The following is a 57,671-nucleotide window of genomic DNA, read 5'->3' on the forward strand; positions in this document are numbered from 1 at the left end:
CATAAAAAAACTCCCCCTTTTAATATGCAAAAAATTTAGCACATTATTGCGGAGAAGTATAGTAGCCATTCCGAAGGAATGTGAAAAAAACACGGGTGTTTCTGAGGAAACAAAGTGCTCGTTTACACCAGTGGTAAACAGCTTGACGTTACCTGGTACATTTATTGTCATTCAATGGTAAAAAACTTGTCACTGGTGGTACATTTCATTGGCTGTAATCATCAGTTACAATTCAGCTCGGATTTATTGAGTAATGGGGTTTCAATCTCTTATAATTGGAGAAGTAATTAAGCCATAATAAAACAACTTGGATTAAAATATCCAAGTTGTTACTTTTTTAAAGACTTATACAGAAAGGCTGATTTATAATTTTGAAAAAGTTATTATTTCAGGAGTTGAAACAAAACGTTACTAAAAGATTAATTATCTTTCTTGTTTTATTAAATCTATTTCCTTATTTACTATTTTTTGTTCAAAAAGATTCTTACGCATTTATAGATGAATTAGATACTTTTAGTTTTATATTTGATGGGATTATGGTTGTATTCTTTATATTTTTTGTTGTTTTTATTTATTTGGGGGAATTTTCTAGTCTCCTAAACCATAAATTTATTGTTTATCAACGCACAAGAACTTCATTAAAAAACATCTTATTGACTTGCATGTTTAGTAATATGATCATTACATTTATTGTGTTTTTTGTATTAGTTTTACATGTATTCTTATTCTTCTTCTACATTCAACCGGTATTGGGAATTATTCAATTTTTCCCGGAAATTCATTACCTTACTACACTGCAAGAATTACTGGAATTTAATATTCAGCGATATACATTTACACAACTACTAGAATATAACCCAATGATTTTTGGAATAGTCTTTTCATTTTGGGTAGGGTTAATGGCCAGTTCTTATGCGACAATAGGATTCTTTACAGTTCTTCTTTTTAAGAATAAATTAATTGGAATGTCTATTCCAATTTTATTCTACATTATTGGAGCATTTGTATTTAATTTATTTGACATCTTGGAACCATTTGGAATGGCCAATGCAGTATTTCCATTTAGTTCATCGCAATATCCAATACATACAATATTATTGAATTTTGTATTCTACACTATTATAAATTTAACTTTATATGTGTATACGTTTAAAATAAAACTTCATAAGCTGGATGATGCAATATGATTAAATTAGGAAAGCGATTGTTTTATTTAAATACTAATTCCAATTGGTTAATATTTATTTTGCTAATCATTATATATGGTATTTTTACTCGAATGTTTTTGGAAAATATTTCAATGGAAAATCAAGTTCAATATAATTTTTGGGATATTTTTTTTGGGATTCATGCTGATATATTCTTCTTAATGTATATTTTAATACCTGTATGGATTGTTATTTCGTTAAAAATTATTACGGATGAGTGGAATCCTAATATTTTAATACGTCTATCTAGTTATAAGAATTGGCTAATACATAATTTAATTAATAGTATTCATTATACATTAGTAATACAAGGGTTAATCATTGCGTGTAGTTGGAGTATTTCGTTTCAATTTCCAATTGAAAATCAATGGAGTACCTATAGTCAACTCAACATATCTACAAAAGAAATGTCTTTATCAAATAATACGCCGTTATATTTTGCAATAATACAAATTCTTTATTTATCCTTATTTTTTATTAGTAGTTTTTTATTTTTAGCGTTAGTATTTCAATTTTTACAGAAAAAAATTTGGTTATATGGATTAGGATTTGTAATGTATATAAGTATTTTAATTTTGTATAAGTATACTTTCGATTACTATTATTTAAATGTAATCAACTACATGTCTGTTCTGAATTCATATAAAATATTCCCTTCTTTAATATACCCTTTTTTATTTTATTTGATCTTGCTAATGGTAATTTTACTTGTGGGGAGATTAAAAAATGATACAAAAGAATCTATTTTCTAATCAACTATTTATCCTTTTTGGATTAGTCTCCATTTTTATACAGACGTATAATCTTCCTAATGAGTATCGAACAATCACGGGAAGCTTTTACGAACAATTCTATGGTCTATCAACAGAAGGATTTAATCTTTATAACTATTTATTTGTTACTATAATTTTTCTTTTTTCAGTTACTATTTTCTTCAATAATGTGTTTATTGCGTCTAAGGGCGATATCTATTATCAATTAATTCGCTATCCATCATTCAAACAATGGTTCTATCAAATATTAAGAAGAATGGTAAATCATTCATTCTTGACTATTTCAATCCTATTTATTTATACACTCTTTCTTGCTCTTGTTTTTGATTTCCCATTTATCGGGAATTATCCATTCAGTTCTCATGAACTGTTCTATCATTTTATAGTAAATGGTTTTTTGCAACTTCTGAATTATCATCTTATTTTTGTTATTTTTATCTGTTTAACTAAAAAAATAGAATTCATTCTATTAAATATTGGGATATTAATCGTTCTAGGACTACCACTATTTAACTCTCACTGGCTTTTCCCAATTGTATTAAATAGCCTAGGTTATATCACAGGTGGATTTTACCAACCAATTCGTATTACACTTATTTTAGGAATTTACTTAACTATAGAATTACTCATCATTAAATTGTTATTAAGTAAAAAATTAATTTTATAGTCATCGAAGGAGGTTTCCTGTGAAAATTATTCAAATGGAAAACGTCGGCAAGGCATTTAATAAATCTGTATTATTTAAAAACGTAAATATCTCATTTGATAGAGGAAGAATATATGGAGTTGTTGGGTCAAATGGTTCAGGAAAATCAGTTCTTTTTAAAATAATATGTGGATTTATACAACCAGATACAGGAAGAGTTAATATTCATTCAGATTTTAAGCAACCAAAAGAAAATTTCCCCAAATCATGTGGAATTATCATTGATCGCCCTGCTTATATTGCAAATAAAACAGGGTTTGAAAACTTAAAAAGGCTTGCTATGATCCAAAATAAAATATCTGATGAAGATATCAAAGAAACGATGAATAAGGTAGGTTTGGATTGGGGTTTAAAACAGAAGGTAAAGCACTATTCCTTAGGTATGAAGCAAAAACTTTCTATCGCGCAAGCTATTATGGAAAATCAACAATTACTGATTCTTGATGAACCGTTTAATGGATTGGATAAAAAAAGTGTTGCTGCTATGCGCCAATTATTCACGGATTTAAATAAAAAAGAAGGAAAAACCATTATATTTACCAGCCATAATCAAGAGGATATACTAAAGCTTTCAGATATCATTTATGAAATAGATAATCAGCAAATTTCTATATGTCATGAATTAACATAACTATTCACACACCATAAAAACCAACTAAAAGTAAAGGTGATCCGTCGCGAATCACCTTGTAAACTTGGCTTCAAATAATGCCGTGTTCCCAGTCTTTTTTATCTTATTGTATCCCAATCGCATGATGATTAGGGAAAGAGGGAATCTTACTAAATAGAAAGGATGGGGGTGTAGTGATGAGCATGAAGGTGAAATGAAGAATATTTTTTTGCTTGTATCGTTACATTTACGTTGTTGGCAAATATAGGATCATAGTACAGTGAATGTTCTTCAATCTACAAGGGACAAATTTGAATTGGAGAGTTTTTCAAATTGGTATAGCAGACCCTGTGATTTGGGTAGTGGTTGCTGAAGGGGGAAAATAAGGAAGACGTTCGACAGTATTTAGAAAGAAAATTTTCTAGATCTGATTTAAATAAATATATGATCGATATAAGAAAAAAACAGGAATGATAACCAAAAGAGTGGCGATCGGCTGCTCTTTTTTGTTGATCCAGTCTTCAAAAGCATTTTGTTGTCTCTTTGTACCATCCGTGTTACCATAGGGGTGTAGGGTATATAAATAGTGCTGAGGGGTGAGAACAATGACTGAAACGAATAAAAAAACTGTTCAGCCGAATAAACAGCAGTTATTAAATCGACTCAAACGTATTGAGGGGCAAGTTCGAGGCATTCATCAAATGATCGAGAATGACCGTTACTGTGTCGATATTTTACACCAAATAAGCGCGATTCAATCTGCGATGAATAAAGTATCACTCGCTTTACTAGAAGATCATACGCATCACTGTGTTGTGAAAGCCGTTCAAGAGCAAAAAGGCGAAGAAGCTATTCAAGAGCTCATGAGCGTTATGAAAACGATGACGAAATAAAAAAATAATGGAGGCGTTTAATATGAAAGAAATTATTAAAGTAGAAGGTATGTCTTGTGGTCACTGTGTGAATGCAATTGAAACGAGCGTTGGAGGACTTACTGGTGTGGCGGCTGTCGCTGTAGACCTTAACAAAGCAGAAGTAGCAGTAGAATTCGATGCGACTCAAACAACGGTAGCTGATATTAAAGAAACGATCGAAGACCAAGGTTTTGACGTCAAAGCGTAAACCACTGAAACGATACAGGGGTATAAGTGGGGAAACAGATTGTACCGCATAGAGGTATAATCTTTCTTTTTAAAACGAATATACCCCTACTATGTATAGGAGGGGAAGAAATGGCTACCGCAGAAAAAACGTTGAAAATTAGTGGTATGACTTGTGCGGCTTGTGCCAACCGTATTGAAAGAAGTTTATCGAAACTAGACGGTGTTGAAAAAGCGAATGTCAACTTTGCGCTGGAAAGTTCAACGATTGTCTATGACCCGGATGAAACAAATGTGGCCGCATTTACGGAAAAAATTGAAAAACTCGGTTTTAGCGTCATGCAAGAAAAAGCGGAGTTTGCGATTGAAGGAATGACTTGCGCCGCGTGTGCATCTAGAATTGAAAAACGTATCAATCGGATGGCAGGTGTATCGAAGGCGAATGTTAATTTTGCACTCGAAAAACTAGCGGTGGAATACGACGGCAGCCAAGTACAGCCGCAAGAAATGATGGAAGCTGTGAAGAAAATGGGCTTTGCACTCATGGCTAAAGAAGAAGCAAACGCGGTTAATCATAAAGGAGAGGATATTAAAAAGCAACAGCGTAAATTTATCTTCTCGATGATTTTAACATTACCGCTCCTATGGACGATGGTTGCCCATTTTGAATTTTTATCATTCCTTTATTTGCCGGAAGTGTTGATGAACCCATGGCTACAGCTTGCGCTTGCGACACCTGTTCAATTCATTGTTGGCGCGCAGTTTTATAAAGGTGCTTTTAATTCATTGCGCAACAAAAGTGCCAATATGGACGTATTAGTTGCACTTGGCACGAGCGCGGCGTATTTCTATAGCTTGTATTTATCATTTGAATGGGTCAGTGGTGGCAAAATTGGCGTGCCGGAGCTTTATTTTGAGGCATCGGCGGTTATTATTACACTAATCGTTCTCGGTAAGTTATTTGAAGTACGCGCAAAAGGCAAAACAAGCCAAGCGATTCAAAAGCTGCTTGGGCTACAAGCGAAGACAGCGCGATTGTTAATAGAGGGTGTAGAGAAAGAAATTCCGATTGAAGAAGTTGTCGCGGGCAACATTATTCTTGTGAAACCGGGTGAAAAGATACCGGTAGACGGCGAAATTGTGGAGGGTCGTTCTGCTGTCGATGAATCCATGCTAACCGGGGAAAGTATTCCGACCGACAAAACAGTTGGGGATACAGTCATCGGCGCAACGATTAACAAGAATGGCTCCTTGCAAATTAAAGCGACAAAAGTTGGAAAAGATACGGCGCTTGCGCAAATTGTAAAAGTGGTAGAGGAAGCGCAAGGATCGAAAGCCGATATTCAACGGCTGGCCGATAAAATTTCAGGCGTTTTTGTCCCAATTGTTGTCGGTATCGCAATTGCCACGTTTTTCATATGGTATTTCGCGGTTACACCAGGTGATTTTCGTTCAGCGATTATCCCAACGATTTCCATTTTGGTCATCGCTTGCCCATGTGCGCTCGGTTTAGCGACGCCGACGTCGATTATGGCGGGTTCCGGAAGATCTGCCGAGATGGGTGTGCTGTTTAAAGGCGGGGAGCACTTGGAGCATACGCAATCGATCGATACTGTTGTGCTTGATAAGACGGGAACAGTGACAAAAGGGGAGCCGGCTTTAACGGATATTGTTGTAGCGGAAGGTTTTCAGGAAGAAGAAGTCCTGCAACTCGTAGCTACGGCCGAAAACCAATCTGAACACCCGCTTGCGCAAGCAATTGTCAAAGGGGTTCAGGAAAAAGGGATTGCCCTTGTTGAGACAGACAGCTTTGAAGCGTTGCCTGGTTATGGGATTCAAGCGGTCGTGGATGGACGCAATCTTTTAGTAGGTACAAGAAGGTTAATGAGAGAAAAAGATGTTGCCCTGTTAGATTTTGAAGCAACGATGGAACAGCTTGAAAATGAAGGGAAAACGGCAATGCTCATCGCTATTGATGAACAAATTGCCGGTGTTATTGCTGTTGCCGATACGGTGAAAGAGACATCGAAAGAGGCAATTGCACGCATGCAAGCACTCGGTTTAGAAGTCATTATGCTAACAGGCGATAACACACGGACAGCGCAAGCAATTACGAAAGAAGTCGGTGTGAAAACTGTTATTGCGGAAGTGCTGCCAGAGCAAAAAAGCGAAGAAATTCAAAAGCTTCAAGAAGCGGGTAAAAAAGTGGCAATGGTCGGGGACGGCATTAATGATGCGCCCGCACTCGCAATGGCCGATATCGGCATGGCTGTTGGAACGGGTACTGATATTGCGATTGAAGCGGCGGATATTACACTGATGCGTGGAGATTTAAACAGCGTTGCCGATGCAATGATCATGAGTCGGAAAACGATGCGCAACATTAAACAAAACTTGTTTTTCGCGTTTTTCTACAATACGATTGGCATTCCAGTTGCGGCGTTCGGTCTGCTTGCCCCATGGGTAGCAGGAGCGGCAATGGCGTTTAGTTCGGTTTCTGTTGTGTTGAATGCATTGCGGTTACAGAGAGTGAAAGTCAAACCATTACCAAATGGAAATAAGTGAAGCTGATATGGAGGATTATTTATTCTGCTTCACTTCTTCTCCACAATAAAAACAGCAGCACAGACCGTGACTTTGGTCTGTACTGCTTATAATTGGGATGTTTTCCATTCGCTTTACTTCAATTCTTGGTTTTGTTGTTCCGCAATGTTTTTTGAATCTCTTAATACCTTTTCTCTTATCTCAATCTTTTCCTCGGCAGTAAGTAAATCCAATAAAGAATAATTAATAAATTCATCACTGTGCATTAAACTAGGTAAACTTGCATTATCCCACAGATTCATTCCGTAATTTATCCATTTTTGATCGTTGGGGTCATCAAAGTACGAGGCATAATATTTAGCGTGAGATGTTCCAGAATAGATTTGATATGCCCCTGCAACGGAAGACAGTAAAGTACGGGAGAAGAACGCCCCACGACCGACAAAACCGTAGTGCATGTTACCAAGATCTTCTCCTGTTAGATTTAATCCATTATACTTATATTTACCTCTATATGTACGCTTGTAATCCCAAGGGCCACCACTTTTCACTTTACTTGCGAATTCAACACCTGTCGCCAGTGGATATGTGTTAGTTAGTTGCTTTTCTGAAAGGGCATACTGTGACATATATGCAGCATTTTTTTTCATTGTTGTTGAAAATGACTTTGTTAAATCTAATAGATTATCACTATTAACTTGGAAACTAGGACTTGTATTCTTTGTGCCTAGAAGTTCTGCGTTTGCATTTGATGGCATCCCTATTAAAAAAAGACCACCTAGCATAAAAATGACACATGTAAATAATTTTTTCAACTTCTTGCTCCCCCTTTGTTGACTGTTCATCCCGTATCAAATGATATACTTTATAACACCGAAATAAAATGAATCTTTTAGCGCATTATTTATAGAATGGTGGTGTTATGGGAGGGGTTAAAGTTACTATTGGCAGACAATCCTTTGACATATCATGCTAATAGTTTCCTTGGCGATTCTAAAGTCCTGTTTGTTTAATTAATTCATATTCTTTCAGTAGTCCGGAGTGATTGTGTTTTTTGTGATAGTAAATTCGTACTTGGCTATTGAATAGATCCAATAGATACAGGGAAATCTAGGTCTAAACTAAAAAAGCCAATAGGAAAGCATATGTATCTATTGTGAGGTAACCTTGGTTTTGGTTACGTTAGTTAATTTATAGTTCTTTGAACGATTCCTTATTGATCAATATGGAGTGTATAGTTCGAAATATTTGTACCATTGAAATCTGAATAAAATTAAAGTAGTATTATTATAAAATGGTTCAACATATCTTCCCGATATGTTAGCTTAAGTGAGTGGTTCACTTGGTAAAGTATTGGGAGTACTGAATTTCTAGATATGAATTGAATAATGATTTTATATAATCACTTTGCAGAAAGTTGTAAAAACCCAGCAGTATAAATCAAAAATATATTGTATCGGGATAAACGTATAAATAATCACTAATTTCTCATAAGTAATACTTGTGAATTATTAACATTCATCTCCTTTAACGAGTGAATCCAAAAAATAAACACTTCAATATTCGGGGGTGTACCGATTAAAATAATCTGATCCGATAACAGCTGTATCATTTGTAGTAATTAAAGAAAAGAGGATTCTGAAAATGAATATCAACTCTTGGTCTTTCTCACTTTCTTTGTTCTGTATACCCTTATTTTTACTTTTAATTTCATCCGAAAGTTTTATAAGTATTTTCAGTAAAATTGTGGGAATACATCCTTTAAATATTTTATTAGGCATAACGCTTATTTTATTTGTCCTTAGCATCTTAGGATTAAAAGATGTAAAGGGATGGAAAGCGATGGCTAGAAGTATATTTACTATGTGTATTACAGTAGTTCTGTCGGGAATACTAATTTTTATTTTATTTTTTGGTAGTCTGTTAAATTAAATGTACATGTTAGGTACAACAACGCTTTGCCACTTGAGCCACTGTTTTACCCGTTTCCACAACTAACTTGGCAGCATCTATTTTAAATTCTTTGTCATATTGTCTTTTCATTTTTTTCACTCCGCTCAATTGGATAAGTTTATTATAACTCTCCCAATTCAGTGAGTCCTAATTTTAGACTATCATCACGAAACAACAGTTCAAGTTTTAGCAGAACCCGGAAAAGCGGCAAATTCCAAATCCTATATGTGGTTGTACCGATCTAGTCACGATATAGCGCCGATTGTCTTATATGACTATCAAACTTCGCGCCACAGTAAACACCCGAAGGCATTTCTTAAGGGGTTTTCTGGATATCTTCATGTCGATGGCTATGCGGGGTACCATGATTTGAAGAACGTGGAGTTGGTTGGCTGTTGGGCGCATGCCAGAAGAAAATATGACGAAACGCTTAAATCGTTACCTGCCAATGTAGACAAATCTACAACTCTTGCTGCTGAAGGTCTTCAATTCTGTACGCAATTATTTAAAATTGAAAAACAGATAGAAGAGGAATTTGAAAATTGTAGCCCAGAACAACGGAAAGAACAACGTCAAAAACGCAGTCAACCCGTGTTGGATGCTTATTTAGCATGGCTAAAATCCAAACGTCCTCAAGTTCCACCTAAAAGCAAATTAGGTGACGCCATCAATTATAGTTTAAATCAATGGTCAAAACTTATCACCTTTATGAAAGATGGGCGACTTGAACTCGATAATAATCGAGCAGAGCGTTCAATTAAACCCTTTGTAATGGGGAGAAAAGCGTGGCTATTCGCCCAATCAATGAAGGGTGCAACTGCAAGTGCCATCATCTACAGCATTGTCGAAACTGCCAAAGAGAACTCACTAAATCCATTGAATTATTTAACCTATCTCTTTGAACATTTACCGCAAATAGACCTAGACGATCAGGAAGCACTTGACCAGTTCCTTCCTTGGTCAAAGACCATTCCAGGGGAATGCCGAATCCCTGCTAAAGTTAAATAAAGAATACAATAATGGGGCTGTCCGAAAAGTAGAAATCTCCTAAAATGTAATAATCAAAAATCTTGATTTATCAAGTTTTTTAAACGTGAAAAGGGGCATCCAAAAGTCGGAAATACGACTTTCTGGACAGCCCCATTATTTGTCGCTTACAAATTAAAAACGCTTTTACAGCTACTGCTAAGCTAAGGCATGATAGACTTTCGAGTCGCACGGCACTGACATGGGGAAGTCATGCCCCGAAAGCTCGGTATCAAGGGTTGGCTGGAAATATTTGTGGGGCAGTCGAAAAGAATGGTAGACTGCTGTAAGAACTAATTTTTTATTAAATAAAAAGGAGAAATTGTTATGATTTATTTTTGGGCTTTTATAGTGGCGGCATTAGGGTCCGGTAGTTATTTATTTCATTTAATTTACATGAAAAAATTGCACGATGGAACGGATGTAACACAAGCAAAAATTTTAGGTACATTATCTATGTTTTTAGCAATAATTATTTTTTTGTTTTTAATTATGATGGAAATTTAAAAAAAAAGGAAAAAACATTATAAATGTGATATGGTAGAAAAGTTGGAAATTCAAGGGGAAAAAGGAGGAGTTTTACGTGAAGAAAATATCAGTTTTTTTCATGACTTTTGTTATGTTCATTACTTTAAATATTTCAGCTAAAGCAGACGAACATGAGAACGAATTAAGCCAAGAGGAAAAAGATTATCTTTTGGAAGTGTCAGGTTTTACGGAAGAGGAAGTATTAAATTTTCCTGTAGAGGTAGCAAGAGAACTAGTAAATGGTAAAGCTAAAAAAATTGATTCGGTTTTAGTTGAAGAGCCAAAAGTCGTAGATTCAAACATGATAAGCCCTATGGCTGATATTCCAGTTGCAAATTTAAGTATGCATGCTACTGTGTCTAGTGTGCAAAGTGATTGGTCTGGATATAAAAAGTTTTTTATCAGTGGTGGTTTTGACTGGAAGAGCCAACCTGTTTGGGCTTTAACGGACAAGCTTACTATAGGATTTCCTTCTAGTTTAGGTGTAACATTCAATACGAGTGGTGGAAATGTAACTGGACATTCCAGTAGATATTATTTGTTGAATACTGCCACTAATGTTAGAACTTATTCTGCTCTTAAAACAATACCTTCATATTGGAGTCCAGGCGCTGGAGTTGCTGCTGCTTATGACCTATTATTGCCTGGATCCACACAAAAGAATATGAGACATGGCGGTCTAATTGGACAATTTTTCTATATTAAGAGTACTAGTTCAGGAAGAGCAAACGTTAAACTTGAGTATGGTCACAAAAAAGTGAGTGGTTCTGTTGGAGTTTCTGTATATCCAGCAGGGGTAGGAATCACTCCCAGTACAAATCTGGATACAAGAAGTTATGCTTTGACTTTTAACTATTAAGTTTTTAAAAAAGGATCTTTTCCAAAAAGCCGAACTGAACCCAGAATAGTGGACACTATAAAAAAGTGACCCTATTTTGGGTTTTTGTATGTTCAAATCCCCGTTATAATAGTTCAAAATGAGATGAAAGGTAAGCGTCAAATAATGCCCACCTAGTTTTTTAGGTGGGCATTATTTGACGCTTACATACGATCGGCATTCCAGTTGCGGCGTTTGGTCTGCTTGCCCCATGGGTAGCAGGCGCTGCGATGGCGTTTAGTTCGGTTTCCGTTGTGTTGAATGCATTGCGGTTGCAAAGAGTGAAAATTTAACCATTCCAAAATTAAAAAAGGCGATCGATCATAATCGGTCGCCTTTTTGTATGTTCATGAGTAGGGATTAGAGTAAGCTTTTCACAACTTTTGACATCGTTCCGCCGTCCGTTTTTCCAGCAAGTAATGGTTTTGCGATTTTCATGGCGTCACCCATATTCATGCCTTTCGTAACGCCTGCTTCTGTTAGGGCTTTCACAATTTCTTCTTCGCTTAGTTGTTTAGGCAAGAAGCTTTTCAGCAGAACCAATTTTGCTTCCTCTTGTTGGATTAAGTCATCTCGCTGCGCTTTTTGTGCACCTTCCAACGATTGATTGGTCTGCTTGATTTCCCGGTTAACGATGGCAACTTCATCTTCAGTCGAAAGCGCTGCGCCTTTTTCTTTTTCGGCGCGGTCAAGAGAAGCTTTTAATAGCGTGAGTACGCCTTTTGACAGTACATCTTTTTCCCTCATAGCCTGTTTTAATTGTTCAAATACGGTATTCTTCAACATTTTTGGATCGCCTCCCGTTTGATGAATAAAAGTATAAAAGAGGAACGTGCGAAAAGCAATTATGTAGTTGAAAAGTGCTGATCACTCGGTTAGAACCGTTAGTAATTCAAACCATACATAAAAACGGCTGTAGAAAATACCCCCATTTACTACAACCGAACGCCTTTATTCTCGCTCCTCATCCAGTTCCTTCGCAATTTCCATAAACTTCCGCAGTTTCGCCGCAACTTTACCAATCCTTTACATAAGCAACATATCTACTTAACAATCCACTGCTAGAGTGAAAGCGAACAAATAATTCTTTAGGGGGAAGATGGGTTATGAAAACAGCTAAATTACTAATGGCGGCTGCCGTAACGACGTCTATCGTCGCACCTGCAGTTACACCGGTGGAGGCAGCAGCGCCGGAAACAAGCATTAAAAGTATGTCTTTCACGGGAATGGAAGCACCCAAAACAATAGACGAAATGGTGCAAGTGTATTCGAATGCGTCATTGACGATAACGTATACGGACGGGGCAACGAAAAACTTCCCCCTATCCTATAAGGAATTATATAAAACGGAAGATCAGTTAATTAACCAGGGCGGTGAGAAGTTTGCGGCGGGTACGCCCGTCGATGTCAATGGCAAGCCGATTTCCGATACGAGCGCAACAGGACAAGCCATTCACTATCTATCCGATGCGCCGGATGCTAACAGCCTATTACGTCCGATCAATGGTGAACTTTACCTTGTCTCTCATTTGGAGTATGCAACCCAAGACCAAGCAGGGGATTCCGCTTGGAGACGAGTTCCTGCTTCGATGACATTAACAAAGTTATATCAAAATAAGAAGACTGGCGAATTGAAAGTGATGGATGCAAGTAAGGTAGACTTTTCGGATGCCGATGGACTTTGGGTTCCATGTAATGGTTCACTGACACCATGGAATACACATCTAGGTTCAGAAGAATATGAACCAGATGCGCGTCAATTTGAATTAGAAGAAGCAATGCCTGCTGATCAGCGCACAGACAAGACCCATACACGAGAATTCACAAAACTTTATTTTGGAGACGATCAAGAAGCTAATCCTTATCGATATGGTTTTATTCCGGAAGTGATTGTGGACGAAAAGGGAGAATCTCATGTCGTCAAACATTACAGCACAGGGCGCCGTTCGAATGAAGTTATGTTGATGATGCCAGATAATCGTACTGCTTTCTTCGGAGATGATGGCGATTATACGATGCTATTCATGTACGTAGCAGATAAAGAAAAAGATTTATCCGCAGGTACTTTGTATGCGGCAAAGTTTGATCAAATAGGTACGGCAAATGGTGGCTCGGGTGATTTGTCTTGGATTAAATTAGGTCATTCAACGGACGATGAGATCAAAGCGCTTGTCGATCAAAACTTGAAATTCAGTGATATTTTCGAAACCGCAGATGCACCGAAAGAAGGATTTACAGCTGTGAAGCAATATTCTTCAGGCGGCGGTGACTACGATCGAGTTGAATATTTAAAAGTAAAACCTGGTATGGAAAAAGCGGCGGCTTTCCTTGAATCAAGACGTTACGGCGCGATGTTGGGTGCTACATCTGAATTTAACAAAATGGAAGGCCTAGCACTCAATGCACAAGATAAAAAAGTGTATATGGCAATCGCTGATCAAAGTAGGGGGATGGAGAAGGACACAAAAGGGGAAGATCCAACCGATCATATTCAACTTCCAAAAATGAAATCTGGCGCGACGTACGAGTTAGTCTTAACAGCTGGGCAAAAAGACCAAAGCGGTGCAACGATTGCTAGCCCGTATGTTGCTGCATCCATGAATGGGCTTGTCATCGGAGAAGACTTAAAAGAGGCAGATGCATATGGCAATACGGCAAATGTGGATAAAGTAGCAAACCCTGACAACTTAAGCTACTCTGAGGAGTTACGTACAGTATTTATCGGCGAAGATAGCGGCATGCATACAAACAACTATGTATGGGCATACGAATTAGATTCGAAGAAATTGAGCCGTATTTTATCCGTTCCAGCAGGTGCCGAGGCAACGGGTCTGCAATACGTTGATGATCGAAATGGGTTCTCTTATATTATGAGCAACTTCCAGCACCCAGGTGACGAAGTGGCTGATCGTGCCATTACAGCTGTTGATAAAGATCAATTAGTGAATGCGTTACAAGATTCCCCTTATGGCATTTTGAAAACAGGTGCAGTTGGCTACATCCACGGACTTCCAACGGCCAAGGAAGTATCACCTATGAACTTTAAAGACGTTGCAGCTAGCCACTGGGCACATGTTTATATCGCTGACTTGTATAATCAAAATATATTAAAAGGTGTGTCGGCAGATCAATTTTTACCGAATCGTCCAATTACACGCCACCAATTTGCTGCTGTGTTAGTGCGTGGACTAGATCTATCCGGGAAAAACGAAGTACAAGCTGCAATTGATAATGGATTAGTGAAAACAAACAAAGACGGAGTGCTAAGCCGTCAAGAAGCAACATGGATGTTAATGAACGCCTTTAAACTTAAAACGGGTGAAGACACGAACAGCTCAACACCACATTTCAAAGACGCCAAGCAAATTGACAAAGAATATCAATCAGCCGTTGCAGCTGGCGTAGAAATGGGATTGATTTCCGGAGATAAAAACGGGAAATTCAATCCTAAACAGCCCCTCACACGTGCAGAAGCAGCCAAAGTCGTTAGTTTAATGTTACAAAAGTAATTGATTGCTTTATAATTATAGAAAGAGAATCCTTCCTCGACGTTGAAGAGAAAGGATTCTTTTTATAATTTCATTACATTTTTAGCCTTAAATAAGTATAATCGATCGTACACCAAGGCACTTGTTATATTTCATTTCAAGGAGAAATTAAATGGAAATTCATCATATTCACTCACTGGATACCGATTTAGATCAATTCGAATCCATTCAGCTAAACCTTTCTAAAAAAGTGAAACTGGAAAGTAAGGTAGGGGATCAAAATATAAAATTATGTGCAGGCGTAGATGTAGCTTACTGGAACGAACAAGGAAAAGAGTGGGGGACGTGCTGTATTGTTGTAGTCGATTATGAAACGATGGAAACTGTTGAGAAAGTGATTGTAAAAGAGGAAGTCAAAGTCCCTTATTTGCCAGGATTTTTAGCTTTTAGGGAGCTTCCTCTTGTCATAAAAGCAGCTGAAAAACTTTCCATTACGCCAGATCTTTTTATGTTCGATGGAAACGGTTATCTGCATCCACATCATATGGGTATCGCGACACATGCTTCGTTCTTTTTGAATAAACCTACGATCGGCATCGCAAAAAGCTATTTCAAAATAGACAATAAAGACTTTAAAATGCCTAGGAATACGGTTGGTGCATATGAAGAAATCACTCACCACAACGAGGTTTATGGGAGAGCATTACGCACTCAAACAAACGTAAAGCCTATCTTCATATCTTGTGGAAACTATATCGATTTACAGAAAGCAACAGAAGTGACAATGCATTTTATCAATCGCGAATCACGCCTGCCCATTCCGGTTAGGCTTGCGGATTTGGAAACGAAGCGGGAGAAGAGAGCTGCGTTAGGAAATGAATCGTTTCATTAAGCGCAAGTGTTGCCGAATCCTTATTGAAATGGGTGGAAAACGGATCACAAAAGCCATGTTGTCCTTTGAGTTGGATCATTTCAACATTCTCGGACAAACTGGAAATGATTTCATTCACATCGAAGGATTTCTCCTCTTCTGGAAAAATCAGTAAAGTAGGGCATTTAGGCGTTACTTCTAAGTAATTTCGAATGCGAGAACCATAAAAACCAACGACTCCGTGAATATTTATATTCGTACTGCACAACCAGGCAATTGTTGCGCCAACACTGAAACCGACGACGAAAATTTTTTCGTAGCGATCCTTTATGTTTTCAATCAAATGCTGTATTTCCAAAGCCGCGGTCGTGAAGCTAATATTTTGCATGAAATTTTCATACGCGACTTTTTCCTCTGAATACGGATAAGCATGTCGCCCCAATAAATTAGGGCAAATGACTTCAAGATTATATTCTCTTAGTGTTTTACAAAAACTGGTAATATGTTCATTGACGCCATAGATTTCATGAAGAACAATGACGGCTATTTTGCTTTTCGTTTCCATAATCGATGAACCCTTTCTATTTTTCTTCCAGTTCCAACAACTTCGTCTTCATTTCCAGTCCACCCCGAAACCCTGTTAACGCACCGTTTTTCCCGACCACGCGGTGACAGGGAACGACAATCAAAATCGGATTTGCGCCAATCGCTGCCCCCACGGCACGAACCGCTTTTGGGTTGCCAATTTGTTCGGCAATTGCTGAATAGGATGTCGTTTCGCTGAAAGGGATCGTACGTAAAGCTTCCCAAACCGATTGCTGGAAAGGTGTTCCGTTCAAGGAGATCTTTTGCGTGAAATCCGTTCGTTTTCCTTCTAAAAATTGTTTAAGTTCGGTTTTATAGCATGCAAGCGCCGCGTCGTTTTCCACAAGTTGAAATCCCGGCAATCGTTTTGCTGCCCAAGCCTTTAAAACTTCCAAATCCTCCTGCGGTGTTCCTGCGTAGCAAAGCCCTTCCTCAGTTGCGGCAACATAAGCAGTCCAGTTTCCATACTCAAACGTTGACCAAAATAATGTGTGTTGTGTCATCCATATTCTCTCTCCATTTCGTTATTCGTTAGTACAATTGTATAACAGTAACGGGTATTAGGGCGATTCGTTTATACTGAACTAAAATGGATCAGGAGGAATGCATTATGTACAACATTCCAGGTCATCACCACATTTCAATGATTACGAAAAACGCCCAAGCGAATAACCATTTTTATCAAAATATTTTAGGGCTGCGGCGCGTCAAAAAGACGGTCAATCAAGACGATCCTTCCATGTACCATTTATTTTTTGGTGATCAAACGGGAAGTCCTGGAACGGAACTAACATTTTTTGAAATTCCGATGGCAGGCGGAACGGTTCGTGGCACAAATGCAATTACGCAAATTGGGCTGCTCGTTCCTACGAGTGAGAGCTTAGACTATTGGGAGGCGCATTTAGCGCAATTTGGTGTGAAAATGAGTGAACGGACGACTTATGTAGGCTATGAAGCATTGCCTTTTGAGGACCCGGAAGGACTACGTCTCATCTTGTTGAATCATAATGGACAGGCCATTCCATCTGACTGGACAGCTTGGGAAGACTCCGAAGTGGAACCTGAGCATCGAATTTTAGGCATGGGGCCGATTGAAATTACAGTGCGGAGGCTTGGAAAAACGGCTAATACGATTCAGCACTTACTTCGATTCAAAGAAGTGTCTAAAACTGCCAGTGAAATTATTTTTCGGGCAGTGGAAGGGGAGTCATTTGGTGAAATTGTGTTAAAACAGCAAGACGGCCCGACCGAAAAGCCAGGGAGGGGTAGCGTTCACCATTTGGCGCTTCGCGTAAAAAATGAAGAAGAACTGCAGTATTGGGCAAAAAAAGTAGAAGCACGAGGCTTTCAATCATCGGGCATTGTGGAAAGATTTTATTTCAAAAGTCTTTACTTCCGAGAATCGAACGGTATCTTATTTGAGCTGGCAACAGACGAACCAGGCTTCACAGTAGACTCAACGATTGAAAATTTAGGGCAGCAACTGGATTTACCGCCATTTTTAGAGGAAAAACGGGCTGAAATTGAGGGGAAATTAAAGCTGATCGAATAAAGAGTGGGGGAAAGAGGAATGTATGAACAAAAGACAAAGGAAACGGATCAGAATGTGATTGAGTTCATTGAAAGTGTGGATAGTCCGAAAAAAAGGGAGGATGCTTTCAAATTGCTTGATATCTTCACAGAAGTATCAGGCTACGAAGCGAAAATGTGGGGGCCAAGCATCATCGGATTTGGTTCTTATCATTATATGTATAAAACAGGACATGAAGGGGATGCCCCGTACGTTGGCTTTTCACCGCGAAAAGCGAAAATTAGCTTGTACTTTGCACCAGGAGATCTAGAACGCGAGGAACTGCTTGAAAACTTTGGAAAACATACAACTGGGAAAGCATGCGTCTATATTAACAAGGTGGCGGATATTAACGTCGACGTCTTGAGAAAGCTCATTAAGCAGTCCATTGCGTTTTTGAAAGCGCAATACCCAAACGACTAGCGCCTCATCGCTACCAAAGAAAGTAAATTTCATAAAACGACCGTTCATTCGAAAGTGATAAACGGTCGTTTTTTTATTTTTTAATCGTTGTTTGTGGATAACGTGGTTGGGTTATCAACATTACGTCGTCCTAACAGGATGTTTTACTAACTTATCAACATGACAGAATGGGATTCGTCTAGGCGGAAGTGATTGACAAAGTCGTTTAGATGCATCAATAAATGGCCTTTCGCCAATAAGTACCCATGCCCCAATGGCATTAATCGGGATCGAAGATTGCAATAATTATATTAGAAAAGCAATGCCGGACCTGTGCCGACATTGCTTTTCAATCTGTATCAGTCTATTCGGGTTTGCTGTTACACCCTAACGCTTTATTTTTCCTGGTCATTTGCAATCATATAAGCTTGCCTTGGATGGTTTATTTGATCGGGATATTTCAGCCTGATTTTTCCTTGATCCACTAGCTTTGCCAAATAATTATTTCGCAGCCCATCGGGGGTTCTTTCCAGCAAGGAAGCAAGTTCCCTAAGCATCAAAGGTCTTAGGGCACAAAGACCCATCACGATCTCTTCCATTACATCTGGGGGAAGGCGTTTTTTCTTCCGCGCGAGCGCCGATATTTCCCATAATGCATCCTCTGTTTCCGTTGTTGAAGACTCACGTGCCTCTTCTTTAGATGCCTCTTCCGCATATTCCATGGTTAGATCTGCTTCTTTATTGTTGGTCATCAGCCTCCCGTTATTGTAGGAGTTAGGGGAAGGAACAGTAGAATCAGCTTCTTTATTATAGGAGTCAGCCTCTTTATTCATAGAGTTAACCCCCTTACTGCAGGAGTTAGATTCCTTATTAAAGGAGTAATCATTACTATTGATGGAGTTATTTTCAGATTTTTCGTTACTAATGGAGTCTTTCTGATTATTGTAGGAGTTCATCTCACTATTATAGGAGTTGTCCGTATCGTCAAACTTTGCCGCTGCCGATCTATCTTCTTCATGGAATGATAAAACATCTTGTTCTATCATGTCTCCCATGTCTTCTTCTCCCAATACACTTGGTTTTACATGTAACGTAATCATCGTACGCGCTGACTCTGAATCTTGGATGACATCAAAAGCATCGTCTCCGTAGCTTTCCCACATTGTTTTGACGCCTTTTAGCCCGGAGCCTGTTCTTTTACAAAGCCCGATTAAAATAAACATTTTAAACAGGTTTGGGTTACGAAGATTGCTTATATTTCCCTCAAGTGCTTGTTCCACAGATATACGGAACAGTCCGGGATTTGAAAAACGTAATAAATGTTTTTCTTTTTCAATCACAATGCCGCCTTCACCATGATAATTGGCATGGACAATTGCATTGATGAGTGATTCGTGCAGGCAAGCTAAAGCGGCCGTCTCATCGACTTGGGTAGAGCCGGAATTTAAGTACAAGTTGCCGAAATCAGCTGTTAAATCTGCACTTGCTTTAAAATAAAAGTCAAATAGATTACCCGACCAAGTTCCATCTTGCGAAGTGAAACGTTTAGACCAATCTTCAGTTAATGTTTCCTTCAAGCTTTCTCGATATTCAAGAAAATATTGCGGCAGTACTTCTGTAATAATCCTTTCCTCACTAAACATAATTAAGCCAGCAAGGGTCAAGCCTTCCTCATTCGTATTTCTTACTTTTCCCCATGCGCCGATTTTATATAAAAACTCCTTCATTTCTAGCCCATTCCAAGGGTGACTTGGGTGAATAGCCGAAAATTTTTCCCGGTATTTTTTAACGGATTCAAAGTTCAGTTCATTGATCCCATAGTGCTCTAAAACTAGGCTGTCTTGCGGAACGGATGAATAATCAGATGAATGATGTATACTCACGCCTTATCTCCTTTTTATACTCAATTTGTATCTATTGTTCCTCTTATTCTATCATTTTTTGTCCGTTCGATCTCTTTTCCAATCGTTAGGGGACATCCCTTGTTTCAAGAACGATCGAAAGGTAATGCCTAAAAATAGTGTAGACAGGAACAATAAGGCTTCATACACACTGAAAGCAGACATTCCGTTAATTGGAATGTCTGCTCTTATCTTGGAATCCATGTCGTTTCGATACTTGTCTTTCGTTTGTTTTTGAACAATAAATAATGGGCGTGATCGATTTTCTTTTCAATGTAATTGAGGGAATAATCACCGAAAGGATCTGTTAGGTCTCCGACAGCACGTGATAAGTTATCAATGACGCAATGGAGTGTTTCTATTTGTCTTGGCTCGCTCGTCCGATTCATTTCATCCATTATTTCATATGCTAAGTGTTGGATGCGACGTAAACGCATTTCATTTGTTTGCATTGTATCCTCTCCCCGCTTCGAACATAGTCTGTCTCACTATATGGCTTGAATCGATAATATATGCTTATAGAATCCCATCAAACGGTATATCCTAAGATGTAAAAGTTAAATGAAATTTGTATTAACTGCTAAGTGTTGCTATAGTATAGGTAGAAAAAAATCCAAGATGTGGCCAAGTAAATAAGAATTGTGAAACAGAAAGTATAGCGATTGCTGAGAGCTATGCCACTGCTTCTTATTGAAACCTACCACGGAGATGTTATGCAAACATAACCGGATCGTTGCCGTTATCTAACGTTTAGAGGGTTTATCATGAAGATAAGCTAAACTAAGGTGGTACCACGTTTATTCAGCACAAAGACGTCCTTATACAGGGATTCTTTGTGCTTTTTATTATTTTAAGGAGGATCAATAATGAAAAACGAAAACGAATTTACAAAGTGGTATATTGATACAATTCAAAAAGCGGACTTAATGGATTACACGCCGGTGCGTGGATGTATCGCATTTAAACCGGATGGCTTTGAAATTTGGGAGCATATTCAAGCAGAAATGGATCGTCGTTTTAAAGAAACAGGTCACCGCAACGCATATTTCCCAATGCTCATCCCTGAGAGCTTTTTCCAAAAAGAAAAAGACCATATTGAAGGATTCTCACCGGAACTTCCATGGGTAACCGAAGCAGCAGGGGAGAAGTTGGAAGAGCGTTTGGCGCTCCGTCCAACGTCTGAAACGATGATTGGTCATCTCTATTCTGACTGGATTAAGAGCTACCGCGACCTTCCAGTGTTAATTAACCAATGGGCGAACGTATTCCGTTGGGAAAAGAAAACATTGCCGTTCATTCGTACGTCTGAATTCTTGTGGCAAGAAGGGCACACAGCGCATGTGGACGAAGAGGAAGCACGCGAAGAAACAATGCAAATGCTAGGCATTTATAAAGAAGTTGTAGAAGAAGTATTGGCGATTCCAGTGTACGACGGCCAAAAAACACCTTCTGAGCGATTCGCTGGCGCGGTCGATACGTATTCCATTGAGGCAATGATGCAGGACGGTAAAGCTGTTCAAGCAGGAACTTCCCATTACTTGGGCACGAAGTTCGCAGAAGCATTTGACATTAAGTACTTGAACAAACAAAACACGCATGAGTTTGTCCATACAACTTCATGGGGAACGTCTACGCGCCTTATCGGTTCCGTCATTATGGTACACGGTGATGAGCAAGGTCTTGTCTTACCGCCGCGTATTGCACCGACACAAGTTGTCTTAATTCCAGTCGGTCCGTGGAAGAAAAATCCTGAAATTATCGAAAAGCTGGATGAAGTATTTGCGCAGTTAAAAGCAAAAGGTATTCGCGTTCGTCTGGACGATTCCGATCAATCACCTGGCTTTAAGTTCAACGAGTGGGAGCTGAAAGGTGTTCCAGTCCGCATTGAGCTTGGACCACGTGATTTGGAGAAAAATCAAGCATTGCTAAAAGCGCGTGATGAAGATGAAAAAGTAGCCGTAGACTTAGCGGAAATCGTTGGGAAAATTGAAGAAGAACTAGAAACGATGCAAAAACGCCTATTTGACAAAGCGGTCGCATTCCGCGAAAAACATTCACATACACATGTTGATACGTTAGCGCAGCTTGAACAACATATCGAAGCTTCCGATAAGAACGATGAGATTCCAGGTTGGGTGCTTGCAGGCTGGTGTGGCGACGATGATTGTGAAGAAAACGTTAAGAATGAAACAAAATTCACAACGCGCAACATTCCATTTAACCCACCGGCAACAAAGTCCACTTGCATAAACTGTGGAAAAGAAGCGAAACACACGGTTTGGTTTGGACGCGCTTACTAAATTTATACATTTCAAACGCTCCTCTGACGTGATCAAAGAGGAGCGTTTTTATGTACTTAAAACGATTCATTCATTTTCTGAAAGGAATTATATTCATACAATTGAATTTACTTATAAGGATGAAAGGAATATGCTAGTGATATAGGGTTGTTCGAAAGAAGGATGTTTTATGGAATTTTTGTTGTTGTTTTTTATTGGATTTGCCTCAAATACGCTCGGTATATTAGCGGGGGGAGGGGGACTTATTAGTCTGCCCGCGATGATGCTTATGGGACTGCCTGTTCACTCCGCCATTGGGGCGAATAAAGTATCGAATACAGTCAGCTCCTTTTCTAGTTTTTTTGTGATGGCGAAAAGGAAAGAAGTGACGGTTAAAGAAGCGCTGACCGTTGTCCCGATTAGTCTCACGGGCGGGCTAACCGGCGGGCTGATCGCCGCTTATATGAAGGAAGAATGGATGATTATGCTTGCGGTTGTTTTATTAACCTTTGCTTTTATATCTTCTTTTTTTGGAAAAGGGGATTTTGCAAATAATGAACCTTTTCGTGCTACGAAAAAAAGCGTCTCTTCATTATTTGGCATCGGAATTTATGATGGCGTTTTCGGGCCAGGGAGCGGAACGTTGGGGTTATATTTATACGATCGCTTGAAACTGTCTTATTTACGCGCTGTCGCATTATCACGCGTGATGATTTTTTCAAGCTGTTTCGGCGCATCGATTAGTTATATTTCGACTGGAAAAATTATGTGGCCACTGACGTTTGCGCTAATGCTCGGAGCCATTACAGGCGCACAAACCGGGGTCCGATTAGCGCAAAAATTAAACACAAAGCATGTCAAACCGATTTTACGTACTGTCACGATTCTTTTAATTGTACAAATTGCTGTAGAGTATTTTGGATGAAAAAACGCATTTAATCCTGAAAAAGAGATTAAATGCGTTTTTCAATTAGTGAGTGACGGTCTTCTTTCTTTTAAATAAAGCGGATAGTTTCATAAGCAACTGCTCGTATTGTATTTGTTTATATTTTTTCAAATAAAGGGTGGCAAATAAAAGGACAACTAAACAAATAAACGAAAGAATGCTTGTAATCGTGAAGAAAATGGTTTCTTTAAACCCGCCATACCCGATTGAAATAAGAAGGCTTGTCATTAAAATAAAAGAACATACAGGAATTAATTGAATGAAGATGTCATAACTTCGTTTCTTTAAAAAGCGCATAATGTCAGGAATAATGGTCACGGCTAGAGCGATATACAGAATAATTGCAGTAATGTCCGCCGCGATGATAAATAGATCTTTCTCCATAATCAACACCTCCGCTAGATTCTAGGCTGGCATAATTTCTTACGAGAACGCCTCTTTCTTCCAACGAGAATAATGAATGGCGTTCCAATGATTGAAGGCAGAAACCAAAAAAGGAGAACGGGGAATTCGTTTAGCACTGGTATTCTAGGAATGTTGACAACTAAAGTCGCTGTAACAATCCCAATATATGATCCTAACATTCCGCCAATGTGAGAACCCATCCAATTTCTCCATTTCTTTTTAACGGCTGCATAGCCGACAATCGCAAATCCATAGGAGAATAACGCAATGTAAAAAAGGTATTGGCTTTCTTGCCAATGAAGAATCGACATAATTAAAGCAGTGAAGAACACAAAAACGTATGACCCGTGGTAGATTTCACCAGCTAGTGTATGCGTACCTTTTCTTTTTTTGGCAGACATCGCGAAAATGCCGGTGACTAGACATACAATTCCTGAAATAATATGAATCAATAAAAAAAGACTAAACAAATAGTTGACCTCCATATCTTTTAGTCACCACTATTATTTTAACACAATATTTCGAAATGTTTATCGAGAAAAGACAAGGACAAAAAATTCGTCCTTGTCACCTTAAAATATTACCAGTAAGAAATAAATCCTCTTTAACACAGATGGGATTAGTCCACAATTTCAAACGTTTCTAACATACGGTGAAATCTTGCACCATGTCCTTCTGCGGCTTCGAGGAAATAACGTTCTTGGATGATGAAGCTGCCTTCTTTGCCGTTGCTAATGACATACGTATGAACGACTGGATCTAGCCGATCGTTGCCGCCGTTAATGCCGTGCAGTAAGTAACCTTGAACAGGTTCAGTCACTTCCTCGATAGCTCTAAGTTCTGGAAATTCTTTTTTCAGTTCGGCTTCCACTTTTTTAACGAGATCTTCTGGTTTTTCGTTTGGTACTTGTTTAATTTCCATCGAGACTTCCGGATATTCGGCTGGAAGCGGTTCAGCAGTTGTTACAATGTCTGCGTCTTCACCTTTTGTCATTTTATACCGTGTTTCATCGATATAAATGATGTATTCAGCGTCGGTTCCTTCATGTAGGTTGACGGTGTTCGTTTCGTCTTGTCCTTCGATGTTTTGAATCACTTCTTTTTCGGGAACGAACATATCTTTAATTCCTTTGATAAGCGCCAAGCCTGGCTTCGTGTTTAAACTAAAGACGATTGCCAAAGCGGCGGCGACTATGATGATAAGCGGTATGATTTTGTTTTTTCGTTTCATTTTTTTTACGGCTCCTTTAGGATGATTTTCTTCACTGAATAACGTTTCTTCTAGTCCATTCCAAATATCTTCCTTCATCGATTCAGTTTCTCGATCTGTCTGTTGATGCAGCGCTTTTGTTATTTTTTTATCGAATTCATTCATTGAAAATCGTCCTCCTTTTCGATGAAATCAAGTGATTCCTTCAAACGTTTTCTTGCCTTAAATAGTCGAGACTTCACGGTGTTTTGATTGAGCCCAAGAATATTTGCAATTTCTTTTTCCGTAAAACCTTTAACATATTTTAAAATAAGCGGAACACGATGGATGTCATCTAATGATTGAATCGTATCGTATAGACTTGAAAGTTCATCAAATGATTCCATAGCGATTGTTGGGTCGTTTTCCAGATCGGGATGTTCAAATTTCGAAAGCATCTTCTCTTTTTTCATTAATCGAAGACATTCATTCGTTAATATCCGATAAAACCACGGCACAAATGGCAGCACAGGATTGTAGCTTTCTATTTGTTTATAAACACGGATGAACGTTTCTTGAACGGCATCCTTCGCCATTTCACGATTGCGTGTGATGGCCGAGGCCGTTCGGATGGCATAGTCCGCATAAGCTTCATAAAAAAGTCGGAATGACTGCTTGTCACCTGCTTTGATGCCGCGGATCCAATCCTCTTTCACCATTTCTCATCTCCTTTTAAGCAACATTCTTTGTCGTCCGGACTTTGTTTTTTGTTGCTCTTACTATATTTACCCGCGAAAGAGTGAAAAAGTTTTCGGGAAGAGAATAAAAATAAAAAAATCCTCGAATAACGAGGATTTTAATGAAGTATTTTTCTTAAGAGTGTTTAAATTTTCGGCGTTCTGCAAGTGTCGGTAAGGTCATACCTATTAAAATAACGACAATGCCGGCGATTTGCAGGGATGTGATGACTTCCTTCAGCATAATAACGGACGCTGTCACAGCTACTGGCAGTTCCATTGCGCCTAAAATGGATGTCATAGTCGTCCCGACCTTCGGAACAGCGATCGAAAACAAGTAGATCGGAATGATAATGCCAAAAAAGCCAAGAATTAGTCCATATATCCACAGTCCTTGTCCAAAAAGAGTGCCATTCCAAACAATTTCTGGCGTTTGGAAAAAGAAGATGGCGATTGCGGCAAAAAAGGAAGTAAATAATAGTCGTGTTGTTGTATCCATGTCTTTAATTTGTTTTTGATTAATCATCAAAAATGAAGCAAAGCTAATGGCTGAGGCGAATCCCCAAGCCCATCCTTGCCATGGAATACTGCTAATATCAGCATCGATGACGCCGGCTGCCAAAACAGTTCCGCCCAAAAGAAACATCAATGAAAAGACTTCAATTCTTCTCGGAAGTCTGCGGCGGGCAATACAATCGAACAACATACCGATCCACGTAAATTGGAAAAGCATGACGACTGCCAAAGAGGCGGGCATATAGACGACTGCTTGCCCATAAACTGTCCCAGTCGTTGCCGTAAAAAGCCCCGCAAGCGGCAAAATAAACCTGCCCTTAAAAACAGGTGCTTTTCGTTTAACGACGGTAAAAAGAATGAGTGCTAAAAAGAATCCGGTAAAGTATTGGCTTGTCACAGCTTCAGCAGCTGTGAATCCATCTTGAATCGCAAGTTTTATAATGGTCGATAAAATGCCGTAGCTGCTAGCCGCGACAATAATAAGCAGTGGGTACATCCATTGTTTCATAATGCTTAGTCCTCCAGTTCCATTTGAACAGTATACCATTTAGAAGGATATCCGCAATAAAAAAAGGTTATGGAAGGAATAAAGAAGTTTGTTATATACTATATAGAACAGAAAGTGATATAATAACGATAATTAATGCTAGAAAGGTGTGAATATAAAATGTCTGAACTGGCAACTATTCCATGGCATCTTATTTGGCCGCTCATTGCGCTTCAATTTATTCTCATGATCGTTGCACTCGTTGATATCATTCGCAATCAGCGAACGAATGGTCCAATGGTCATGTGGCTTCTTATTGTGATTTTTATTAATACAATCGGTCCGATCCTCTATTTCATTTTCGGGAGGAAACAAGGATGACGTTATTGCATGTAGATCGTCTCACTAAACAGTTTGGCAATGCATTGGCAGTCGACGCTTTATCTTTCGAGTTAAAAGAGCATACAGCTACCGCTTTAATTGGCCCGAATGGTGCAGGGAAAACAACGACATTATCGATGCTGGCGGGGCTGTTGAGTGCAACGGATGGAAGTATAAAATTCCAAAAATCTGATCGACGGGATGTTCGCTCACTCATTGGATTTTTACCGCAAGCACCGAAGTTTTATCCGTGGCTTTCCGCACTGGAATTCACGGAAATGGCAGCACGCATAAGCGGAATGGAAGCTAGGCATGCGAAACAAGAAGCAAAAAAGACACTTGAATTCGTAGGGATGGCGGAAGCGATGACGAAAAAAACCGCCACATTTTCAGGCGGGATGAAGCAGCGGCTTGGGTTAGCGCAAGCGATTGTGCATAAGCCGAAACTTTTATTGTTAGATGAACCCGTAGCGGCACTCGATCCGGTTGGGCGTCGCCAGGTGATGACATTATTGAAAGAAATCCAACAGCAAACGACGATTTTATACTCGACACATATTTTAAACGATGCGGAAGAAATGACCGATCAGCTGCTTTTTTTACGACAAGGAAAACTCGTCGAGCAAGGAACGTTGGATGGGGTTCGGGAAAAATATGCCGAGCCAAAGATCGTCATTGAATTCGATCAAATCGAAGGGGCTCGTCTTTTTAAGGAAAGTGCACCTTGGTCAATGACGATAGAAGGGCGTAAAGCGTGGTTGGATTTATCCGATCAAGCGGTTCATATGAACGACATATTCTCCTCGCTTAGTGCTAAAACCTATAACGTCCGGAAAGTGGAACGACAAACTGCTAGCCTTGAGGAAATCTTCATGAAGGTGGTGCTCGATTCATGAATGGGCTCGGTGTTTTACTTTTAAAAGAGTGGCGGGAAATGGTGCGGAGCTTTAAGTTATTATGGATTCCGCTCGTTTTTATCTTTTTTGGCATTTTAGAACCGATCACGAACTATTATCTTCCAGAAATTATGAAAACCGTCGGAAACTTGCCGGAAGGGGCAGAGTTTACTTGGCCTGAGCTGCAAGGTAAAGATATTTTTGTCTCATTGTCTGGACAATATCAGTTCATCGGGATCTTAATGATCGTTTTAGCATTTATGGGAACGATTGCGGGAGAGCGAAAATCCGGCACAGCGACACTTCTGTACGTACGCCCCTTGTCATTCACCAGTTATTTTTTTAGTAAATGGCTAGTTATCAATGCTGTCCTTGTCGCTAGTGTATGGCTAGGATTTTCAGCAAATTGGTATTATGTTCATATCCTTTATGATGCGGTTGAGCCTAAACAAGCATTGGCATTTATTATGACCTATAGTCTTTGGATCGTTTTCGCAACGACGACTGTCCTTATGTTTAGTGCTTGGCTCCCGACGGGCGGCACGGCTTTTGCGGGCATTTTTCTTCTAGTATTTTATCCATTCATTGACACAACCATTGGTGCGTATTGGAAGGTGTCTCCCTGGAAATTACCGACCTACGCTTCTGATTGGTTTGACCCGACCTTAGATCGTTCGCATTTATGGATGAGTGGAGGCGTAACCCTACTCTTAATTGTTCTATTTATTGTCTTTGGTATTTGGATGTCGAAACGAAATGCTGCGAAAACAACCGTTTAAAACAAGTGAAAGCAAGCAGATCAAATGACAGAAGAAATCATTTCCCGGGAAATGTTGACAATAAATGACACGAAGTGCCTGGCACCACCATACAATTTATTAAAAACCCGTGCATCATTCTGGAATGGAATGATGCACGGGTTTTATGATTCTCCTAAATCTTCCGCACGAATGCCTGAACCAGGAAATTTTTCGATCGTAGAAGATCTTGTTTTTGTATCATAATGAATTTTTTCCTCTTCTAACTCGAGTCTCTTATCCTCAAGCGGAATCGCATCAACTGTCTGCATATCTTCGTGCATATCGTAAATACTTTCCTTGGCTGAACGCAAATTTTCTGGGTTATCCATATAAGGTCCGTCGGCATCTTTACGATCATCTGCTGTGAACACACGTTTTCGCTCCATAATACTCACTCCTTTCTAAGACAACTACTTTTATTTTCGGCCTATTTCAGTAAACTATACGGTTAATTGACCTGTTAGTGGGCATATTAAAATTCAGGCAGTTGATTTTTATGTTGGAAAGGAGTGAAAGGGTCGGATAGGTTGGAAAACAAAAGGTATATGGGAACACAGTATTCGGTCGAATCGGCGTTATATAAAATCCAGGAACTGTTATCACAAGGCTACTCAGAAAATGACATCTACCTTGTCACAAACGACCGGGATGACTTTGAAACGCTGAATGGTTCGACAGACGCAGAAGTCATTCTCGTACATGGTGAAAACTGGCGTCAAAAATTTGATGATTTCATGAACGGTAAATTTGAAGATGAATATGCGCGTCAGCAAATGGGTTTTTCTCTTCAGCAAGCAAAAACAAATTTTATTGAAACAAGTGATGGTGGAGTTCTGTTTTTTGTAACAGAACAAGATACCGATCGCAAGGATGAAATGGACAGCGGTGTTGAAATTGGCGAAAATGGCCAGATGCTTGATAGTTTCGACGAAAAAACACTAGTCGTTAACGATAATGGCAATTATCCACGCATTAACACTACGAATTTATGATTATAGACCGGAATGGAGAAGATGAGCATGATAGATAAACTTGAAATAAAGGATTTGTTGCAAAAAGATACTGTAAACGAGATAGTTGAATTTGGGGTTAGCATAGAAGGGAAGGAATATCGGGGCCATTTAAAAGATGGTGGTCTTAGCTGGATGAACATGCGCCCGAGACAAGAGGATCACCAGGTGAGTCTAAATGATGTAGTGAATGAAATAAAAAGGAGAATCGACGCACGTCATCAATAAGTGGCGACTAAGACTGTCCAAAGGGGCGGTCTTATTTCACTTGTAAATAGACGTTTGTTTGTTATATATGAATAAATCGGTCCCCTTTCAATAGGAGACCGATTTATTTTGAGGTGAACCGAGAAGCTTGGGAGATCGCTCAAGATTATTGCCAATTCATGCCTGAATTGCTTCCGCTTTTACTTGTGTTTGTACCTGTGAAAGCCTCAATTTGCTTCATTAGCTTATCTCGAGCGTTTTTATTCCTCATCAAATACGCTGCGCCAAGACCGAGTGCTGCCATTGCCATTTTACTCATGGAATGTCGTCCTCCTCGTATGTGGTATTTGTGGTTCACCTTATTTTGCCCTAGATGAAAAAGACTATGCATACATTTCTATCAAAAATTGAATTGGCTTCATACAATACAGCATTCGTTATTGTATGGGGGTGAGGACGATTTCTTATAGGATAGAAATTTCCACGAATCAGCATCGTCTCCGTCTTTATAACGGCGATCGATTGGTGAAAACATATCCGATTGCTGTTGGGAAAATGGTAACGGCTACGCCGACGGGAACTTATACGATTATTAATAAACAAGCACATCCAGGAGGACCTTTTGGCGCTTTTTGGATGGGTTTATCCAAACCTCATTACGGCATTCACGGCACGAATAATCCTTCATCTATAGGCAAAAGTGTCTCCCACGGTTGCATTCGTATGTACAATAAAGATGTTCTGCAATTATCGTCAATTGTGCCAGTTGGGACAGTTGTGCGTATTCATCGTTAAAATGCAAAATAAAAGTAATTGAATATCGCTTTGCAGAAGCCTGGCGCCATCATTTGCTTTCACAACATGCTGGCGCCGGGCTTTTTGTTTTAAGTCCTTATTGAGGTTTGGTTACTTCTTCCAGTGTCATCCACATTTTTGACCAACGTTCAATCATTATGACAGCCAATTCTTTCGCTGGAAACTTAAAAATTTGACATTTTTCACTATAGCATATAAAGTTAGTTACATTAAGTAAGCAACTTACATTGATTAGACAGGAGGAATAGCAATGATTTTCCATAAAACACCCCATATATACACGGGGGAAGTGTATCTTAACGTTACAAACCTAGACAGATCTATACGCTTTTATAAAGAAGTAATTGGTTTCAAAGTGCTAGAAGAGCATTCGAATAAAGTTGTGTTAACTGCGGATGGGCAAACCCCACTTCTGATCATCGAACAGCCTGAAAATGTCAAGCCGAAAGAATTTCATAAGTCAGGATTGTACCATTTTGCATTGTTATTACCTGAGAGAGCTGATCTAGGTGCCATTATTAAACATTTTGTTCAGCATAATGTGAGACTTGGTGCTTCGGATCATCTTGTGAGCGAAGCGCTCTATCTATCCGATCCCGATGGCAATGGAATCGAAATCTATACAGACCGTGATCCAAGTGAATGGAATTGGGAAAACGGACAAGTAGTCATGCGTACGGATCCACTCGATGGAGAAAGTATTGTTGCGGAAAGTGCTGGACGAACATGGGAAGGGCTGCCGGATGGAACGATTATGGGACATGTCCACTTACATGTTGCACATTTACCTGAAACTGAATCATTTTACACTGCATTAGGATTTGAAGTCGTAACTACTTATCCGCAAGCGTTGTTTATGTCGTCAGGGAAGTATCATCATCATCTAGGACTCAATACGTGGAACGGTGTTGGAGCACCACGCCCATCTGCTGAAAGTGCTGGACTTCAATCGATTACGCTTATTTATCCAAAAGAAGCGGTATTGGAGGAAACAATAGAAAAAGTAAGGGCAATTGGTGCAAAGGTAGATTCGTTCGGAAATGGTTATAGAACAGAAGATCCTTCGGGCAACAAGATGATTCTTCGAATTGAGGAATAAAATAAGTGACAATGAAAAGGCCGTTCGAATGGAACAGCTTTTTTTCATTGTTAGCTTGAAACTTCCCCCGAAGCTGAACGTATAACAGTTAGTACTTAAAAGAATAATGCAAAATAGGATGGTAAAAGGAAGTGAACACGTGACAAAGAAATTATGGTTTCAAGTAGGTGCTGGTATACTGCTTGCGATGCTTATTATTAAATATTTTTTAGAAATTAATAGCATCTTTACGCCGGTTGTAATTATCTTAAAAGCAATATTTGTGCCATTATTGCTAGGCGGCGTTTTGTATTATATTACGGAACCGATCCAACGTTTTTTGGAAAATCGAAAAGTACCAAGATGGGGATCGATGTTATCAATTTTCGCGATTCTTTCTCTCGTCATTTGGATTTTCATCGCTATTATTGGGCCGCCAGTGACGAAGCAAATTAATCACTTAGTTGAAAATGCACCAACCCTTGTGAAAGAAATTAACAATATGAAGGACTTTGCGCTGCAGCATAAGGATGACTTGCCACCAAATTTACAAGAATCAATCGACAGTGCAGCAAACTCACTTCAAGCAATTGGTGTTAAATTTGGAAAGTGGATCGTACAATTTTTACAATCTTTTTTCCAAGCGATGTTTTTATTAATTTTAGTCCCGTTTTTCTTTATTTTTATGTTGAAGGATCATGAAAGATTTGCACCGTTTGTTTACAACTTCTTTACGGGTGAGCGGCGTAAGTGGGTTCAGAAAACGCTACATGATATTGATAACGTATTGCGCACATATATCCAGGGGCAATTGCTCATTAGTTTTATCCTTGCCTCAATGCTGCTGATCGGGTATTTAATTATTGGTTTACATTATGCGTTGTTGCTTGCAATTTTTGCGTTATTTATGAACTTAATTCCATTCATTGGACCTTGGATTGCGGTGACACCGGCATTGATCATTGCTTTTACGCAAGATCCTAAATTGGTCATTGGTGTTGCGATCGTTACGCTCGTTGCACAGCAAGTTGATAGCAACTTAATTACCCCGAATGTGATGGGGAAAACACTCGATATTCATCCGTTGACGGTCATTACGGTCATTTTGGCAGCTGGAAATATTGCTGGTTTTCTTGGTATTATTCTTGCTATTCCGACGTATGCAGTCGGAAAAGCAATCGTCAAAAATATTTATGAAAGGCGGCGTGAAATTCGGTTGGCCGCTACAAAGAACGTTTAAACTTTTGCGTATGGAAAGAAGGAAATAGCCCATTCTTATAGAAAAGGATGGATGAGGAATGGCCAATAAATTTCCAGTCATTCATACAAATATATGGGACGCGATTTGGGCGATACCCGTTATTTTGCTCGTGCTAGTTGTCTTGAAAATATTTTTCAAGCTTTCAACAGCGTGGCTATCTACCGTCGCGACAATAACAGGGTTGGTTATTTCAATTTTTATTAGCCATCCCGGGAATTTAGTAGCGGGGATTTTTATGGGGTTTTTCTATAGTGGGGCGGCAATGGGCACCATTTATTCTTTTAGAAATTCGTTTCTTGCGTATCGAGAAAGTTAAGAAGGCGTTTAAGTAAAAGAACGAACAGGCGAAAAGCTTGTTCGTTCTTTTATTTGTGAAAAAAGCGAGTTTCCCGCAATGCGTCTCGAGTTTCCCGCAATCTGTCCCGAGTTGCCCTGAAAGCGTCCAGTTGCCCGCAATGCGTCTCGAGTTTCCCGCAATCTGTCCCGAGTTGCCCTGAAAGCGTCCAGTTGCCCGCACCAGTCATCGAGTTCCCCGCAATATGCCCCGAGTTGCCCCAAATGACTAAGTTTCCTTCTCCCTTAAGCTATTATCCTCCGTACGCCCAACACACTTTTTTAGGCAAACACATATTATTTAAAGAAGAGGTGGTGAACGTTGGAGAAAAATGAGACAGTCGTTCGACATGATCCATTTGAAATCGAGCGGCGGGAATGGAAGCGGCGGCAAACGAAGGAACGATTAAAACAATTATTAACGATCGCCTCGCCGATCTTTCTTTTACTGCTGTGGGAAAGTTTGTCCAGAACGGGCATGATCGACATTCGCTTTTTCCCGCCGCCGTCAGCAATTGTCGGCACGTTTTTCGAAATGATCGCAAACGGGGAAATGGCAAAGCATATTGGCGTTTCCATGTACCGAATTTTTGGTGGTTTTTTTCTTGGTGTCATCCCTGGTGTAATCATTGGGCTTTTAATGGGGCTATACACGCCCATCCGGCACTTTGTTTCTCCTATTATTATGGCTCTAATGCCGATTCCAACCCTTGCTTTGCTTCCAATTATTATCATTCTGTTCGGCATTGGTGATTTGTCGAAAGTCGTTACCATTGCAGGAAGTGTTTTTTTTCCTGTTGTCATCAATACAGCGGCCGGCGTTTTGAATATCGACAAGAACTATTTAGATGTTGCGAAAAACTATGGGGCAGGCAAACAAGACTTTTTTCTGAAAATCGCTTTACCAGGCGCGTTGCCCGTTATGCTGGAAGGCATTCAAATGGGGCAGGCGATTGCTTTATTGACGATTGTCGCGGCTGAAATGATGGGGGCAACGTCGGGAATTGGTTACCTCATTTGGATCTCCTACAAAGCTTTTTTATTGAAAAAAATGTATGTTGGGCTCATCTTGATTTCATTTTTCGGCTATTTGTTTTCCATTTTACTAAGGGGTATTCAAAAGAAATTGTTGCCGTGGAGGTGAGTAGGTGGAACGAGATGCAAAAATTACGATTACAAATTTAACGAAAGCTTTTTATAAAAAGCAAGGTAGTGTTACGGCGCTAGATAACATTAATTTGACCATTCAAGAAGGGGAGTTTGTTTGTCTCGTCGGCCCAAGCGGCTGCGGGAAAACGACATTGCTGCGGATTTTGGCCGGCCTTGAAGATCCGAGTTTAGGTGGATTCACGATCGCGACGGAACGGGAAGATCGTCCGCTTCAATCGATGGTCTTTCAAGAGCGCGGGATTATCCCTTGGCTAACCGTTGAAGAGAACGTCGCATTTGGATTAAAAATGCGCAAGCTTCCGAAAAAATTTATCAAAGAAAGAACGGCTTATTATTTAAAAAAGACAGGTCTTGAAAAGTTTTCCGCGCTGTATCCGAAGGAATTGTCCGGTGGGATGAAGCAGCGGGTCAGCATTGCAAGAGCCTTTGCAAACGATCCTGAAATTTTACTCATGGACGAACCGTTTGCGGCGCTTGATGAACAGAACAAATTCATCCTCCAAGAAGAGCTGCTATCCATTTGGGCGGAAACGAAAAAAACTGTGTTATTCATTACCCATAGCATTGACGAGGCGCTTGTGTTGAGCGATCGGGTCGTGCTGATGAGTTCTCACCCCGGCAGAATTTCTCAAGAAATTAACATCACAATGCCACGCCCGCGAGGAATGGAAGACATCCGAAACGATCCTGAAATGGCAAAGCGCTTTGTGGACATATGGGATCATTTACAAGAAGAAGTGCAGCAATCCAGATGGGAAGATGAACATAAAGGAGAAGGATCATGGCGAAGTGGATTAAAAACGGATGGGTAATGGCGTTGTTTGCGTTTATTTTAGTAATGGGCGCTTGCGCTTCAAAAGAAACGGTAAAACCCGGCACGGGAAATAACGAACCGGATGTAACAACCGGTGATTATCCTTCGGGGGATCTGTCGCCGCTTAAAAAACGTGCAAAAGTTGTCATTGCCGAAGACGGTGCCGCATCCGGTGCAGGCTTTTACATTGCAAAAGAAAAAGGCTACTTTGAAGACTATAATATCGAAGTGTCATTTGCGGACTTCGCCAATAGCGATGATATGCTACCAGCACTTGCGGCAGGGGAAGTCGACATTGCGGGCGGTGTTTCAACGGCATCATTCTTCAATGCAATTGCCCAGGGAATCGATGTGAAAATTATCGCTGATAAAGGACATAACGTGCCGGGCAAGTCCTATTTCACATTTGTCATCGGTAATCATATGGTCGATCAAATTAAAGATTATCCTGATTTTAAAGGGAAAAAAATTGCTGTTTCTTCACGCAACTCCATTGACGGCTATATATATGATGAAATGCTGAAGCACGCCGGATTAACGGAGAAAGATGTGGAATTCGTCCTCTTGTCAGACTTCGGAAGCATGCTTGGCGCGATCGAAAACGGCACAATTGATGCGGCATTGAATATTGAACCACTTATTGCCCAAGGGGTTGCCAACGGATTCCACGTTCGTTTCAAAGATGCAACGGATTATGCGCCGGAATCCCAAATTGCGATGGTATTGGGCTCGCCAAAGTTCATGTTGGAAGAGCGGGACATTTCACTGCGCTTTATGGCAGCCTATTTAAAAGGGGTTCGGGATTATAACGACGCATTTATTAAAGGCATCGGTAAAGATGAAATCGTAGACATCATGACGAAGCATACCGCGTTAAAAGATCCCGCGCTTTGGGATCAAGTGCACGTAACGGGACTTGATCCTGATGGGAAAATGTTTGTGGAGGATATTCAAAAACAGTATGATGCTTATAAAGCGAATGGCGCCATTCAAGGGGATGTGGATTTAGACAAAGCGATTGATACGTCCATGACGGAAAAAGCGGTAGAGATTATTGGGGAATATGAACGGTAAGGTTAGTTGAAAATGATCTATGCAGGGGATTTTCCCATTAGAGGCCAAATCATACGGGGATTTGGTCTTTTTTTACGCCTATTAAAATACCGATCAATAATTATGCCGTAACTGAACACTATGCATGTTATGTTTTCACGAATCATTTATAATGAAAAACAAAAAGAAGAAAGGATCTAACATGGACATCAAATTTGCCAAGACATCGGATGCTCCGATTATTCATCACTTAATGATTCAGGCATTTACGGAATATAAAAATGAAAACCCGCCTTCAAGCGCTTTATTGGAAACAGCGCAGTCTGTTTCTGAGGCTTTAGAAAATGGTGAGCAGGGGTTAATTGTTTATATGGACCATCAACCAGTCGGAATGGTTCGTTTCAAGTTCCAAAGCAATGGCATATGTTTTTTCAGACTGTCAGTCATCCCTGAAAAACGGGGTCTTGGCATTGCGAAGAAACTGTTGTTTTTTTTAGAAGCTTTTGCAATAGAAAAAGGACTAACGAGCATCTACTGCAATGTGCGTCTGACGCTGCCCCAAAATATTATGCTGTATCGTTCAATTGGTTATACGATTTATGAAAATGATGAGGTGCATAGACCGAACGGCACTGTGAAGATCGTGAAGATGGTGAAAAGACTTGATGAAGCGGAAGAAAAGGTATGACAAATGAATTGCCGCACCTTTTCTTCGCGTGAAAATCATTCTACAACAGGTTTCATTTGGCTTTTCTTTCCAACAGCTGTGTGATAACTATGCAAGGCCATGCCGACGATAATGACGAAAATCCCCGCAAGTGAAAGGGTACCTGGAAGTCCCATGCCAAGTAGAAGCATTTCGCCTAGCATGACAAAAATGAGCTGAATCGATTGTGTTGCTTCTACCGCGGCAAGTTTCCCTTGATGATCTTTTGCAAGATCCGTCGCCATGAAAAACAATGTCGTTGCAATGACACCCGAACTTACCCCGACAATAAATGTTTGTATGAGTTGACTGGACGAAGGCAGTCCAACTGTCAACAGGGCATAAACCGATAGACTGATCCAAACAGGAAGCGTCATGAGAGTCATGCCAAGCACACGCTGAAACGTATCCAGCCGTCCGCCGAGCAGTGCCATCATTTTCCGGTTGCCAAGCGGGTAGGAAAAGGCGGCGATGATGACTGGCAGAATGCCAAGCATTAATATCCGCAATTCTACACTTTGCGCGTGCGGAATTTGGATAAGGATCACGCCTAAAAATATAATAAGTGTAATGCCCAGTGAAGCGACCGGTATTTTTTGCCGGACTTTTTTCTCTCCATTTGCCGTTTTGACAACAATCGTAAATAACGGCGCTAACAATACCCCTGCAATAATCGTTAATTGCCAAGTTCCGGCAAGCAGCCATCCCGGACTAAAAGCGGCCGCATATGTAATCGGCGCGTAAAATAAAACAAAAGCGACGTTGCTCCACATGAAAAATGGGACAGGCTTTTCTTTCATTTCATGAAAAGTCACGCGGAGCCCTTTCCGCATCGCCACAATCGCAATTAAAAAAGGCACCATGAAAAAATAGCGGAGGGAGGCGCTCCAAAGCCAGCTGCCCCCCGATAATTCCATGGAGCGATTTAACACGAATGTTACCGCGAAAAAAACTGATGACAAGACCCCGATCCATATCTCCCTCATTTAGAACATCTCCTATTCCCATTAGGATTGCTGTTCGAAAAGCTGGACAGCTTCTATGATAACGTTTGTCGCTTTGACCATATGATCCGCCGAAATATATTCATATTTCCCGTGGTAGTTTTGGCCGCCTGTGAAAACATTTGGTGTCGGCAATCCCATATACGATAATTGGGAGCCGTCCGTACCACCGCGAATTGGAATAATGTTTGGCTCAATGTCCAGCTTTTTAAATGCTTCTGACATCGTTTCCACAATTTCCATGACAGGCTCAATTTTTTCACGCATATTGAAATACTGATCATTCAATTCCAATGTCACAGCACCAGTGCCATAAACCTTTTGTAATTGCTCCGCCGTATCGACAAACAATTGCTTTCTTGCTTCAAACGTTTCTCGGTCGAAATAACGAATAATATATTGAAGCGTTGTTTCCTCGATGGAGCCTTGAACATCCATTAAGTGGATAAAACCTTCATAGTCCTCTGTTTTTTCAGGGATTTCATTAGCAGGCATCGCCGCTTGGAACTGATTGGCAATTAAAATGGAATTCACCATTTTATTTTTCGCAGATCCAGGGTGAATATTGGTTCCTTTAAACGTCACTTTAGCACCTGCTGCATTAAAGCTTTCATATTGCAGCTCGCCAAGCGGTCCACCGTCCATTGTGTAGGCGAAGTCCGCCCCGAATTTTTCCACGTCAAACTTATGCGGACCGCGTCCGATTTCTTCATCCGGCGTAAAAGCAATACGCAACTTGCCATGCTTAATAGTAGGATTTTGAATCAAGTACTCCATCGCCGTCATAATTTCGGCAACACCTGCTTTATTGTCAGCGCCGAGGAGGGTCGTGCCATCTGTTGTAAGAAGTGTCTGCCCGACATAGTCTTTCAGTTCAGGGAAATCCGCTACGGACATAATGGTCGTTTCATTCAATGAAATATCCTTGCCATCGTAGTTGTCAATGCGCTGTGGACGAACATTCTTACCCGTATAATCTGTTGCCGTATCGACATGGGCGAGAAAACCGATGACAGGCACATTGGCATCTGTATTCGAAGGCAATGTAGCAAATAAATATCCGTTGTCATCTAGCGTAATTTTCTCCATCCCAATTTCCGCTAATTCCTTTTGCAGCTCATGCAATAGATCCCATTGCCCCGGCGTTGATGGGGTGGAACTGCTAGATGCGTCCGACTGCGTATCAATTTTTGCATAACGGACAAGCCGTTCGATTAATTTTTCTTTCATACTAAAAATTCCTCCTCAAGGTCAATCGATATGCTCATCTTATCAGTTTACTTCGAACCGTGGAATATTTTTGTTTGCAATTAAAGGGATTAGTGATGAATTTTCCGATTTATCTGGTAAAATTAAGGTGAGTCTAGCAAACAGTCATAAGAAGGGGTGTTTGGGAATGGTATTAATCGTGAAAAACCCTGCAACAGGAGAAGTTGTTGGAGAAGTAAAAAAGCATTCGGAAGCTGAAATCATGGAGGCGCTTGAAAACGGACACGATGCATTTGGGCAATGGTCCAAAGTGAATGCACATGAACGAGCGAGGCTGTTGAGAAACTGGTCACGCCTTATTCAGGAAAACATAGGGGAAGTTGCGGAAATTATGACGCGTGAGAATGGGAAGCCGCTAAAGGAATCGGTTGGGGAAGTCCATTATGCTACCGCTTATATTGATTGGTTTGCAGAAGAGGCGCTTCGCGTGTACGGCCGAACGATTCCTGCGCATACCGAATCGAAACGCATTATCGTAAACCGTCAGCCGATCGGACTTGTCGCCGCGATCACGCCATGGAATTTTCCAGCGGCGATGATGACGCGAAAAGCAGCACCGGCACTCGCAGCGGGATGTACATTCATCGTGAAGCCAGCAGAAGAAACGCCGTTAACGATGATGAAATTAGTTGAACTCGCCCAGGAAGCTGGGATTCCTAAAGATGTACTTCAAGTTGTCAATGGGGAAGGTCCAGTTGTTGGTAAACTATTTACAGAAAGCAAGCATGTAAGAAAAATTACGTTTACGGGATCTACGCCAGTCGGTAAACAGTTGATCAAAGAAAGCGCGGATACTGTCAAGCATGTCACAATGGAGTTAGGTGGACATGCACCTGTCATTGTGGCGGAAGATGCGGATATCGACTTCGCTGTTGAGCAAACGATGTTGTCGAAATTTAGAAATGCGGGTCAAACATGTGTCTGCGCTAATCGGATCCTCGTTCATGAAAATGTTGTCGATGAATTTTCGGAAAAACTGGCAGCGGCAGCGGGTCGGTTAACTGTGGGGAATGGATTGGACGAGCAAACAGATATTGGTCCGATTATTAATAAAAAAGGATATGAAAAAATTACTGCGCACGTGCAAGATGCGATCGACAAAGGGGCGGAGGTATTAGTTGGCCACCAATACGATGCAAACGATGAAAAAGAATATTACTTTGTCTATCCAACAGTGCTCAAAAATATCGATGAGCGAATGACCATTATGCATGAAGAAACGTTTGGCCCCATTGCACCGATTACAAGCTTTAAAACAATCGAAGAGGCCGTGGAGATTGCCAACGACACAGCGTATGGTCTAGCTGCCTATTTCTTTACAAATGATTATCGCGTGGGTACGTACTTACATGAAAATCTGAACTTTGGCATTATCGGTTGGAACGACGGGGCAACGTCTGCCGCGCATGCTCCTTTCGGCGGCATGAAAGAAAGCGGCCTTGGCCGTGAAGGCGGGACGGAAGGAATAGAGCCGTACTTAGAAACGAAATATGTGTCGATTGGAAACTTGTAAAAGCATAAGAAACGGCAAACACCAATTATTTCAATGGTGTTTGCCGTTTTAAATTGTCGGATGCCTGTGCGAGAAACTGGGCGCCCGCTATTCTCTATTAAACAACCGAATAATTCTTGTGCGAGACAACTGTAAGATTGGAAGCTACGTTGCTTCGCTCTATATCTTCCCGTGAAATTTCAATCAATGACAGCAATGTCACAATTTTAGTTTGAAATGATCTGATACAATCGTTCCACTGCCTCCTCCATTTTTTCTACTTCAATACTGGCGAATCCAATGACCAAAGATTTTTCATTCTCATTATCCCTTTCATTTGTTAATAAAAAACGTTTCAATGTATAAACCTCCAGTTTATTCATCTCAGCTCGCTCTTCTATTTCGCTATAACTTTTCTTTGTTTGAAATGTAGCAAAAAAGTGAAGACCTGCCGGAACATCTTCAATATGAATCCGTGTACCAAAACGATTCCGTAGTTTCTCGATTAATACCTTCCTTTTTACTTCATAGTGATTATTCATCTTTTTTAGGTGTTTTCCGTATTCACCGTCTTCAATAAAGTAGTGTAATGTGTAAAGACTAAGTGTATTGCTTGAATGAATTAAATCTGCATTTTGTTTCTTATATACTTTTAATAGATCCGAAGGTAAGACCATGTAACTAATACGAAAACTTGGTAATAGCGTTTTTGAAAATGTTCCGGTGTAGATCACTCGATTACTACGATCTAAACTTTGTAATGAAGGAATATTATCGGTTTTATACTTAAATTCACTGTCATAATCATCTTCAATAATATATCGATTTGTTGATTGCGAGGTCCAATTCAATAGTTCTATTCTTCTTGAAATAGGCATGATTTTACCAGTTGGAAATTGATGTGATGGTGTTACAATAACAAATTTTGCGCCCGAAGACTCGACTTTTTTTATATCAATTCCATCTTTGTTTAATTGAATCGGCTTTACATCCAGATTCATTTTCTTTAATAGGTTATAAAAACGGGAATAGCCAGGATTTTCAATTGCTATCACGGTGTCAATGTCCGAGGTACTTTGTAAAGTATTCATTAATTGTTGAATAAGTAACTGCGTGCCGGAACCGATAACAATTTGTTCCGGTTCACATATAACACCGCGATTTAATTTGATTAATCGAGAAATCGTTTTTCGTACTAAATAGGGGCCTTGAGAATTAGCAATTTCAGAAAGTTCTGTTTTGTGATTCGAGATTGCCTTTTGTTTGCTTTTGATCCACGTATCGAAAGGAAATTTGGAAATATCAGAGGTCATATGTGAAAAGGAAAGCCAACCTTCTTTGTCGGAAGTCTGTTCTTTTAAATCATCGGGTAATTTACGACTTGTGAGATCCTTATCTGTGAACTTTGTTATCTGTTCGACATAGTAACCCTTTCTTTCGATTGAATAAATATATCCTTCGGCAAGTAGTTGCTCGTAAGCGTTCGTAACAGAATTAACACTTACTCTTAATTGACTGGCAAGCTTTCTTTTCGACGGTAATTTTTCATTGGTTTGTAAGTCGCCTTCTAAAATTTGTTCCTTGATCCCTTTGTAGATTTGTTGGTACTTGTATTGGTGATTACCATTCTTGCCAGCATTTTTAAGTAACATAATTAATTCCCCCTTCTGCTACTCTTTAGTTGTCTGGTACCATAATAAATTTATTCTGGTACTTTTCATTGTATCAGATAATTGCGATACTTGTCTCAAATCTGATAAAGGGGGATTCATCTTGGTAATAAAAGCAACTGAAGATTTAGTGAGTAAGAGAAATAAATATGTTCCGAAAGGCGTTAGTAATGGTAATTTACATATTGCTCAAAGCGCTTCGGGAGCAACAATTATAGATACAAATCAAAGGGAATGGATCGATTTTGCCAGTGCAATCGGAACATTGAACGTGGGGCATAGTCATCCGAAAGTGACGGAAGCGGTTTCAAAGCAAGTGGAAAAATTCTTGCACCCTGGATTCAACGTAATAATGTACGAAGAGTACATTAAGCTTGCAGAAAAGTTATGTGAAATAACGCCTGGTGCGTTTGAAAAACAGGCTGCACTTTTTAATTCGGGTGCAGAAGCCGTTGAAAATGCAGTGAAAATTGCACGGAAATATACAGGGAGACAAGCTGTTGTTTCTTTTGTACGGGGTTTTCACGGCAGAACAAATTTAACAATGGGGATGACGAGCAAAGTTAAGCCTTATAAATTCGGATTCGGACCATTTAGCCCTGAAATTTACCAGGCACCATTTCCTTATTTATATAACAAATCAAATGAACTTTCAGAAGAAGCCTATGTGGAGCGTGTAATTGAAGAATTCAAAGACTTCTTCATTGAAACAGTTGCACCCGAAACTGTCGCTTGTGTTGTCATGGAACCAGTTCAAGGCGAAGGCGGATTTATCATCCCTCCGAAAAAGTTTGTTCAGGCTGTAAGCACTTTCTGTGAAGAGCATGGAATTGTGTTTGTCGCAGATGAAATTCAAACAGGTTTTGGAAGAACGGGTAAGTTATTTGCGATGGAGCATTTTGACATAGAACCGGATTTAGTGACGGTTTCAAAATCTTTGGCCGCTGGTCTTCCGTTAAGTGGAGTAGTGGGAAGGAAGGAAATTATGAATGCTGCAGATCCTGGTGAATTAGGTGGTACGTATGCGGGAAACCCAGTTGCATGTGCAGCAGCGCTTGCTGTAATTGACATCATCGAAGAAGAAAATTTACTGCGGAAGTCAGAGGAGATCGGCCGTGAAATCGAACTGAAGTTACAAGATTTAGCCAGAAAACATGAATATGTAGGGGAAATTCGTCGCTTGGGATCAATGGTCGCAGTAGAAATTGTGAATAACCGCGAAAATAAAGTTCCCAATAAAGATAAAACTGGGGAAATCATCAAATACGCAAATGACAATGGTCTTTTACTTCTTTCGGCAGGTATCAAGGGGAACGTCATCCGTTTTTTAACGCCATTGGTAATCACAGAGGAAGAGTTATTTAAAGGACTTGCCATTTTAGAAGATTCATTTACTTGATCGAAGATGATATGAAAAAAGGAGCGTGGAAAAATGTTAACGGCAACAAGTGAAAATATCATTGTAAAAAATCCAGCAACAGGTGAAGTTGTTCAAGAGGTAAGAAGACATTCGAAAGAAGAAGTAAATAAAGCTTTAGAAAATGGACACAAAGAATTTAGTAGATGGTCCCGAATTAACGCGCATGAGCGTTCACGATTATTAAGAAATTGGTCCAATATTATTCAAGAAAACAAGGCGGAAATTGCAGAAATAATGACGCGGGAAAATGGAAAACCCCTTAAGGAATCACTGGGTGAAGTAAATTATGCAACAAGCTATATCGATTGGTATGCGGAAGAAGCCCTTCGTATATACGGCCGCACAATTCCGGCAAATAGCGAATCTAAACGGATTATTGTAAGTCGCCATCCAATTGGTTTGGTGGCTGCAGTCACACCTTGGAATTTCCCTGCCGCAATGATGACGAGAAAGGCAGCGCCTGCCTTAGCCGCAGGCTGTACATTCGTTGTAAAGCCTGCGGTAGAAACGCCGCTTACAACGATTAAATTGGTAGAGCTTGCCCACGAAGCAGGGATTCCAGAAGATGCAATTCAGTATGTGAATGGTAGTGGAAGCGTCATTGGAAAACTGTTTACTGACAGTCAATATGTTCGAAAAATAACATTTACAGGCTCAACACCGGTAGGTAAAGCATTAATTAAAGACAGTGCAGACACGGTGAAGCACGTCACAATGGAACTAGGCGGGCATGCGCCATTAATTATTGCGGAAGATGCAGATATTGATTTCGCGGTAAGTCAAACGATTTTATCAAAGTTTAGAAATGCGGGTCAAACTTGCGTTTGTGCAAACAGAATTTTAGTCCATGAAAATGTAGTTGACGATTTCGCAAACAAATTAACAGAAGCGGTCAATCAGTTAAAAGTTGGAAATGGATTAGATGAAAGTACGGATATCGGCCCGATTATTAATGAAAAAGGTTATGAAAAAATTGTAGAGCAAGTTAATGATGCTATTAATAAAGGGGCAGAGTTGCTCACGGGCAATCAATATGAAGTAAATAAAGAACAAGGTTATTATTTCGTGTATCCGACAGTACTCAAAAATGTGGATGAGCGAATGGTTATTATGCAGGAAGAAACGTTCGGCCCGATCGCACCGATCACAAGCTTCAAAACACTAGAGGAAGCTGTTGAAATCGCCAATAGTACACTATACGGTTTAGCTGCCTACTTCTTTACGAACGATTACAAGGTCGGAACATACCTTCATGAGAATCTAGACTTTGGCATTATTGGCTGGAATGACGGTGCACCATCAGCAGCCCACGTTCCTTTTGGGGGAATGAAGGAAAGTGGACTTGGACGTGAAGGCGGTATAGAAGGAATCGAGCCATATCTGGAAACGAAGTATTTGTCGATTGGTAATTTGTAAGAGATGCTGTCATGCATTATCCAATAGTTTCCGTGATCCTGGAGAAAGGGGAATGATCAATGAGTCAAGTAAACTATCTATCTAAGGTTGGAAAATGGTCCAATCCTACTCACATAGGGCAATTATATATTAATGGCGAATGGGTTGATCCTAGTGAGAATAGAACAATTCCTGTAATCAATCCAGCCATGGGCGAAACAATAGCAGAGGTGGGGTTAGCAAGTCAAAAAGACGTTCAATCAGCGATTCTTGCGGCACGTCAAGCATTCGACGATGGAGTGTGGCGTTCTACATCTCCCCATAAAAGAGCTAAATTACTCTCGAAGCTTGCAAGTAAAATAGAAGATGACTTAAATAACCTAGCTGAAATTGAAACAGTAAACAATGGAAAAACATTAAGAGAGGCTAAGGGCGATGTTGAAGAAGCGGTAAAAACATTTCGGTATTATGCTGGGTTGGCCACGAAGCCAACCGGCGAAACGTTCGAAGCCGAAGAGCCTTTTGTTGCAAGGGTCGTAAGAGAGCCGATCGGAGTATGCGGTCAAATTATTCCATGGAATTATCCACTGTTGATGGCTGCATGGAAATTGGCACCGGCACTGGCGGCTGGGAATACTTGTATTTTAAAGCCGTCTGAAATAACGCCGCTAACTGCTATTCGTCTGTTTGAGTTGATCGATGAAGTAGGATTTCCGAAAGGCGTTGTCAATTTAGTGAATGGCACGGGTGTCGAAGCGGGTCAGCCCCTAGTTGAAAGTACTCTCGTTGATAAAATTGCCTTTACGGGTGGGACGGCTACTGGGAAGACAATATTGGAGAAATCGGTTGGAAACTTAAAGAGGGTTTCCCTTGAATTAGGTGGTAAATCACCGAATATCATCTTTGCGGACGCTGATTATGAAAGTGCCTTAGATTATGCCACGTTTGCTATTTTTAATAATGCCGGCCAAGTTTGCTCCGCAGGATCGCGATTATTAGTTGATCAAAAGATCTATGATCAATTTATAAAAGATCTTGTGGAAGTGACAAAAAAGATACGTGTTGGGAATGGATTAGATCCTTCTTCGGAAATGGGCTCACTTGTTAGTGAACAACAATTAACCAAAATCAAAAATTACATTGAAATCGGAAAAACAGAAGGGGCAAAACTGGTGTGCGGAGGTAACCGTTTGCGAACGAATGGACTTGAAGATGGTTTTTTCATCGAACCGACTATATTCGTAGATGTAAAGCCCAAATCAAGAATTGCTCAAGAGGAAATCTTTGGACCCGTTCTTTGTATCATTCCTTTCGAAACGGAAGAAGAAGCGATTAACATCGCAAATGATTCACCATTTGGATTGGCAGCCGGCATTTTTACATCTGACGTATCGAAAGCGGAACGCGTCGCAAAGGCAATCCGGGCGGGTGTCACTTGGATTAATACCTATGAACAAAATTTAATAGAAGGTCCATGGGGTGGTTACAAGGAAAGCGGGATTGGCAGGGAGCTTGGAATCTATGGCTTCAATGAATATACAGAAGTAAAACAGATTATTAACACATTAAAGGTAGAACCGACTGGATGGTTTTCTTCGTAATAATCAGCCAAGTCAAAGGAGAATTACTTCTGGATTAAAAATACCAGAAATTTAAAATTTTAAGAAATTCATGGAGTTATTACAACTTAGGGGGAATTCCAATGAGCAAAGTAGTCGTATTAGGTGCAACAGGAACAATCGGGCAAGTAATCGTAAAGGATCTAGTCGCAAGCGGGGTAGAGGTAGTAGCCGCGGATATGAATGAAGAAAAATTGGTAGAGTTGAAACAATGGGCGGACGATAAAATTACAACTGCCGTTTTAAATATTAAAGATGAGCAGAAAACACAGGAAGTGCTAAGCCTTGGAAAAGTGTGTGTCAATGCAACAAACTATATTTTTAATATCGATGTCATGAAAGCAGCGGCGGCTGCAGGTGTCCATGTCCTAGACCTTGGCGGGCTTTACAATCGTACGAAAGAGCAGCTAAAACTTGATGATGAAATGAAAGCAGCAGGTATTCTAGCGATTACTGGAATGGGGTCTGATCCAGGCACTTCAAATATATTAGCGCATTATGGCGTCAATCAATTAGACAAAGCGGAAGAAATTCATATTCGCTACGGCTCCACGACATCGGGTGCGACATTTACATTTGCAATTGACACGATCATTGATGAAGCAATCAAAAATGCATTGGCGTATAAAGATGGAAAATTGGTTGAAATTCCTCCACTTGGAGATGAAGAAGATACGGTGTTCCATGAGGATATCGGTGTACAAAGAACATACTCGATTATCCATTCCGAATTAGCGACACTGCCTGTAAGCTTTCCCGAGCTGAGGACAGTTACGTACAAAGATACTTGGGATCCGGCGACAATTGAAAAGGTCAGAACATTAGACGCCCTTGGACTTCTGGATGAAGAGCCGGTTCAAGTAGGGGGACAGGAAGTTGTTCCAAGACGTCAAACGGTTTCGTTGATGCAAACAGTTCTAGCGAAAAAAGAACAGCCGGTTTGGGGAACAGATGCTTTATTAGTGGAAGTGAAAGGCATTAAAAATGGCAATCCATCCACTGTCAAAATGCAGCTTTTAACAGAACCGAATACAGAATGGAACACGAGTGCAACGCAATACGCGACAGCGATCCCGGCTTCGATTGTTGCACAAATGATCCTGAATGGAGAAGTTACGGAAATAGGTGTTAAACCGCCTGAGCGCTGCATCGATTCTGAAAAGTTCCTTTCTTATCTGAAGCAGAAAAAAGTAAAGCTAGTCGTTACGCAAGATGAAAGTGTAACGGTGTAAGATATAATTGAATAGTTTCGAATAGTTCCAAATGACATTGAGCATTCGGAACTATTTTGAAATAAGAAAGAAATTTACGAATTACAATACAAAAATGGGGTGAAGTCAATGGTTGCAACGAAAGAAATTCAACAAGAAGATGTCTACGTGGGGATTGACACAGGCGGTACATTCACCGATTGTATTTTATCGCAAAAGGGAAAAGCGCCGATCGTTATAAAAGTACATTCTACGCCATCCAATCCGGCGGAGGCAATTTTGGAGGGGTTAGAGCGACTCAGCAAATTAGCAGGAATTCCAATTCAAAAGGTCAATTCCATCTCCCATGGCACGACAGTCGCAACAAATGCGATGTTACAAGAACAATGGGCCAAAGTAGGGCTTGTCACGACAAAAGGGTTTCGGGACGTACTGGAAATTGGAACGCAAATGCGTCCAGAACTTTATCAACTGCAACAGCAGAAACCTGCACCGATCGTACCCAGAAACCTCCGTACAGAAGTGGCGGAACGAATGGCCCCTACAGGAGAAATATTGGAAAGCGTCAGTAAAGAAGAAGTCTATACAGTTTTGAAAGAACTAATTACCGAAGACATTGAAAGCTTAGCAGTTGTCTTATTGTTCTCTTATGCAAATGCTGAACATGAATCGTTAATCCGGGAAGTGGCGGAAGAACTTGCACCCGATCTGTATGTTGGGATTTCATCGGAAATCAGCCCGGAGTTCCGTGAATATACGCGTACATCAACAACTGTCATTAACGCTGCTTTAACACCAATCGTGCGGCGGTATATTCGCCATCTACGCCGGGAGTTAAAAAACAAGGGAATTCAAGGAAAGTTAAATATTATGCAATCTAACGGCGGAATTATTTCCGGTGAAGCAGAGGTAGCGGCACATAACCTCGTCTTAAGCGGTCCGGCTGGAGGGATTGTGGCAGCGGCGGAAATTGCCAAAAATGCAGGGTTTTCAAATGTACTTACTTTTGATATGGGCGGAACAAGTTCAGATATCGGCATCATTATCGACGGAGAACCGCAAGTAAGCGAAAAGACAACAGTTAACGGCGTTTATCCGCTGCAAATACCGACGGTTGATATACATACTGTTGGTGCAGGTGGGGGAAGTATTGCCTGGAAAGACTCGGGTGGTGCATTAAAAGTCGGCCCTAAAAGTGCCGGTGCAAGTCCGGGTCCAGCTTGTTATGGAAAAGGCGGAACAGAACCGACTGTAACAGATGCCAATCTTCACCTTGGCCGTCTAGATGCACAAAACTTCCTGGGCGGCGAATTTACCGTCTACCCTGAAAAATCGCAAGATGCATTGCAAGCATTAGCCGACAATCTTGGCCTAGATGTTGAGCGTGTGGCATTAGGTATTTTAGATGTTGCAAATGCGAATATGGCCGGCGCGCTTCGTGTTGTCTCAAGTCAACGCGGTCATGATCCTAGGGACTTTGCACTCATTGCTTTTGGTGGAGCAGGTCCTTTGCATGCAACGGCATTGGCGCGGGAGCTTGGCGTGAAAAACGTCATTATTCCAGCAACACCCGGCGTCTTATGCGCCCATGGTCTTCTATTAAGTGATGTGCGTCATGATTTTACACATACCGAAATTGTTGCGCTTGAAAAGGCAGATTCGTTACAGCTTGAACGAAGTGCAGCGGAATTGGAACAGCGGGGCATGGAACGTTTACGTGAGGACGGTATCCCATCGGATCGCGTACGATTAAATCGCACATTGGATCTTCGCTACAAAGGACAAGAATACTATTTGAATGTACCAATTGAAGGGAAAATAACAAAAGAACTACTAGAACAAGCGATGCAAGACTTCCATACCGTGCACGAAAGGACATATGGACATGCGGCTGTACATGAACCGGTTGAAATGGTTAATTTACGTTTATCTGCTTTTGGGGAAGTGGAACGGATCGAGAGCCATCCGAACAACGGAAAAAATCTCACAAATGGCAATGCCAGTTATCGTTCTGTTTATTTTCAACAAGGTGGATGGACAAATACGCCAATCTATAAACGGGAGCAATTAGGGGTCGATGTGGAAATTAAGGGACCAGCCATCGTGATGCAAATGGACACGACGATCGTTGTAGAACCTGGGCAGTCGATGCGAAACGATGCACAAGGAAACCTTATTATTTCATTGGGGGGAGACAAATGAGTCAACAATCACAACTGCTCATAGAAAAAACAAGTGAAGAACAAGTGGTTGACGCCATTACATTAGAAGTTGTATACAGCAGTTTACTTGCAGCAGCCGATGAAATGAGTGGTGTCCTTGGTCGAAGCGCCTATTCGCCCATTATTCGTGAAATGATCGACTATTCCTGTGGGATTTTTGATCCGGTTGGGAACTTGATCGCACAAGCGGAAAACATTCCTGCGCATTTAGGATCGATGGGCAGTGCATTACGTGAACTTTTCCGTGATTTCCCTCCGGCGTCTTATAAGCCTGGAGATGCATTTTTAGTCAATGATCCATACAGAGGCGGCCAGCATACACCTGATTTACATGTCTTTACGCCAGCTTTTCATGGAGACAGGCTTGTTGGCATTTGTGGAACGATTGCGCATCATGCAGATATGGGTGGGAAAAACCCGGGGACGGAAGGGTTTGATAATCAATCTATTTTTGAAGAAGGACTGCGGATTCCGCCCGTCCAATTAGCTGATTCAGGAAAAATTAATCTAGCCATTATGACGATCATCGCAGGAAATGTACGGGAACCAAATGCAACGATGGGTGATTTGCGCGCACAAATTGCGAGCTGTCGATTCGGTGAGGGACGTTTGACGGAGTTAGCGAACAGGTATGGCTTTGACACATTGTTAGCCGTTATGAAGCGTTCTATGGATTATTCTGCACTTCGAATGCAAACCGAGCTGGTGAAAATGAAAGATGCCGAGTCGAGTGCCATCGGTTGGCTCGACGATGACGGCGCAGGCGGGGATCCTGTTAAAATTTGCGTGAAAGTGACCAAAAATGATCAGAAAATAACCGTCGATTTTACCGGCACGGATCCGCAAATGGCCGGTGGGATGAACGTCCCTCCAGCGGCAGCGACTTCCGCCGTTCTATATGCCATTAAAAGCGTGGTAGATCCAGAAACGCCGCAAAACCAAGGCTGTTTTCGTCCGATCGAAGTCGTATTGCCGAAAGGAAGTGCTGTAAATCCTCATTTCCCCGCGGCAGTGAGCTTGCGGCATTTAGCTGTTCAACGGATTGCAGATACGATTTTACGTGCACTGGCCAATTTATACCCTGACCGAACAGCAGCAGGTACATTTGTCGGCTTCTCAAGCCTAGCCATTGATAGCTGGCATCCTGTACATGAAAATCCAAGAGTGATTCAAGATGACTTAGGCGGTGGAATGGGTGCTCACCCGAATGGGGATGGGATCGACGCAGTAGATACGCATTGCGGAAATGTCGCAATTTTACCGGCAGAGGTTTCAGAATTATCGTACTTAATACGCGTTCGTTCTACGGAACTCATTCCTGACTCAGGCGGTCCGGGAAAATGGCGCGGAGGACTCGGCATTAGAAGAGAGTACGAAATTGTCGAACGATCACATAGCGGACTTGTTTATACAGAGCAATCCAATCCGGATTTTGCCCCTTGGGGAATGAATGGCGGCGGTTCTGGTTCCCCGGCAAGTATTAAGCTTGTTCGGCAAGGCGGCGAAGAAATCGAAATGGGTAAATCCTATTTTGAAGCACAGCCGGGAGATCGCATTATTATTGAAACATCAGGCGGTGGTGGATATGGTGATCCGAAAACCCGTGAACCGCAACTGATTTACCAAGACGTTCTTGAAGGTAAAATAAGTGTTGACGCCGCAGAAAATATTTACGGCGCGGTTATTCAAGATAGCCAGGTGGACGTGGAGGCAACGATTCTAAAACGCTCTAAGTAAATAATTGATTCGGGGTGATATATAAGTGAATTAAGCACCCCGAATTCAATTTCTGGGGCTTGGGGTATGGGAATTTATTGGATTTTTATTGGTTTTGCTTACATGGACTAATAAAGACTGAAAAAATTGTAGTGCGCTTTTGATATAAACTGCAGCATCTACTTTAAAAAGTTGCCTGTTATTATTCGCTAAATGGTTCTTAGTGGGCCAGCAAGATCATTCCAATGTAGGAGGTAGTTAAATGAGTCGAGGAAAGGTAACGTTAATTTTTTTCATATTTTGTTGGTCAGTTTTAAGTACACTAGTAGTTCCACCAATATTTCAATATTTCAATAGAATAGAGCCTCGGGTATTTGGGATACCATTTTTAGCATATTGGATTTTGCTTGTTTGCATCATTTTATCATTGACCCTAATTGTATGGTATATCGTTGAGGACAAAAGGGGTGAATTAGATTGAATACGATACTTCCAGTAATTATCATAGCGGTTTTTATATTAATAAATGCCATTGTGATTAGGCTGTTTCATAGGAAGCAGAATAGTTTTGAAGAGTATGCCGTTGGAAGTAGATCATTCCCTTGGTTCTTAAGCATGTTCGGTTTTCTTGGTTCGTGGTATATTGGATCGGTCTATACGGGATGGTTTGGAGATTCAGCTACAATAGGAGTTTTTGCCCAATATCTTGCAATATATTCAGTTGGAACGATGATTACCATGTTTATTATGATTCGACCAGTCTGGATATGGGGTAAAAACCATAGTTTGGAAACGAATGGAGATCTGGCCGCATTAAGGTATAATAGTAAGTCTTTTGGATTGTTTTTAGGGTTAACTACTTTTCTTTTTTGGACCCCGTGGCTTGTTATTGAATTAAAGACACTAGGTTATTTAGTTTTTGCTGCAACAAATGGGGTTATACCATTTAATTTAGGTTTAATAATTGTCGGTTTATTTGTAGTAATTTATTCCTGGCTGGGTGGTGTAAGGGCTGGTGTGATTGGAGATCTAGTTCAAGGATTATTTTTCACCATAATAGGAAGTGCCACAATAATTTTTTTGTTCTATAAAGTTTATGGCGGTATAATTCCAATGTTTGATAATTTGGTTGAAAAATCGCCCGAGTTATTAATCATTCCTGAAAATATCGGCCCATGGATCTGGTCATCAGCTATTATTACCGGTGCATTTGGCGGAATGATGAACCCAGGTATATTTAATCGATTGTATATGGCTAAAAGCGTAAGGGCTGCAAAAAAATCAGCATTAGTTGCCCCGTTAATTGGATCAATGTTTACGATTTTGATTTTATGGTTGGGATTAGGTGCCACATTATTAGAAGGTTTTCCTAAAGATGCTCAATCCGGAGCCTTTTGGATAGCTGCGAAGGTAGGTCCTATTGGTTTAGGGCTTATGGGGGTGTTTGCACTAGCTGCTAGTATGTCATCAATTACAGCATGTGTGTCTACATCTGCTGCGATTATTGGAAAGAACTTGACAGGTAAAATAAGTAGGGAAAAGAAACTTAAATATGCTAAACTTTCCGCGTTGTTACTTGGGCTAATATCTATTGCAATTGCTACTGTAGATATTCCAAGGCTAGTTGCAGTTATTATATATGTGTATGAATGTATCGCACAAGCCGCTGTCCCTTTAATATTAGGCCTTTATTGGAAAAGGGGAAATAAATACGGTGCATATGTGGGCACAGTAATCGGCATGGGGATTGTTATTTTAAACGGACTATTTCCATGGCTTACCTCGTGGGCAAACGGTGTATCAGCGGGATTGATAGGTTTAATGTTTAATTTAATTTTTTACATTGTTGTATCACTTGTCACACCTAGGCAAAGCAATGTTGATCAATTGTTCGAAGAGTTGGAGTCTCCGAATAGACGGAATGTTAGTACATCAATAGAGGCTGGCGAAGTTGAAATTAACGCATAGCATAATAGGTACTTGAGAACCGGGTTCCTGAGGAATTTGATCTTATGATGTTATTGATAAAACTTGGAAAGAAGGGATTTTTTATGAAACGTACTGCGTATATCTACGATGAAAGCTATTTTTGGCATAATACAGGGCATGGAGCTCTATTTATTCCTGCTGGGGGATATGTGGAGCCGGATAGTTATGTCGAGAGCCCGGAATCAAAAAGAAGGGTGAAAAATCTCTTAGATAGATGTGGGTTAATTAAAGAGCTAGACGTAATCAATCCGAGGCATGCAAGTAAGGAGGAAATTGGATACTACCATACGCCTGAATATATTAATAAAATTAAAAGTTTGAGTGATAGTGGGGGCGGGGATGCAGGTGATTCTTACACCCCGTTCGGCAAAGGGTCTTACGAAATAGCATCACTTTCAGCAGGTGGAGCTATCACCGGAGTTGATGTTGTAATGGAAGGACGGGTGAAAAATGCTTATGTAATGTCAAGACCCGCAGGTCATCATGCAGAGGCGGATTGCGGTAGGGGCTTTTGTATCTTTAATAATGTTGTTATCGCGGCAGAACATGCAAGAAAAAAGTATGGAATTAATAGAATAATGATTTTAGATTGGGATGTGCATCATGGTAATGGAACTGAAAGCGCATTCTATAATGATCCAAATACATTATTTGTTTCACTTCATCAAGAGTATAATTTTCCATCTGACAGAGGATTTGCGGAGCATATTGGAGAAGAAGCGGGAATTGGATATAACGTAAATATCCCCCTTCACCCTGGTACGTCTAATGCTGGTTATATTTATGCTTTTGAAAAGTTAATAGTCCCTATAGCCAATCGATTTAAGCCAGAATTAATTATTGTCTCGGCAGGCCAAGATGCTAGCATATATGATCCACTATCTAGGATGATGGTGACAACAAAAGGTTATAAAGAAATGACGGAAATAGTTAAGGGGATAGCAAACCGACATTGTAATGGAAAATTAGTATTTTGTCATGAGGGTGGCTATAGCACTGCTTATGTTCCTTTCTGCACACTAAGTATTATTGAGTCTTTAAGTGAAATTGATTCAGGTGTAGAGGATCCCTTTGGTATATTCCATGCTAATATGCCTGTTATAGATAGACTCATGGATCATCAAAAAGAAAGCGTAGATAAAGTAGTTGAACTACTTTCACCTTATTGGAATCTAGATAAGGAAATAGGTAAAGCGGATGTCCTTTCGAATGTTAGGTAATTATGAAAATGAGATCCGCAATCGATCTTACGATAGTCGAATAAGGTTGTGGGGTGTTTACAGGGGGTAAGGGGAACAAATAAATACTAATTTAAAACTACAGTCTATTTGGTTTATCAAAAGTTCGCTACGCTAATTGTTATACCCACAATAGCCGCCCAAGGGCTATGCTAAACATAAAAGTCAGATCGAGGGTAAAACTTGTCACGTCAATATTTAGGGATTTCGGTGTCGTATGACAACCCGCTTTAATCCTAGAATATCTGGGGTGGCAAGTTTTTATTTGACAATCCGCAATTGAAGGGGGAGATCTTAAAGATGGGAATGGATCAGAAATCGAATCAGGGTAATCAAACAGTAGAAGAATTTGGATATAAGCAAGAGTTGAGCCGTTCACTTTCATTTTGGGATTTACTAGTTTACGGGTTGTGCTTAATGGTACCGATTGCCCCATTTGCTATCTATGGATATGTGGCGCATGCTTCCAATGGAATGGTTGCACTTGCTTATCTAATTGGTATGGTTGGTATGATTTTCACCGCACTCAGTTATGCCAGGATGTCAGAGGCGTTCCCGATTGCAGGCTCTGTTTATTCCTATGCACAGCGTGGAATAAATGAATTTGTTGGATTTTTTGCAGGTTGGATTTTTTTGCTGGATTATATTTTTGTACCAACGTTAATTTACTTAGTTGCAGCTGCTGCAATGAGTAGTATTTTACCGGGAGTACCAATGGTAGTTTGGATAATTCTCTTTATCGGTATTACTACGGTACTAAATATATTCGGTGTGAAAATTACAACTGCGGCACTTAAGATTATTTTGTTTCTGTCAATTGCAGTGCTACTAACCTTCATAGCATTTGGTATTATTGCTATTATGAATGGGATAAATGGTGCTGAATTCTCCTTTAAACCAATTTACAACCCGGAGTTCTTTAGTATTGGACTTGTCATGTCTGCAGTATCGATAGCTGTATTAAGCTTCTTAGGGTTTGATGCTGTTTCAACACTTGCCGAAGAGTCAAAAGGCGACAGGAAAGCAATTGGAAAGGCTATTATTATCTCTTTGATTGTGATCGGTATATTATTTGTTGTGCAAACATGGATTGCTTCACTCATAGTACCAGACTTTAACTCTTTTACAGATCTTGATACTGCATTTTATGCGGTTGCTGAAATAGTGGGTGGACCATGGTTGAAATGGGTCGCTGCATTGGTTGTTGCAATTGCTTTCGGGGTTGCGGACGCATTGATTTTCCAAGCTGCTATATCTAGACTTTTGTACAGCATGGCAAGGGATAAGAAGCTGCCTGCAGTATTTGCGAAAGTACATCCAAAATATCAAACACCTTATACAAGTACGATTATTGTAGCCATTATTTCATTAATCGTTGCGACACTATTTACATCACAAATGGACAATCTAACTGCGATTGTTAACTTTGGAGCATTAACGGGATTCATGTTATTACACTTATCTGTCATTAATTATTTCATGCGGCAAAGAAAAAGTAATGATTATATGAATCACTTGGTTTTTCCGATTATTGGATTGATTATCATCGGATATGTATGGATTAGTTTGGCACCTTTAGCTAAAATCATAGGTGGTATTTGGATCGCTATTGGCGCGATCTATATGATCTATTTGAAAATGAAAAATAAAGAGGCATTTTTATCCAGTTCCAAACCTGAAACACAGAAAAACTTCGGAGAGCTAAAAATTGACAACGACTAATATTTGGAGTAAATGTATGATGTAGATTATTATACATCTGATTAAATAATTGAAAGCTAGGACGTTAGACACTATAGTGTCTAACGTCCTAGCTTTCGGCTTAAAGGTAAACAGATGAATAAACAGAAGGGCGGGTTGCCAATCTCATGGTTCATCTTTGGCTTTTGGGCAATGGGCGCGTTAAACACAACCGGCATCGTTTCAGAAAACTCCGCAACTCAAATCGTCTCACTTTCTCATTTACTCATGGCAATGGCGATGGCGGGGCTCGCCCTAAACGTCAATATGGTTGCTTTTAGAAAAGCGGGGATGAAGCCTTTCACAGCCTGCTTGGGCGGAACGCTCGTTTTAATTGGCGTTTGTTATACGGCTATACAATTATTTCTTTGAATAAAAACCAAAAATAGGTGCGGCAAAACGACTATTTTGCTGCACCTGTTTTTAGTTGGGATCTTCTTATCTATCAAACAACCGAATA

General features: G+C 40.3%; 56 protein-coding genes, 2 pseudogenes and 1 other annotated feature (1 of these 59 running past the window's edge). Of the genes and pseudogenes, 40 read left to right on the forward strand and 18 right to left on the reverse strand.

Going from position 1 to position 57,671, the window contains the following annotated elements; all coding sequences use genetic code 11:
• The first annotated feature begins 371 nt into the window (after positions 1 to 371).
• From AU377_RS04485 to AU377_RS04515, 6 genes are all read left to right on the forward strand, one after another.
• On the forward strand, positions 372 to 1,187 hold the full coding sequence (locus AU377_RS04485; RefSeq protein ID WP_067404843.1) for a hypothetical protein: 816 nt from the start codon (positions 372 to 374) through the stop codon (positions 1,185 to 1,187).
• Entirely contained in the window at positions 1,184 to 1,960 is a 777-nt protein-coding gene (locus AU377_RS04490; RefSeq protein WP_067404846.1) for a hypothetical protein, read from the forward strand. Before AU377_RS04485 ends, AU377_RS04490 begins: the two co-directional genes overlap by 4 nt.
• Before the next feature lie 707 nt (positions 1,961 to 2,667).
• On the forward strand, positions 2,668 to 3,318 hold the full coding sequence (locus tag AU377_RS04500) for an ATP-binding cassette domain-containing protein (RefSeq protein WP_156450380.1): 651 nt from the start codon (positions 2,668 to 2,670) through the stop codon (positions 3,316 to 3,318).
• 584 nt (positions 3,319 to 3,902) lie between these two features.
• A complete protein-coding gene (locus tag AU377_RS04505) occupies positions 3,903 to 4,190 on the forward strand; it encodes a metal-sensitive transcriptional regulator (RefSeq protein WP_067404850.1) in 288 nt (95 codons plus the stop codon).
• A 22-nt stretch (positions 4,191 to 4,212) separates the two neighbouring features.
• Positions 4,213 to 4,419: a copper chaperone CopZ gene (gene copZ, locus AU377_RS04510; RefSeq protein ID WP_067404853.1), complete on the forward strand. Its 207-nt coding sequence runs from the start codon at positions 4,213 to 4,215 to the stop codon at positions 4,417 to 4,419.
• 110 nt (positions 4,420 to 4,529) lie between these two features.
• A complete protein-coding gene (locus tag AU377_RS04515) occupies positions 4,530 to 6,962 on the forward strand; it encodes a heavy metal translocating P-type ATPase (protein ID WP_067404857.1) in 2,433 nt (810 codons plus the stop codon).
• Between the two features lie 113 nt (positions 6,963 to 7,075).
• Here the strand turns inward: AU377_RS04515 and AU377_RS04520 are convergent, their stop codons facing one another.
• On the reverse strand, positions 7,076 to 7,756 hold the full coding sequence (locus AU377_RS04520; RefSeq protein WP_067404860.1) for a polymorphic toxin type 44 domain-containing protein: 681 nt from the start codon (positions 7,754 to 7,756) through the stop codon (positions 7,076 to 7,078).
• Between the two features lie 1,126 nt (positions 7,757 to 8,882).
• A complete protein-coding gene (locus AU377_RS15460) occupies positions 8,883 to 8,984 on the reverse strand; it encodes a transposase (RefSeq protein ID WP_156450381.1) in 102 nt (33 codons plus the stop codon).
• A 78-nt stretch (positions 8,985 to 9,062) separates the two neighbouring features.
• On the opposite strand from AU377_RS15460, the pseudogene AU377_RS04530 reads away from it, so the two are divergent.
• From AU377_RS04530 to AU377_RS15465, 4 genes and pseudogenes are all read left to right on the forward strand, one after another.
• Positions 9,063 to 9,902, forward strand: a pseudogene (locus AU377_RS04530) (IS66 family transposase); the annotation flags it as partial.
• 345 nt (positions 9,903 to 10,247) lie between these two features.
• Positions 10,248 to 10,427 carry a hypothetical protein gene (locus AU377_RS04535; RefSeq protein ID WP_067404867.1) on the forward strand — a complete coding sequence of 60 codons (180 nt, stop codon included), beginning with the start codon at positions 10,248 to 10,250 and terminating at the stop codon, positions 10,425 to 10,427.
• Positions 10,428 to 10,503: 76 nt separating this feature from the next.
• Positions 10,504 to 11,307, forward strand: coding sequence for a hypothetical protein (locus AU377_RS04540; RefSeq protein ID WP_067404869.1), 804 nt, complete (start codon positions 10,504 to 10,506; stop codon positions 11,305 to 11,307).
• Positions 11,308 to 11,492: 185 nt separating this feature from the next.
• Positions 11,493 to 11,618: pseudogene (locus AU377_RS15465) on the forward strand (cation transporter); the annotation flags it as partial.
• Positions 11,619 to 11,685: 67 nt separating this feature from the next.
• On the opposite strand, the gene AU377_RS04545 reads toward AU377_RS15465, so the two are convergent.
• Complete coding sequence (locus tag AU377_RS04545) at positions 11,686 to 12,111, reverse strand: GatB/YqeY domain-containing protein (protein WP_067404871.1); 426 nt, start codon at positions 12,109 to 12,111, stop codon at positions 11,686 to 11,688.
• Between the two features lie 320 nt (positions 12,112 to 12,431).
• Here AU377_RS04545 and AU377_RS04550 point away from each other — a divergent pair, with 320 nt between their 5' ends.
• Positions 12,432 to 14,834: an S-layer homology domain-containing protein gene (locus AU377_RS04550; protein WP_067404874.1), complete on the forward strand. Its 2,403-nt coding sequence runs from the start codon at positions 12,432 to 12,434 to the stop codon at positions 14,832 to 14,834.
• 151 nt (positions 14,835 to 14,985) lie between these two features.
• Positions 14,986 to 15,705 (forward strand): endonuclease V, encoded by a 720-nt coding sequence (locus tag AU377_RS04555; protein WP_067404877.1) that lies wholly within the window; start codon positions 14,986 to 14,988, stop codon positions 15,703 to 15,705.
• On the opposite strand, the gene AU377_RS04560 is transcribed toward AU377_RS04555, so the two are convergent.
• Entirely contained in the window at positions 15,638 to 16,249 is a 612-nt protein-coding gene (locus AU377_RS04560) for a dienelactone hydrolase family protein (protein WP_067404879.1), read from the reverse strand. The two genes, AU377_RS04555 and AU377_RS04560, sit on opposite strands and share 68 nt — an antisense overlap.
• A 16-nt stretch (positions 16,250 to 16,265) precedes the next feature.
• A complete protein-coding gene (locus AU377_RS04565) occupies positions 16,266 to 16,772 on the reverse strand; it encodes a methylated-DNA--[protein]-cysteine S-methyltransferase (protein ID WP_067404882.1) in 507 nt (168 codons plus the stop codon).
• Positions 16,773 to 16,879: 107 nt separating this feature from the next.
• Here AU377_RS04565 and AU377_RS04570 point away from each other — a divergent pair, with 107 nt between their 5' ends.
• Positions 16,880 to 17,821, forward strand: coding sequence for a ring-cleaving dioxygenase (locus AU377_RS04570; protein WP_067404885.1), 942 nt, complete (start codon positions 16,880 to 16,882; stop codon positions 17,819 to 17,821).
• 18 nt (positions 17,822 to 17,839) lie between these two features.
• The gene (locus AU377_RS04575; protein ID WP_067404888.1) at positions 17,840 to 18,262 is read left to right on the forward strand and encodes a DUF1801 domain-containing protein; all 423 of its coding nucleotides are present in this window, start codon (positions 17,840 to 17,842) and stop codon (positions 18,260 to 18,262) included.
• Positions 18,263 to 18,636: 374 nt separating this feature from the next.
• Here the strand turns inward: AU377_RS04575 and AU377_RS04580 are convergent, their stop codons facing one another.
• A complete protein-coding gene (locus AU377_RS04580) occupies positions 18,637 to 20,124 on the reverse strand; it encodes an ATP-binding protein (RefSeq protein WP_156450383.1) in 1,488 nt (495 codons plus the stop codon).
• A 206-nt stretch (positions 20,125 to 20,330) separates the two neighbouring features.
• The gene (locus AU377_RS04585; protein WP_067404890.1) at positions 20,331 to 20,594 is read right to left on the reverse strand and encodes a hypothetical protein; all 264 of its coding nucleotides are present in this window, start codon (positions 20,592 to 20,594) and stop codon (positions 20,331 to 20,333) included.
• Positions 20,595 to 20,748: 154 nt separating this feature from the next.
• Positions 20,749 to 20,965: a binding site (T-box leader), on the forward strand.
• A 43-nt stretch (positions 20,966 to 21,008) separates the two neighbouring features.
• On the opposite strand from AU377_RS04585, the gene proS reads away from it, so the two are divergent.
• Entirely contained in the window at positions 21,009 to 22,442 is a 1,434-nt protein-coding gene (gene proS / locus AU377_RS04590; protein ID WP_067404893.1) for a proline--tRNA ligase, read from the forward strand.
• 169 nt (positions 22,443 to 22,611) lie between these two features.
• A complete protein-coding gene (locus tag AU377_RS04595) occupies positions 22,612 to 23,346 on the forward strand; it encodes a sulfite exporter TauE/SafE family protein (protein ID WP_067404895.1) in 735 nt (244 codons plus the stop codon).
• A 45-nt stretch (positions 23,347 to 23,391) separates the two neighbouring features.
• Here the strand turns inward: AU377_RS04595 and AU377_RS04600 are convergent, their stop codons facing one another.
• The 5 genes from AU377_RS04600 to AU377_RS04620 form a co-directional block, all read right to left on the reverse strand.
• Positions 23,392 to 23,751 (reverse strand): hypothetical protein, encoded by a 360-nt coding sequence (locus tag AU377_RS04600; protein WP_067404898.1) that lies wholly within the window; start codon positions 23,749 to 23,751, stop codon positions 23,392 to 23,394.
• 14 nt (positions 23,752 to 23,765) lie between these two features.
• Positions 23,766 to 24,257, reverse strand: coding sequence for a DUF2306 domain-containing protein (locus AU377_RS04605; protein WP_067404901.1), 492 nt, complete (start codon positions 24,255 to 24,257; stop codon positions 23,766 to 23,768).
• A 134-nt stretch (positions 24,258 to 24,391) separates the two neighbouring features.
• A complete protein-coding gene (locus AU377_RS04610) occupies positions 24,392 to 25,147 on the reverse strand; it encodes a hypothetical protein (RefSeq protein ID WP_067404903.1) in 756 nt (251 codons plus the stop codon).
• Positions 25,144 to 25,680: an RNA polymerase sigma factor gene (locus tag AU377_RS04615; RefSeq protein WP_067404906.1), complete on the reverse strand. Its 537-nt coding sequence runs from the start codon at positions 25,678 to 25,680 to the stop codon at positions 25,144 to 25,146. The genes AU377_RS04610 and AU377_RS04615 overlap by 4 nt, the downstream gene beginning before the upstream one ends.
• A gap of 154 nt (positions 25,681 to 25,834) precedes the next feature.
• Entirely contained in the window at positions 25,835 to 26,722 is an 888-nt protein-coding gene (locus AU377_RS04620) for a DMT family transporter (RefSeq protein WP_067404908.1), read from the reverse strand.
• Between the two features lie 159 nt (positions 26,723 to 26,881).
• Here AU377_RS04620 and AU377_RS04625 point away from each other — a divergent pair, with 159 nt between their 5' ends.
• From AU377_RS04625 to AU377_RS04635, 3 genes are read left to right on the forward strand one after another with little or no spacing between them, the layout of a single operon-like run.
• Complete coding sequence (locus AU377_RS04625; RefSeq protein WP_067404911.1) at positions 26,882 to 27,082, forward strand: PLDc N-terminal domain-containing protein; 201 nt, start codon at positions 26,882 to 26,884, stop codon at positions 27,080 to 27,082.
• Positions 27,079 to 27,978: an ABC transporter ATP-binding protein gene (locus AU377_RS04630; RefSeq protein WP_067404914.1), complete on the forward strand. Its 900-nt coding sequence runs from the start codon at positions 27,079 to 27,081 to the stop codon at positions 27,976 to 27,978. Before AU377_RS04625 ends, AU377_RS04630 begins: the two co-directional genes overlap by 4 nt.
• Positions 27,975 to 28,757 carry an ABC transporter permease gene (locus tag AU377_RS04635; protein ID WP_067404916.1) on the forward strand — a complete coding sequence of 261 codons (783 nt, stop codon included), beginning with the start codon at positions 27,975 to 27,977 and terminating at the stop codon, positions 28,755 to 28,757. The genes AU377_RS04630 and AU377_RS04635 overlap by 4 nt, the downstream gene beginning before the upstream one ends.
• Before the next feature lie 143 nt (positions 28,758 to 28,900).
• Here AU377_RS04635 and AU377_RS04640 read toward each other — a convergent pair whose 3' ends face one another.
• Positions 28,901 to 29,164 (reverse strand): hypothetical protein, encoded by a 264-nt coding sequence (locus tag AU377_RS04640; protein WP_067404919.1) that lies wholly within the window; start codon positions 29,162 to 29,164, stop codon positions 28,901 to 28,903.
• 141 nt (positions 29,165 to 29,305) lie between these two features.
• On the opposite strand from AU377_RS04640, the gene AU377_RS04645 reads away from it, so the two are divergent.
• Together AU377_RS04645 and AU377_RS04650 are read left to right on the forward strand one after the other, a co-directional pair.
• Entirely contained in the window at positions 29,306 to 29,770 is a 465-nt protein-coding gene (locus AU377_RS04645; protein WP_156450384.1) for a general stress protein, read from the forward strand.
• A 27-nt stretch (positions 29,771 to 29,797) separates the two neighbouring features.
• Positions 29,798 to 30,016 (forward strand): hypothetical protein, encoded by a 219-nt coding sequence (locus AU377_RS04650; RefSeq protein ID WP_067404924.1) that lies wholly within the window; start codon positions 29,798 to 29,800, stop codon positions 30,014 to 30,016.
• Between the two features lie 145 nt (positions 30,017 to 30,161).
• Here the strand turns inward: AU377_RS04650 and AU377_RS15630 are convergent, their stop codons facing one another.
• On the reverse strand, positions 30,162 to 30,314 hold the full coding sequence (locus AU377_RS15630) for a hypothetical protein (protein WP_172794024.1): 153 nt from the start codon (positions 30,312 to 30,314) through the stop codon (positions 30,162 to 30,164).
• Positions 30,315 to 30,454: 140 nt separating this feature from the next.
• Between AU377_RS15630 and AU377_RS04655 the strand changes: the two genes are divergently transcribed.
• The 8 genes from AU377_RS04655 to AU377_RS04690 all read left to right on the forward strand — a co-directional run bounded on the left by AU377_RS04655 (position 30,455) and on the right by AU377_RS04690 (position 37,208).
• A complete protein-coding gene (locus AU377_RS04655) occupies positions 30,455 to 30,790 on the forward strand; it encodes a L,D-transpeptidase (RefSeq protein ID WP_067406022.1) in 336 nt (111 codons plus the stop codon).
• Between the two features lie 271 nt (positions 30,791 to 31,061).
• Positions 31,062 to 31,910, forward strand: coding sequence for a VOC family protein (locus AU377_RS04660; RefSeq protein ID WP_067404926.1), 849 nt, complete (start codon positions 31,062 to 31,064; stop codon positions 31,908 to 31,910).
• A gap of 139 nt (positions 31,911 to 32,049) precedes the next feature.
• Positions 32,050 to 33,129 carry an AI-2E family transporter gene (locus tag AU377_RS04665; protein ID WP_067404929.1) on the forward strand — a complete coding sequence of 360 codons (1,080 nt, stop codon included), beginning with the start codon at positions 32,050 to 32,052 and terminating at the stop codon, positions 33,127 to 33,129.
• A 58-nt stretch (positions 33,130 to 33,187) separates the two neighbouring features.
• Complete coding sequence (locus AU377_RS04670; RefSeq protein ID WP_067404931.1) at positions 33,188 to 33,466, forward strand: hypothetical protein; 279 nt, start codon at positions 33,188 to 33,190, stop codon at positions 33,464 to 33,466.
• A 339-nt stretch (positions 33,467 to 33,805) separates the two neighbouring features.
• A complete protein-coding gene (locus AU377_RS04675) occupies positions 33,806 to 34,627 on the forward strand; it encodes an ABC transporter permease (RefSeq protein ID WP_067404934.1) in 822 nt (273 codons plus the stop codon).
• A 4-nt stretch (positions 34,628 to 34,631) separates the two neighbouring features.
• Positions 34,632 to 35,465: an ABC transporter ATP-binding protein gene (locus AU377_RS04680; protein WP_067406025.1), complete on the forward strand. Its 834-nt coding sequence runs from the start codon at positions 34,632 to 34,634 to the stop codon at positions 35,463 to 35,465.
• A complete protein-coding gene (locus AU377_RS04685; protein ID WP_067404937.1) occupies positions 35,435 to 36,541 on the forward strand; it encodes an ABC transporter substrate-binding protein in 1,107 nt (368 codons plus the stop codon). The genes AU377_RS04680 and AU377_RS04685 overlap by 31 nt, the downstream gene beginning before the upstream one ends.
• Before the next feature lie 181 nt (positions 36,542 to 36,722).
• On the forward strand, positions 36,723 to 37,208 hold the full coding sequence (locus AU377_RS04690; RefSeq protein ID WP_067404941.1) for a GNAT family N-acetyltransferase: 486 nt from the start codon (positions 36,723 to 36,725) through the stop codon (positions 37,206 to 37,208).
• Positions 37,209 to 37,243: 35 nt separating this feature from the next.
• On the opposite strand, the gene AU377_RS04695 is transcribed toward AU377_RS04690, so the two are convergent.
• Positions 37,244 to 38,212, reverse strand: a complete 969-nt coding sequence (locus AU377_RS04695; RefSeq protein WP_067404944.1) for a multidrug resistance efflux transporter family protein — start codon at positions 38,210 to 38,212, stop codon at positions 37,244 to 37,246.
• Positions 38,213 to 38,233: 21 nt separating this feature from the next.
• Positions 38,234 to 39,460: a peptidase T gene (pepT, locus tag AU377_RS04700; protein ID WP_067404947.1), complete on the reverse strand. Its 1,227-nt coding sequence runs from the start codon at positions 39,458 to 39,460 to the stop codon at positions 38,234 to 38,236.
• 160 nt (positions 39,461 to 39,620) lie between these two features.
• Here pepT and AU377_RS04705 point away from each other — a divergent pair, with 160 nt between their 5' ends.
• Positions 39,621 to 41,012, forward strand: coding sequence for an NAD-dependent succinate-semialdehyde dehydrogenase (locus AU377_RS04705; protein WP_156450397.1), 1,392 nt, complete (start codon positions 39,621 to 39,623; stop codon positions 41,010 to 41,012).
• Positions 41,013 to 41,218: 206 nt separating this feature from the next.
• Here the strand turns inward: AU377_RS04705 and AU377_RS04710 are convergent, their stop codons facing one another.
• Positions 41,219 to 42,643 (reverse strand): PLP-dependent aminotransferase family protein, encoded by a 1,425-nt coding sequence (locus tag AU377_RS04710; RefSeq protein WP_067404953.1) that lies wholly within the window; start codon positions 42,641 to 42,643, stop codon positions 41,219 to 41,221.
• A gap of 121 nt (positions 42,644 to 42,764) precedes the next feature.
• Here AU377_RS04710 and gabT point away from each other — a divergent pair, with 121 nt between their 5' ends.
• The 10 genes from gabT to AU377_RS04765 all read left to right on the forward strand — a co-directional run bounded on the left by gabT (position 42,765) and on the right by AU377_RS04765 (position 57,583).
• Positions 42,765 to 44,060, forward strand: coding sequence for a 4-aminobutyrate--2-oxoglutarate transaminase (gene gabT / locus AU377_RS04715; protein WP_253724386.1), 1,296 nt, complete (start codon positions 42,765 to 42,767; stop codon positions 44,058 to 44,060).
• A gap of 33 nt (positions 44,061 to 44,093) precedes the next feature.
• Entirely contained in the window at positions 44,094 to 45,497 is a 1,404-nt protein-coding gene (locus AU377_RS04720; RefSeq protein WP_067404956.1) for an NAD-dependent succinate-semialdehyde dehydrogenase, read from the forward strand.
• A gap of 59 nt (positions 45,498 to 45,556) precedes the next feature.
• Entirely contained in the window at positions 45,557 to 47,077 is a 1,521-nt protein-coding gene (locus AU377_RS04725) for an aldehyde dehydrogenase family protein (RefSeq protein ID WP_067404960.1), read from the forward strand.
• A gap of 101 nt (positions 47,078 to 47,178) precedes the next feature.
• Entirely contained in the window at positions 47,179 to 48,327 is a 1,149-nt protein-coding gene (locus AU377_RS04730) for a saccharopine dehydrogenase family protein (RefSeq protein ID WP_067404964.1), read from the forward strand.
• 108 nt (positions 48,328 to 48,435) lie between these two features.
• Positions 48,436 to 50,508 (forward strand): hydantoinase/oxoprolinase family protein, encoded by a 2,073-nt coding sequence (locus AU377_RS04735; protein WP_067404967.1) that lies wholly within the window; start codon positions 48,436 to 48,438, stop codon positions 50,506 to 50,508.
• Positions 50,505 to 52,265, forward strand: coding sequence for a hydantoinase B/oxoprolinase family protein (locus AU377_RS04740; protein WP_067404970.1), 1,761 nt, complete (start codon positions 50,505 to 50,507; stop codon positions 52,263 to 52,265). The genes AU377_RS04735 and AU377_RS04740 overlap by 4 nt, the downstream gene beginning before the upstream one ends.
• A gap of 456 nt (positions 52,266 to 52,721) precedes the next feature.
• The gene (locus tag AU377_RS04750; RefSeq protein ID WP_067404976.1) at positions 52,722 to 54,212 is read left to right on the forward strand and encodes a sodium:solute symporter; all 1,491 of its coding nucleotides are present in this window, start codon (positions 52,722 to 52,724) and stop codon (positions 54,210 to 54,212) included.
• Positions 54,213 to 54,256: 44 nt separating this feature from the next.
• Positions 54,257 to 55,453, forward strand: a complete 1,197-nt coding sequence (locus AU377_RS04755; RefSeq protein ID WP_253724387.1) for a class II histone deacetylase — start codon at positions 54,257 to 54,259, stop codon at positions 55,451 to 55,453.
• Positions 55,454 to 55,771: 318 nt separating this feature from the next.
• Positions 55,772 to 57,193 (forward strand): APC family permease, encoded by a 1,422-nt coding sequence (locus AU377_RS04760; protein WP_253724388.1) that lies wholly within the window; start codon positions 55,772 to 55,774, stop codon positions 57,191 to 57,193.
• Positions 57,194 to 57,307: 114 nt separating this feature from the next.
• Positions 57,308 to 57,583, forward strand: coding sequence for a putative sulfate exporter family transporter (locus tag AU377_RS04765; protein WP_067404980.1), 276 nt, complete (start codon positions 57,308 to 57,310; stop codon positions 57,581 to 57,583).
• 73 nt (positions 57,584 to 57,656) lie between these two features.
• On the opposite strand, the gene AU377_RS04770 is transcribed toward AU377_RS04765, so the two are convergent.
• A protein-coding gene (locus tag AU377_RS04770; RefSeq protein ID WP_067404984.1) for a DUF2187 family protein crosses the window boundary here: on the reverse strand, positions 57,657 to 57,671 show its final stretch. It continues 207 nt past the right edge of the window; the window shows 15 of its 222 coding nt (coding positions 208-222); its start codon lies off the right edge, out of view; the stop codon is at positions 57,657 to 57,659.

It is taken from the genome of Sporosarcina sp. HYO08, from assembly GCF_001563475.1.
Lineage (GTDB): Bacteria > Bacillota > Bacilli > Bacillales_A > Planococcaceae > Sporosarcina.

What these genes read in the sequence shown, in the direction of transcription:
- AU377_RS04615 (WP_067404906.1), bottom strand. Translation starts at nt 25,680, where the DNA reads ATGGTGAAAGAGGATTGGATCCGCGGCATCAAAGCAGGTGACAAGCAG.
- AU377_RS04635 (WP_067404916.1), top strand. Translation starts at nt 27,975, where the DNA reads ATGAATGGGCTCGGTGTTTTACTTTTAAAAGAGTGGCGGGAAATGGTG.
- AU377_RS04690 (WP_067404941.1), top strand. Translation starts at nt 36,723, where the DNA reads ATGGACATCAAATTTGCCAAGACATCGGATGCTCCGATTATTCATCAC.
- AU377_RS04600 (WP_067404898.1), bottom strand. Translation starts at nt 23,751, where the DNA reads ATGGAGAAAGATCTATTTATCATCGCGGCGGACATTACTGCAATTATT.
- AU377_RS04550 (WP_067404874.1), top strand. Translation starts at nt 12,432, where the DNA reads ATGAAAACAGCTAAATTACTAATGGCGGCTGCCGTAACGACGTCTATC.
- AU377_RS04545 (WP_067404871.1), bottom strand. Translation starts at nt 12,111, where the DNA reads ATGTTGAAGAATACCGTATTTGAACAATTAAAACAGGCTATGAGGGAA.
- AU377_RS04555 (WP_067404877.1), top strand. Translation starts at nt 14,986, where the DNA reads ATGGAAATTCATCATATTCACTCACTGGATACCGATTTAGATCAATTC.
- copZ (WP_067404853.1), top strand. Translation starts at nt 4,213, where the DNA reads ATGAAAGAAATTATTAAAGTAGAAGGTATGTCTTGTGGTCACTGTGTG.
- AU377_RS04650 (WP_067404924.1), top strand. Translation starts at nt 29,798, where the DNA reads ATGATAGATAAACTTGAAATAAAGGATTTGTTGCAAAAAGATACTGTA.
- pepT (WP_067404947.1), bottom strand. Translation starts at nt 39,460, where the DNA reads ATGAAAGAAAAATTAATCGAACGGCTTGTCCGTTATGCAAAAATTGAT.
- AU377_RS04560 (WP_067404879.1), bottom strand. Translation starts at nt 16,249, where the DNA reads ATGGAAACGAAAAGCAAAATAGCCGTCATTGTTCTTCATGAAATCTAT.
- AU377_RS04605 (WP_067404901.1), bottom strand. Translation starts at nt 24,257, where the DNA reads ATGGAGGTCAACTATTTGTTTAGTCTTTTTTTATTGATTCATATTATT.
- AU377_RS04685 (WP_067404937.1), top strand. Translation starts at nt 35,435, where the DNA reads ATGGCGAAGTGGATTAAAAACGGATGGGTAATGGCGTTGTTTGCGTTT.
- AU377_RS04620 (WP_067404908.1), bottom strand. Translation starts at nt 26,722, where the DNA reads ATGAAACAATGGATGTACCCACTGCTTATTATTGTCGCGGCTAGCAGC.
- AU377_RS04630 (WP_067404914.1), top strand. Translation starts at nt 27,079, where the DNA reads ATGACGTTATTGCATGTAGATCGTCTCACTAAACAGTTTGGCAATGCA.
- AU377_RS04730 (WP_067404964.1), top strand. Translation starts at nt 47,179, where the DNA reads ATGAGCAAAGTAGTCGTATTAGGTGCAACAGGAACAATCGGGCAAGTA.
- AU377_RS04725 (WP_067404960.1), top strand. Translation starts at nt 45,557, where the DNA reads ATGAGTCAAGTAAACTATCTATCTAAGGTTGGAAAATGGTCCAATCCT.
- AU377_RS04610 (WP_067404903.1), bottom strand. Translation starts at nt 25,147, where the DNA reads ATGAATGAATTCGATAAAAAAATAACAAAAGCGCTGCATCAACAGACA.
- AU377_RS15460 (WP_156450381.1), bottom strand. Translation starts at nt 8,984, where the DNA reads ATGAAAAGACAATATGACAAAGAATTTAAAATAGATGCTGCCAAGTTA.
- AU377_RS04625 (WP_067404911.1), top strand. Translation starts at nt 26,882, where the DNA reads ATGTCTGAACTGGCAACTATTCCATGGCATCTTATTTGGCCGCTCATT.
- AU377_RS15630 (WP_172794024.1), bottom strand. Translation starts at nt 30,314, where the DNA reads ATGAGTAAAATGGCAATGGCAGCACTCGGTCTTGGCGCAGCGTATTTG.
- AU377_RS04765 (WP_067404980.1), top strand. Translation starts at nt 57,308, where the DNA reads ATGAATAAACAGAAGGGCGGGTTGCCAATCTCATGGTTCATCTTTGGC.
- AU377_RS04535 (WP_067404867.1), top strand. Translation starts at nt 10,248, where the DNA reads ATGATTTATTTTTGGGCTTTTATAGTGGCGGCATTAGGGTCCGGTAGT.
- AU377_RS04505 (WP_067404850.1), top strand. Translation starts at nt 3,903, where the DNA reads ATGACTGAAACGAATAAAAAAACTGTTCAGCCGAATAAACAGCAGTTA.
- AU377_RS04740 (WP_067404970.1), top strand. Translation starts at nt 50,505, where the DNA reads ATGAGTCAACAATCACAACTGCTCATAGAAAAAACAAGTGAAGAACAA.
- AU377_RS04570 (WP_067404885.1), top strand. Translation starts at nt 16,880, where the DNA reads ATGTACAACATTCCAGGTCATCACCACATTTCAATGATTACGAAAAAC.
- AU377_RS04755 (WP_253724387.1), top strand. Translation starts at nt 54,257, where the DNA reads ATGATGTTATTGATAAAACTTGGAAAGAAGGGATTTTTTATGAAACGT.
- AU377_RS04565 (WP_067404882.1), bottom strand. Translation starts at nt 16,772, where the DNA reads ATGACACAACACACATTATTTTGGTCAACGTTTGAGTATGGAAACTGG.
- AU377_RS04640 (WP_067404919.1), bottom strand. Translation starts at nt 29,164, where the DNA reads ATGGAGCGAAAACGTGTGTTCACAGCAGATGATCGTAAAGATGCCGAC.
- AU377_RS04575 (WP_067404888.1), top strand. Translation starts at nt 17,840, where the DNA reads ATGTATGAACAAAAGACAAAGGAAACGGATCAGAATGTGATTGAGTTC.
- AU377_RS04720 (WP_067404956.1), top strand. Translation starts at nt 44,094, where the DNA reads ATGTTAACGGCAACAAGTGAAAATATCATTGTAAAAAATCCAGCAACA.
- AU377_RS04760 (WP_253724388.1), top strand. Translation starts at nt 55,772, where the DNA reads ATGGGAATGGATCAGAAATCGAATCAGGGTAATCAAACAGTAGAAGAA.
- AU377_RS04735 (WP_067404967.1), top strand. Translation starts at nt 48,436, where the DNA reads ATGGTTGCAACGAAAGAAATTCAACAAGAAGATGTCTACGTGGGGATT.
- AU377_RS04695 (WP_067404944.1), bottom strand. Translation starts at nt 38,212, where the DNA reads ATGAGGGAGATATGGATCGGGGTCTTGTCATCAGTTTTTTTCGCGGTA.
- AU377_RS04490 (WP_067404846.1), top strand. Translation starts at nt 1,184, where the DNA reads ATGATTAAATTAGGAAAGCGATTGTTTTATTTAAATACTAATTCCAAT.
- AU377_RS04670 (WP_067404931.1), top strand. Translation starts at nt 33,188, where the DNA reads ATGGCCAATAAATTTCCAGTCATTCATACAAATATATGGGACGCGATT.
- AU377_RS04585 (WP_067404890.1), bottom strand. Translation starts at nt 20,594, where the DNA reads ATGCAAACAAATGAAATGCGTTTACGTCGCATCCAACACTTAGCATAT.
- AU377_RS04660 (WP_067404926.1), top strand. Translation starts at nt 31,062, where the DNA reads ATGATTTTCCATAAAACACCCCATATATACACGGGGGAAGTGTATCTT.
- proS (WP_067404893.1), top strand. Translation starts at nt 21,009, where the DNA reads ATGAAAAACGAAAACGAATTTACAAAGTGGTATATTGATACAATTCAA.
- AU377_RS04595 (WP_067404895.1), top strand. Translation starts at nt 22,612, where the DNA reads ATGGAATTTTTGTTGTTGTTTTTTATTGGATTTGCCTCAAATACGCTC.
- AU377_RS04515 (WP_067404857.1), top strand. Translation starts at nt 4,530, where the DNA reads ATGGCTACCGCAGAAAAAACGTTGAAAATTAGTGGTATGACTTGTGCG.
- AU377_RS04710 (WP_067404953.1), bottom strand. Translation starts at nt 42,643, where the DNA reads ATGTTACTTAAAAATGCTGGCAAGAATGGTAATCACCAATACAAGTAC.